We start from the raw sequence: 45,600 nt of genomic DNA, 5'->3' as shown, positions 1-45,600 counted from the left end.
TTTCTGTTTCTGTTTCTGTTTCTGTTTCTGTTTCTGTTTCTGTTTCTGTTTCTGTTTCTGTCAAAGTATTTTCTGTGCTGGCACTTTGGTCAAGAGACGCCGTTGCAGCCATAACCATTTGGTTGTCATTACCCGATGGTGAAGCTAAATCTGGCGTATTGGCTTCATCGTTTATAGCCATCGCTGGGGCCGGGGTCGCGGTAACCTCATTATTGCTAGCAACGATGGCATTGGCTTCGTCAGCATTAACACTGTTTACCACCCCATAGACACCGGCGCTGGCAATACCAGTGAACACAGCCGTTGCCATAAAAATCCGTTTCCAATGCCATTGGTAAGTAACCGAGGTGGTCTCTGGCGGGGTTTTGCTTACCGATGTTTTTATGACAATTTTTTGTGACATTGCTTCGCTCCTGTGTCTGTCACTGGTAATTATTCACTCAAGGTCGCAATTAACCAAGCGCGGATCGCTTTTATCTCATCCAAGCACACTTGGTGTTCCATTGGATAATCCTGCCAGCTGACCTGATAGCCTTGTTGCTGTAACACCTGATATGCCTGTTGGCCTGCCGCCATGGGCACCACCGGATCGGCGCTGCCATGAGCCATAAAAATATTCAGATCTTGCTGCTCTGCCTCAGTGGCTAACTTGTCGGGCGCACACATATACGTTGATAATGCCATCACCCCAGCCACTTTCACTGGCAGTCGAGGTGCGAGGTGTAATGCAATCACGCCACCTTGTGAGAACCCTGCCAGTACAATGCGCTGCGGCGCAATACCGCGGTCGAGTTCAGCTTGCACCAGAGCTTCAACTTGCGCTGCCGAGTCTCTCACACCTTGCTCGTCGGCTCTTTTATCTAGATCAAACGATTTAATATCATACCAAGAGCGCATCACCATGCCGCCATTAATGGTGACCGGTTGCTCTGGAGCGTGAGGAAAAATAAAGCGTACTCCAAGCTCGTCAGGCAGTTGCAACTCTGGAGCAATTGGCAAAAAGCCATTACCCGAATCGCCCAGGCCATGCAGCCAGATCACACTCGCTTGATGTTGCCCCTTTGCTGGGTATTCTACAAACTCAAGCATTAATCGTGCTGCCACTCTATGGCAACATTGGCTTGTTTCGTTGCAGCATCGCTCATAAACTGCCAAAACTCTGCGCCTGAGCGATTGTCGATCCACTGCTCACCACGGAGTTCAAAGTGGTGACCGTTAAACTTAGTGGCAACCCATACTTGATGTAATGGTGCTTGCTTGTTGATAACAATCTTACTTTTATCAGGGAAAATAATCTCTAGAATGCCCGCTGCAGATTCATAGTCTAAATCGGCGCCACAATCATCAATTTGTTCTTCAATTGTCAACATCAGCGCATCGGCTAACGCATGGTATTCACTGTCTGTCATGATGGTTTCCTCTTACCCTTTGCGAGAAGGCTTTTCACTGTATTGCATCACAATACGAATGCAATACCATGAAGGTGAAATTTCGCCAGCGAAAAGCTGCTTTTTTTATCAATTCTGTTACTCTGCGATTATAAAGGCACTAACATGAATTATCTAATGAAAGCGACACCTTACAACTTTAGCGTATTTGCACTTGTTTTTGTTACTTTAATCGGATTATCTGGCTGTGGTCAAAGCGGTCCGCTCTACCTACCCGAAGCGCAGCAGCAAAAAAATCAGCCGCAGTCGAGTACCAAGCCCAAGCGTGAAGCCACGGCTAAACAATCGGAGGGCGAAGATGGACTACTTTAACTACCAAGAGGGTGAGCTATTTGCCGAGCAAGTCGCGGTTCGTGACATTGCCCAGCAATATGGTACACCTTGTTATGTCTACTCCAAAAAAACCTTTGAGCGACACTATCATGCCTTTACTGACGCCGCCAAAGGTCACCCTCACTTAGTGTGCTACGCCGTTAAAGCCAATTCCAATATTGCCGTGCTGCATACCTTAGCAAAGCTAGGTTCTGGCTTTGATATCGTATCAAAAGGTGAGTTGGCGCGAGTATTACAAGCCGGTGGCGATGCCAACAAAGTGGTCTTTTCTGGGGTTGCAAAAACCGCCGACGAAATCGCATACGCGCTAGAGCAAGGTATTAAATGCTTCAATGTTGAGTCAGTTGCGGAGCTGCATCGCATTAGCGAAGTTGCCACAAGCATGGCAACCACAGCGCCTATTTCGGTACGGGTAAACCCAGATATTGACGCCAAAACCCACCCTTATATTTCCACGGGCTTAAAAGAAAATAAGTTTGGCATTGATATTAAAGCGGCGTTTGAGGTCTATCAGCTGGCCTACGCTCTCCCTGGGTTAGAAGTGGTTGGGATCGATTTCCATATCGGCTCACAATTGGTTGAAGTAACTCCATTTTTAGCCGCTTTAGATAAGGTGTTGGCACTCATTGATGAGCTCGAAAAGGCTGGCATTACCCTAAAACACCTAGATATTGGTGGTGGTTTAGGGGTCCCCTATGACAGTGAAAAGCCACCCCACCCTAGCGCCTACGCCGCTGAAATTAAAGCAAAGTTAGCGCGCTTTCCCCAGCTGCAACTGATTTTTGAGCCTGGCCGCGCCATTGCAGCCAACGCCGGCATTTTAGTCACCAAAGTTGAGTTTATAAAACCCACCGAACACAAACACTTTGCCATTGTGGATGCCGGCATGAATGACATGCTACGACCTTCATTATACCAAGCCTGGCAAAATATCATTGCCGTAACACCGCGAGATGATGTCGCCGCGGCTAACTATGACGTGGTCGGCCCGGTCTGCGAAACTGGGGATTTTCTCGGTAAAGATAGAATGCTGAAAATTGCCCCTGGCGATTTGCTCGCTCAGCGCAGTGCCGGTGCCTATGGCTTTACCATGAGCTCTAACTATAATTCGCGACCCCGTTGTGCTGAAATCATGGTGGATGGCGAGCAACACTATGTAATACGTCAGCGTGAACCACTCGAGTCACTGTGGCAATATGAGCAATTACCGCCACAGTCTTAAGTCCGTAGTGTGGATGAGTCAATAGCAATGCTGTACTCAGCTTTCCTAATCACCTCATCCATGGCAAAGTAATAGTTAAGCGAGGCTCAGGGTTAATAGCCCCAGAAGATTCCACTTTATGTTTATAAACTTTTCAAAAATGCATGGTCTAGGCAACGATTTTATGGTGATCGACAATGTCACCCAGAATGTGTTTTTGTCACGAGATCAAATAAAAAAGCTTGCCAATCGTCATTTTGGTATCGGCTTTGATCAACTGTTAATGGTTGAGGCTCCTTATTCTCCAGATTTAGACTTTCATTACCGCATTTTTAATGCCGATGGTAACGAAGTGGAACAATGCGGCAATGGCGCACGATGTTTTGCTCGTTTCGTTAGAATGAAAGGCTTGACCAATAAGCACAAGGTTACGGTCTCGACCAAAGGCGGAAATATCACCCTTTACACGGAAAAAGATGGCCAAGTAACGGTCAACATGGGCAAGCCCAACTTTACCCCGAGTGCCATCCCGTTTCGTGCCAATAAACAAGAAAGCACCTATATTATAAGAGCGCAGGAGCATACCGTCTTTTGCAGTGCCGTCTCTATGGGCAATCCCCATGGCGTGGTGATGGTAGACAACCTCGAAACGGCCGACATCACCACCTTAGGCCCACTACTTGAACATCATGAGCGGTTTCCGCAAAAAGCCAACATTGGCTTTATGGAAATTGTCTCTCGTGAGTACATTAAATTGCGAGTATGGGAGCGTGGTGCCGGAGAAACCTTAGCCTGTGGCAGCGGTGCTTGTGCCGCGGTGGTTGCTGGAATTGAGCAAGGCAAACTCGACGAAACCGTGCGTGTTGACCTTCCGGGAGGCAGCTTGCAAGTTCGTTGGTCAGGGGATGGGCAGGTAGTTAAAATGACCGGCCCCGCAGAGCATGTTTTTGATGGGCAAATAGCAATATGACAAAACAGCAACTCCCTTTGCAAGAGCAGCAAGTGGTTGATTACTTACGCCATCATCCAGACTTTTTATTACGCCACCCCTACTTGTTGGTTGATTTGCAGTTGCAGCAACAACAGCAGGGCTTACCGAATTTAGCCTTACATCAGCAGCGCATGCTCAGAGACGAGCTCGATAATTTAAAGCAACAAGTGCAGGACATGGTGCAATACGCAAAGTCCAACGAGCTGGTGTTTAAGCAACTGAGTCAATGTCAGCTGGCGATTATGCAGTGCCAAGCATTGAGTGATATCAATCACACTTTAGCAGAGCGCTTTGCCACTCACCCTGATATTCAAGCATGTCAGCTGCTGCCCGTTAGTGATGAGCTCGACGACTTAATCAAAGCGAAATTGGCACACCATGATCACTATTTAGGCCGCTTAAGCCCAGTATTAGCAGGCCTGCTCTTTAGTGATGCTGAAGTGGGCTCTGTGGCCTTATATCGCGTCAATGCAGCAACCAAAGGCGAGTATATTCTGGCATTTGCCAGTAACAGCGCTGAGCATTTTTCACCACAGCACGACAACATGCTCATCGATGCCTTTATTCAAACCCTGACTTTAAAACTTGCAGAGCTAGCATGACCACCACAACGCTTGATGCATCTTGGACATCAGCGATAACTGAGTTTATGGCCTATTTGCGCCATGAACGGGGTTACTCTCAACATACCATCACACAATACCAGACGCAGCTCATTCAAGCGGCGGAATTTTTCAGTCAGCAGGCTTCGTCTTGGCTAGCGGTGAGCAGTGAGCAAATTCGCCGTTACAGTATGTGGCTAAGAGGAAAAAATTACAGCCCCCGCACCATTAACTTAAAACTCAGCTGTGTCCGCAGCTTCTATAAATTTTTAAAGCTAAAATCGGCCTCACAACACACCATCAGCAACCCGGCAGAGCAGATAAAAGGCCCTAAGTTTCAACGTCCGCTGCCAAAAAACCTCGATGTTGACCAAATGGCACAACTGCTGGAGATCCCTGCTGACGACCCTTTAGCCATTCGCGACAAAGCCATGATGGAATTAATGTACTCCAGCGGCTTGCGTTTAAGTGAACTGGTTAATGCCAATATTTATGATGTCCGAGAAGGCGAGATCCGCGTCCTTGGTAAGGGTAACAAAGAGCGAGTAGTGCCCGTGGGAGGCAAAGCCTTAACGGCCTTATCGGCTTGGCTCAAGTTACGCGATCAGTTTGCCAGTGCTGAAGAGCCGGCGCTTTTCGTCAGCAAATTAAAACGCCGCATTAGCGCCAGACATGTCAGAGAGCGCATGAAAGAATGGGGCATAAAGCAAGGCGTCAGCACCCCCATTCACCCGCATAAGTTGCGCCACTCTTTTGCCAGCCATATGCTGGAGTCCAGTGGCGACCTCAGAGCGGTGCAAGAAATGCTTGGCCACTCCAGCTTGTCGGCGACTCAAGTATATACTCATGTCGACTTTCAGCACCTTGCTAAGGTGTACGATAATGCCCACCCTCGAGCCAAAAAACAAAAAGACTAACCGTTATGCGTTTTAATAAAGCAATTCCAGCGATTTCAGCCATTAGTTTTGACTTAGACGACACCCTCTACGATAACCGCCCTATTATTAAGGCTGCGGTGCAAGCAATGGATACTCACCTCAATAAAATAGCCGCGTGGCAGCAACAAGGCCCAAATTTTTGGCACCATTGCCGCAAGCAGGCACTAGAGCAACAACCTCGCTTAGCGGAAGACGTTACCCTGTGGCGTCAAGCAGCATTACAATATGGTTTTGCCCAACTAGGCTACCCCGAAGCCGAGCTGCGCCAAGCAGCTCAATCGGCATACCAAGCTTTTGCTGATGCTAGGAGCAATATCACCGTTTCAGACACTGTGATTAAGCTGTTGGCGCAATTACGCCGCAAATACCCCGTTATTGCCATCACCAATGGCAATGTCGAAGTGGAAAAATTTAACCTTAAAGACAGCTTTGATCTGGTATTAAGAGCTGGCATTGATGGCCGCGCCAAGCCTCACCCCGAACTGTATCAACGCGCGTGTAGCCATTTTAAGCTAACCCCAAACACTTTATTGCACGTTGGAGATAGCTTAGACACTGATGTTCAAGGGGCACACCGAGCCGGGTGTAGCAGCGTTTGGTTACGCAATCAGTTTACTTCGTACCAGTATAAGGGCCTTGCTCACCTTGAAATAGATAATATACATTCTCTGGAAATCCTGTTGTGACGATTTAGCCCATGAGGTTGCATTCATAGCGCTAATCACGTACTAATAATGGCCTCCAAACAACCATAAGAACGGAAGTGAATTATGTCATCTCAGGACACTAAGAGTGATACCGGCTTTTTTGGCCATCCAAAAGGCCTGCAAACTCTGTTCCTCACTGAAATGTGGGAGCGCATGAGCTACTACGGCATGCGAGCCATGCTAGTACTTTTTATGACCGCCAGCTTACAAGAGCAAGGGCTTGGCTTTACGGTTGCCTCGGCTGCCGCCATTTACGGCTTATATACCGGTTCGGTATACTTTTTAGGCCTACCCGGTGGCTGGATTGCTGACAGACTTTTAGGTGGTCAACGCGCCGTATGGTACGGCGGTATTATCATTATGTGTGGCCACATAGTGTTAGCCATCCCCACTGAGGCCTCTTTCTTCATTGGCCTCATTTTAGTAGCCACCGGTACGGGACTACTCAAACCCAACATCAGCGCCATGGTCGGGCAATTATATCAAGACGAAGATAATCGCCGTGACAGTGGCTATGCCATTTACTACATGGGTATTAACCTCGGTTCAGTTATCGGCTACATGGTATGTGGCTACTTTATGGAAAACGTCGGTTGGCACTGGGCCTTTGGTGCAGCGGCAGTTGGTATGGCAATTGGCCTAGTAAATTACCGCATGACCGAAAGACATATTAGCAATGTCGGTGATAAGCCAAGCAACCCATTAGTGGGTCGTAAAAACACCCAAGCGTGGGGAGTCATTGCCGCGGTTGTTGCTGTAACAGGCGCCATCACGGTTTCTGCTTACCTTGGCGTACTGGTGATTAACCCAGTGGAGTTAGCAAAATATGTGGCTGTGGCTTTTGCTATTACCTTCTTCCTTTATTATGGCTATATCTACTTTGCTGGTAACCTTGACGAGGGCGAGAAAAAGCGCATGTGGGCGCTGTTTTTGGTCTGTGTGGCTTCAACCTGTTTTTGGTCAGGGTTTGAACAAGCCGGTTCATCATTGAACTTGTTCGCACGTGATTACACCGACAGACTGATCGGCAGCTTTACCATTCCTACTGCTTGGTTCCAGTCAACCAATGCTTTTTTCATCATTATTCTGTCGCCTTTCTTTGCCGCGCTGTGGGTTAACTTAGCCAAGCGCATGATCACACCCACTTATAGCGTTAAGTGCGCAATTGGTTTGATCATTATGGCTACAGGTTTTATCGTGATGTTCTTTGCCTCACAGTATGCTGCACAAGGCTTGAAAGTTGCGCCTATGTGGTTAATTACGACCTACTTCTTACACACGGTGGGTGAGCTTTGCTTAAGCCCTGTAGCACTGAGTGCGGTGAGTAAGTTGTCGCCAAAACGTTTTGCGGGACAAATGATGGGGGTATTCGTATTGACCTACTCGATTGGTAACTTACTTTCTGGTCTGTTGGCAGGTGAGTTTGATCCAAATCGTGTGGAAGACCTACCTAACCTGTACCTACAAATCGCGTTATTCTCTATCGGTATCGGTATCTTCTTAGTCTTAATTAGCTTTAAGGCAAAAGTATGGGAAGGCCAGGCAGAAAAGCCGCTTACTGAAAAAACGGCTTAATTGAAATGGTAGGAGTGCTTTGCACTCCTACAGCTTTTCTAACTCTGCAGCTACTAACTTTCCTTCATAGGATTCAAAACTTCCTACCCACTGAGGGTGACTAACAGCTAAAGTGCCATATAAATCCTCAACTTCACCAAACTGTTTTAATTTATTTTTTGAATCTTGATAGTGAATACTATCAAACTGCCACGGTTTAAAGGCATCTACTAAACGTGTTAGCCCAGCCAAGCTTGCATCTCTAATCGCCCAAGACTCTAACAGCTTAACCCTTGCCACCTTGCCAAAAGAGTTTAACTCAATGAGCTGGTTACAACCGGTGTAAAGGCTGGTTGTATTCTTGAGGTTTTACCACTGTAGTAACTGCGATTGGTGCTGGGTGATAAACGCTTGAATATCTGATTTGCCATCATAACAGGGTAAAGTACTAGGCTGAGATAAGCTCATATCTCCAATATAAAGTTCTGATAATAAGGTGATAGGTTCATTAGTATATTTGCGCTGTTGGAACACAACAGCTTTATCCGAGTGTGCTTTAATGTTCTCTACCAACTGTTCAGATAGTTCGGTTTGCTCTATCAGCTGTGCTTCACCATCAATCTCAAGCATCAAACCTACTTGATAAATATTAATATAGTTGGCCATACCTAGTGGCAACAAATTAAACCCATATTGATAACCTTTAAGACGCTCATTTTCAAACAATAGAGCATGATCTCTGCCAATAAAGGCCAATTTCTGGGTCTTGTTTACTGGCCAGGTCAAAGTAAAGCGCCCAACCTTTTGCTTCGCTGCTTGGTAATCTTCACCGAATGCGATACCAAATACACTTTTAGTGCTTATCACTGGCTGGTCTATTTCAGTTTCAACTGTCGCCTGTTTAAGTTCATTCATATCAATTTCAAAATTGAGTTCAACTTTAGAGTTCTCAAACTGACCTGCAATCGACGAGGCGGTTAATAATTGATATTGTTCTGCAGCAATAACCTCATGTTTACGACAGCTTTCTATGACTTCAGTGGCCTCAACACGTCCTTTAACAGAAAGCTTTCTTTCATTTCTCTGGTAGTCATTCTCTATTGTGGTTTTTGTTATTAGTAAGCCATTAGGATACTGCTTTGCGCGGTGACTGAGTTTGCTGAGAAGGTTTTGCTTAATTTGTTTTATCAGCTCCTTGTTACGTTCATTGGCTCGCTGCTGGATTAACCTTTTATTACGAGCTTGAATATACTCAAAGCCTTGCGCATACACTTCAATCACTTTACTGAATTTATTAATGTCGCAGTCACTGCCTTTCATATAGACTTGCGAAGCACTTACAGAGGAGCTTGCCAATAATATGCTTGTTATTAGTATTGTTTTCATTGGAATAATTCCTTTTGACATGGTTGTACCCAAACTAGCAGAGAATAAAGGCTTTTTGTAGCAAAAAGATTCCTTCTGATAAGCTGTAAGTAATTCACTATAAGGAATACATTATCATGCGTTCAATTATGATTACTGGCGCCTCTGGGCTGCTCGGTCGCTCTCTTATGCAGGAATTTAGTGCCTCTTTTAATGTTATCGGCTGTGCTTTTAGCCGTGCGACCACACCACTGTACAAATTAGACTTAGCAGATAAGCAAGCCGTGTTAGTCTTTCTCGATGACCATCAGCCAGATATCTTGGTTCATGCTGCCGCAGAACGCCGCCCAGATCAGTGCCAGCAACATCCTGAAGCCACCAAACAGATCAATGTCGCCGCCACCAAGTTTCTAGCTGAAGCTTGTCGAGAGCGGGGCATTCGCTTTTGCTTTATTAGCACCGACTACGTGTTCGCTGGCACTCACCCGCCTTATAGCGAGCAGGCCAAGCCAGAACCAGTAAATTTTTACGGCGTAACAAAATATGCAGCCGAACAAGCTATCCTAGCGGATAGTGAGCAGCACACGATCGTTCGTGTGCCCGTGCTCTATGGTGACGTGGAATACCTTGGCGAGTCTGCAGTAACCGTGATTGCTGAGCAACTGCTAAGGGAGCATTGTGTTCAGGACCACTGGGCAATACGCTACCCAACCCATGTAGAAGACATCGCCTTGACGTTACGAGATTTATTTACCCAGCACGACTGTAGTGGCATTTATCATATTTCTGCCAAGCAAGCTCTCACCAAGTATGAGATGGCGTGCATTATGGCTCAAGTACAAGGACTGCCAACCACCACTATCACGGCCAACACCACCCCCAGTGATGATGCCACTCGACCACATGACTGCGCATTAGCAGATACCCGCTTAGCGGCGTTGGGCATTCACCATCAACGCGATTTTAGCCAAGCCATTGCGGCCATTATCAAACAACAGGCTAGCTAGAACAGCTCATTGCGGCCAAATGGCACCTCGAGGGTATTGTCTGCTTTATCCTCAGGGTGCCCTATCATTTCATCGTAGGCACTGGCATGGCGGATCACCATTTCAGCGTAAGCGATGTCACTTAAGCGCTTTTGGATTTGGAGTGGATTATGCGCTTTTAAGAATTCACCGTTCGCTTCAGTGACATAATATTCAACATTATTGATAACCACACTCACTTGATACAGAGCTTGCTCAATGGAGTGCACCACGACTTTTTGCAACGGCTGGTGTTGCTTTAGCTTAGAAAAAGGGATTGGCATAGGGCTGTCATAGCTCCACTGGGTTGTTTGCAGTATAATACGCGCAACGTCGCTGTCTTGATCATTAGCTGTTATGTCTTATCCAATGCGTTTGGCAAAATATTTAAGCCACTGTGGTGTGTGCTCCCGCAAGCAGGCTTCTCGGCTTATTGATGCAGGCAGAGTCAGGGTTAATGGCCAACATGCCAACCACATTGATCACGTTTCCCCTAGCGACATCATTTTAGTTGACCACAAAGAGGTCTGCGAACCGCCACCGCGAAGACTGTTTGCCTATTACAAACCGGTTGGTGTCGACTGTAAGGTTAAGCCCGATGACCGCCACAGTATCTACCATCATTTACCCAGCGATGTCCGGGTATACCCCATAGGACGCTTAGATAAAGACAGTCATGGTTTATTGCTACTGAGCAATGATGGCGCATTATGTCAGCAACTTATTCACCCCGATAAACACCAAGAAAAAGAGTATGTTGTTGTGGTTGATAAGCCGATTAATGAGGCGTTTTGCGAGCAAATGGCCGCAGGAGTACCGGTAAAAGGTCAACTCACCCAACCTTGCCAAGTGACCCAGCTCACAGCCACCAGCTTCGCCATCGTGTTACAACAAGGACTAAACCGCCAAATACGCCGGATGGCCCATTACTGCGGCCATCATGTCATTGACTTAAAACGCATCCGCATAGCAGGATTAAAGCTCGAACCGCTCGCGATAGCGCCAGGAGAAATGCGCGAACTGCCGCACGACTACTTCGCCGATATCACGGCTAAAGGCCAGACACCACAATAATGGCGACAGCACAGCCTAGCCCAATCACCCAAACAATTGAACGCAACACGTCAATATTCGCCCAGTACAGTACGCAGTAAACCACTCTGGCAATAATATGGCTAATCGCAAGCCACTCCACTAAGGGGGTAAATGTTTGCGTGCCAAACGCAACCGCCAATGCCACGGCAAACACTGCAAGGGCTTCAAAGCAGTTTTGATGGGCTGCGTATGCGCGCGCACCGAGGCCTTGTAACTCCTGTTGCTGCTGACGCGGGTGTTTATTGTCGTAGCCACCGAGTTTATTCATCTCTAAGGCAACAGGGACTTTGGCAAAATAGGGTAATAATACCGCCAACACGGCACAGATAATTAATACACTCATAAGATGCTCCTTACCAGAAAAGCGTTGCTATAACTCAGTAGAGCAAAAAGAAAAGCCATAAGCAACCGCAGCCACTTATGGCCAATACAGTAGCATCGGTTACAGCATAGCTCAGTTGTGTTTACTGGGGAATGCGACACTTTGTCGCAGCCCATTTTGACGCGAAAAATAGTCGCTCTATATGCTGACTATTTGCTGAAACTATTACCTTTTCTGGTCAAAAAACCCTTACACTAATGCTCCATCGACTCTGAAGATAACCGCTTATGTGGATCCTGTTTACGCTGTTAGCTGCATTTTCTCAAGCCTGGCGCAATGCACTACAAAGCCAATTAAGTGCACATGCCAGTACCGCCAGCGTCACCCTGGCGCGCTTTTTATTCGCGGTTCCTTTGGCTGCGCTGTATTTATGTGTAGTTAATCTTCATGCCCCGGCCGGGCTGCCTAACTGGCATAGCGCTTTTCCTTTTTATGTCGTCGGCGCCAGTGTCATGCAAATCATTGCAACGGCACTGATGGTGGTATTATTCAAACAAAATAATTATGCCGTCGGCGCTGGATTGGCCAAGAGTGAGGCTCTGGTAGCGGCGGTGTTGGGGGTACTTTTCTTTGGCTCTCATCTATCGCTGCTGGGCTGGGCGGGGGTATTTATCGGAGCCATTGCCGTGCTGCTGCTCAGCGGCGCAAGTGTACGGCAACTAAGGCTAAACACCGCGCTGATTGGCTTGGCATCGGGCTGCAGCTTTGCGCTCACCTCCCTGTGGGTGCGAGAAGCCAGCCTAACAACCCAATTGCCATTTCCACACAGTGCGGCTTGGGTGTTACTGTGCGTGCTATTATGCCAAACCGTAATCCTCAGTATCTATTTGAGTTACCGCGAACCCTCGGCTTGGTTAACGCTCTGGCGGCAACGCAAGTTAACCGTGGCCATCAGTGTCACCAGCTGTATCGGCTCCATAGGCTGGTTCAGTGCCATGAGCCTTGAGCATGTCGCTTATGTTAAAACCCTTGGCCAAGTGGAGGTGTTTTTTACCTTGCTGATCTCCTTTTTTTGGCTAAAAACCGCGGTCAAGGTGAGAGATTCATTGGGCTTAATACTCATCGCCATTGCCGCGGCTTTGGTTATGCTAACTTAAGCACCACTACGCCACTGATAATCAATAACACCCCTAAATAGCGCATAAACGAGCTGGGATCGCCGTAAAAAAACACTCCGACTAAAAATGTCCCAGCGGCGCCTATTCCTGTCCATACCGCATAGGAAGTGCCCAAAGGAATTTGCTTTTGCGCGAGCCACAACATCCAGCCACTCATTGCCATAAAACCAATGGCTATGGTAATGCCTTGCCAGCGAGTATCTGGCTGTTGCGCCATTTTTAAGCCCACAGGCCAACCAATCTCAAATAGCCCTGCTACGATTAAATAAATCCACGCCATAATTACTTTTGCTTTAGCTCCACACTGTAAAGATCTTTTCGTCGGTCGCGTAAGTTACGCACCGTCCCTTCACTATGCAAGATTTTGAGTTTATCTAAATCTAGATCACTAAACAGCAGCATTTCCGTGTTCGGCGTGGCCTCATTAAGGGCCGCATCGTGTGGGAAGGCAAAATCGGAAGGTGTTAGCACGGCAGACTGGGCATACTGAACATCGAGACTTTCCACTTGGGGCAAGTTCCCGACACTACCAGCAATGACAACATAACATTCATTTTCAATTGCGCGCGCTTGAGCACAATGACGTACCCGCAAATAGCTATTTTTGGTGTCAGTCCAAAACGGTACAAATAAAATATCCAGCCCTTTTTCAGCCATGATCCGTGACAGTTCAGGAAACTCAACATCGTAGCAAATTTGAATGCCAACGCGCCCAGCATCGGTTTCAAACACCTCGATTTTGTCGCCGCCCTTTATCACCCAATCGTAATCTTCATGGGGGGTAATATGTACTTTGCGCTGCTCATCTATTTTGCCAGATCGGTGGCATAAATAACTGACATTATAGAGTTTATCGCCCTCTAATAACGGCATAGAGCCAGTAATGATATTGGCATTATACTCTATCGCCATTTGCGACATGGCTTCACGAAACTGGTCCGTATAAGTGGCCAAAGTACGAATTGCTTCGGTTTGGTTTTTGGCGTTTTCTAACCCCATCAAGGGCGCATTAAAAAATTCAGGGAACAAGATAAAGTCACTTTGATAGTCGGATACCGTATCAACAAAGTATTCGACTTGCTGCATTAAATCCGCCACTGACTCAACCTGGCGCATTTGCCACTGCACCGCTCCCACACGAACGATACTCTTTTGACTTTCAATCACGGTGTCTGTGGGCTCAAATAAGATATTGTTCCATTCCAGCAGCGTAGCATACCCTTCGGAGCTCTGATCCTCTGGCAGGTATTGCTTCAGCAGCCGCTTTACTTGGAAGTCATTGGCCAGCTGAAAGCTTAAAATGGGGTCGTGTAACTCTTTATGGTCTACCTTATTAATATATTCCATGGGTGACATGGCATCGCAGTACTGCTTATAAAGCGGGATCCGTCCCCCAGCTAGAATGGCGCGCAGGTTATACTGACGACATAACTCTTTGCGGGCATCGTATAAACGTCGCCCTAAACGCAAACCTCGGTGGCTTTTGGCAATCACCACATCGAGGCCATACAGTGCATCGGCATTGCTATCACTAAAAATACGATTATGGGCATCAACGATGTCTTCATAGGTGTGGGGGTTAGAAAAGGTTTGATAATCGACCTGAACACTCAGCGCAATCCCCACCAGCTGCTCACCATCTTTCACCCCGATCTGACCTTCTGGAAACTGGTCAATGAGTCGAAATATGGTGTGACTAGGCCAAGCGCCGCCAAGGTCTGGATACGCCTCATCCATCAGGCGCTTAACCTGATCATAGTCTGACTTCTCTAAGTTACATAAGCTGATGCGTGCTTTTTCTATTGACATAACCACTCCCATTGATTGGCAAATAAGGCCGATTTAAGATGACGTTAACAACCCTTGGCTTACTGTGGCCTGAGCACCATTGGCAGCAAACTTGAGTAAAGCTTCTATACTTGCACTATAAAGCCATGAGTATGAGTGACAGCTTGACCAAATACCACCCTTACAGCAAGCCCGATGAGGTAGAAACATTTAAATTTGCCCTACTGCGCCGTGTTGCCTTTTACTGCTTGTGGCTTCATGTTGGTCTGATAGGGGTGTTTTGGCACGTAGAAGTGCCTACTCTCGCGATCGTCAATGTGTTTAGTGTGGCGCTGTGGTACAGCGGCATTAAGCTCATTGATAGGGCTTATTATTCGCTGGCTCTGAGAATCTTTTGTTTCGAGGTTGCCCTCCATGCCACCTTAGTCTGCGCCCTTTTAGGCATGAAGTTGGGCTTTCAATATTATCTTTGGACTGTGTCTTGCCTAATGCTGCTGGACTATCAGTTACGCTTACGCAACGCGGTGCTTTACTCACTGGCACTCATTTCGTTGTTTGCCCTGTTACAGCTGCTCTTTAATGATGTGGTTTATCAATATAAGTATCCGCAGTTGCTGCCCTACATTCACTTTATCAACGTCATGATCTGCGGCGTCCCGATGATCTATACCATCGCCCATATTCGCACCATGACCGTCAAACAACGGGATAAACTGGCCGAACTCGCTGCCCGCGATCCGTTAACGAAAATGTTTAATCGCCGTTATGCCAAAGAACTCATTGTTCATGCCAAAGAAAATTGTATTTCAACTCACTCGCCACTGTGTTTAGTAATGGCAGACATTGATCATTTTAAAGCCATCAATGACACCTATGGCCATGACAAAGGCGACCGCATCTTACAAGCCGTTGCCGAGATTATTCAAACCCATGTTAACCCTGCAGATATTGCCGTGCGTTGGGGTGGTGAAGAGTTTTTATTGGTACTGGCTCCTTGCTCTACTGGAGAGGCAATGAGAAGAATGGAGACACTGCGCCAAGCCATCGCCGCGGCGAGCTTTGAAAACGATATTTTGCAAGTCACCATGAGCTTTGGCATCGCCAGTTGGGGCGCGCAGCAATCGTTTGAGGTGGTGATCCAACACGCCGATGCCGCGCTTTATGATAGTAAGCACTCAGGAAGAAATCGCGTAACGACGGCACCGACATTACGCGTTTCTGAAACGAACGGTTAATCTGGCTGTATCTCTATGCGATGGGTGATAGTGCCCGGTAATAAGGGCGTTGCTTTCGCCGCCACATATTGCTCAAATCCAGCGCGGTAAAAAGGCGACAATGGATGGCCGCTTTGGCCTCCAGCAATGGTTAATATGGCATGCTCCAGATATCCAGGCTGAGCAATCAAGCGCTGTGAAGCGCCAAAAGAGCGCCCCTGCACCGCTGGCATAAAGGTATCTCCAAAGCCTTGTGCCACTGGCATATCTAAAAAACCACTGAGAATTGGCATTTGCTTAGAAAAGGGATGCTGCACTTGCAACGCATTAACATCCCCCCAGCGCCATGCCGCCATATTGCTACCAAAGCGATGGCGCAACTTGGCTTTGGCATCTTGATATGCGCGCAGCTGTAATTGCGACCAATCTGCATTATCCCCCAACCAAGAAGCCGGCTGTTGCTCTAAAATTTGCCATAATGCCGGCTCAAGGTAACGCTTAATTCTTGCTAAAGACAATTGCTGCTTTGTCAGCGCCTGCTCTAACGGGGCAAAGACGTGTTCAATGAGGCTATTGCGATAATACTTAACCAGCGTATACCCTACCGAATCAGGGCAAGCACAGCCCTGCCACTCATTAAGCGCGTTAAGATCCTCTTTAAAGCGTGCCGAGTCTTGGCTTGCTAGCAAGGTTTTCAGCTGCTGCTGCCAAGGGGTTAGAAATAGCGCGCGATTATCGAGCTGCAAGTCGTAAAAGTCTTGCTCTGAAAACCTACTCTTGGCAGCCAGGCCATCACGGATCTGCACCGCCCTAGCCCCAAGCGCATAGCCGCCATCGCCAAAGCGCTCATGAGCGCTGGCAGAAACCACCCGCGAATTGGCGGTCCAGAGTTTTCCTGCTGCGGGGTTGATGTGCTGTGGCCGGGTGGTTTCATTTTGTTGCCAAGTCGCTTGGTACTGCGCCGCAGGTAATGCCGTATCGCTATGACGTTGACGGGCTGGCAGCGCTCCCATTGGGGTCCAAGCTGCACTGCCTTGGTCGTCAACCACCAGCAAGTTTTGCACCGGAATGCCTGCGTGGCGGGCAATGCTGAGTGCTTCTTTAGTGGTGTTGGCGGTCTCTAGCTTTAACAGATCTAAGTTAACGGCATAGTCTTGATGTGCCACCCAACTGAGCGCGTATTGCTTACCAGCGATTTCTTTAACGGGTCCATAGTCACTAAGCTTCAGTTCATAGCGATGCGCACTGCCATCGTCAAGCTTTATCATTTCGGCAGTAGTATGAATGTCATCGTCTGGCGACAGTGCAATCCAATCAGCAGTATCTAGGTATGCGTTGGTAAACCCCCAAGCGATGCGCTGGTTGCTGCCCACCACAATAGCCGGAGCCCCAGGTAGAGAAACACCGGTCACTTGCACCGCCTCACCATCTTGCTGGTAATTAAGTTGCGCTCGATACCAAATAGAAGGCACATCCAGACCCAAGTGCATATCATCCGATAGCATCGCCGCGCCGGTGTCGGTGTGGGCACCAGTAACAGCCCAATTGTTGCTGCCATAATGTGGTTTATCGGCAATAGGGCGCGGCTGAAATGCTAGGCCCTGCTCTAATTTAGGGATAGCGACCGGCTCAAGCGCTAGACGGCTACCGTCGAGAGCGGCCTGATATTGGCTGGGTTGCAAGACAAAATCCAACATCGGTTGGCCAAACTGCTGCTCTAGCACCAACAGGACTTGGTCACGCTCAATGGTGCCAGCCTGAAGGTCTAAGTACATACTGTAAATACTTAACAAGCTGTCTTCTGGTTGCCATGGTGCAGGGGCTGCCGATAGCAGTAAATATTCGAAGCTAGAGTAACCCGTCTGTTGCCGCCCCTCATTCACCCCTTGAGCATAGCGCTGCAACACTTGCTGCTGAGCTGCAGGCAAGGCTTGTACGATTTGCTTGGCACGCTGACGAAACTGGTGAAAACGCATTTTTTTATCCAGCTCAATGGCCGCAGCACCAAATAACTCACTTAATTCACCGGCGGCATTGCGGCGTAATAAGTCCATTTGAAAAAAGCGGTCTTGGCCATGGGCAAACCCTAAACCATAGGCTGCATCAGCACGACTGGTTGCAGTGATAACCGCTTGCCCTAAACCATCTCGCGCAACCTCCACTGGCTCGGATACATGAGCACTGCTGCCGTTGCCATCAAGTGCGGGCAAACTCAGCGACAACACCCCATAAACACTGGCGGTGGCCACCAACAACAATATCAGTAGAGTAATGGTAAGTCGTTTTAACCAGATAAGCATTGCGTTCCCTTTTATCTCAGCGTCAGCCGTTTGTTATTATTGATGTGCTCAAGATATAGCATGACTATGACAAATAAACCAATGGCAAAAACACCGCGCTAACAGAACCAACACACCCAAAAAGGGCGTTAACCGTGGCCATCTGGTGTGCTAATCGGCTTTGTTTTTTAATCACCCTAAGCAATTCTGTGCAATGTTTTTTGTGGCCTTTGTCAGGTCTGAACTATAGTTAAGTCATCTGCGACCTTAACTCGATAACATGACTATTGAGCTCTCAAAATCTCCACAAAAATTTCGCTATATTAAGTACAGCTTTTGGCTGCTGCTGGTTATTATCATTGCGATAGCTTGGTATGTTGATCAAGTAAATTATCATCGCCTTATTGCCACCGAAAAAAGCCGATCCACTGAAGAGGTCAATGTTTATCGCACCCGCATGGAAGGCTTATTGGCAGAAAACATTCAACTGGTCAGAGGCCTTGGCGTAGCGTTATCAGGAGAGTCCACACTGTCACAACAGCGCTTTGAGCAACTTGCCAAGCCGCTATTTAGCAGCAGTGAAATACTGCGTAATATTGGTGCCGCTCCAGACATGAAATTAAATTATATTTATCCTTTAGCAGGAAATGAGGCGGCACTGGGTCTCGATTACCAAACCCATCCGGTACAAAAATATGGCGCTATAAAAGCACGGCAGCAACGCCGTATCGTCATGGCAGGTCCTTTACAGCTATTACAAGGAGGAACCGGTCTCATAGCCCGTGTTCCGGTGTTCGATGCCAAGCAGGAATTTTGGGGCTTGCTCTCGGTTGTGCTTGATATCGACAGCTTGTATCGCAAGGCCGAGCTGAGAGACCTAGAAAGCGACTACCTTATTGCAATGCGCGGCGTTGATGGTAAAGGGGCTGATGGTGAGTATTTTTATGGCAGCGACAGTATCCAATCGTTTGCGCCTTTGGCATTTCAAATCACAGTACCATCCGGTAGCTGGGTTCTCTATGCGGTACCAAGGAATGGTTGGCAACCACCGAGTACAGCGATATGGCCATTTCGCTTAGCCATGTTAGCACTCATCGCTATTTTTATTAGTGCGTTTGTGTTTATCACACGCCTACTGTCGCAGTTACAACGCAATGCCACCGCCCTAACCAACATGGGAGTACTCGCCGAAGTCGGTGCCTGGGAGGTCGATGTCGAGAGCCGCGAAATAACTTGGTCTGATGTTACCCGCAGCATTTTTCACGTTCCAGCCGATTTTCAACCTAGCTGGATGAGCACCGCTGATTTCTTTAAGCCCGGCACACACAGGCAAACTCTCCAAGAAGTGATGCGCAACTTAATAAAAACAGGTCAAGCATTTGAGGAAGAATTACTGGCGTCGACCTATGATGGTCATGAAGTTTGGGTGTTGATCAAAGGCCTGGCAAAACGTCAGGGCCAACGCACCAGCCATATTTTTGGCTCAGTACAGAATATCCACAAGCGCAAAGTGATAGAGCTGGAGCATGATAAATACGCTCAAAATAACGAGCTACTAGCCCAGCTCAGTGCCAGTGAAGCATTACTGAACAATCAGTTAGAAAAAGCCTTGCCACTGTGTGCCAGTACTTGCGAGCACGGCCTGGCTGCCAACAAGGTCAGTATTTGGCAACTGAACGACGACGCCAGCCAGTTTTGTCCGGTGTATTTTTCTAACTCTGGCAGCAAAAGCTTAGAGCATTTCCCACCTTGGCGCCGAGCGGTTGCACCAGCCTTGTTTAGCGAAATAGAAAATGCCAGGCTCGTTACTGCCGAGCAAGCCGATAGCCACCCCATCACCATGGCGCTCAGTACCACTTACCTTGAGCCTTTTGATATTAAGGCGATGATCTGCTGCCCTGTGAGTCACAAAGGGCAGGTATTAGGGTTGCTCTGTGCAGAGTACGATCTGCCATCTCCAGAGTGGGGTCAAAGTGATATTCGCTTGATCAAATCCATCGCTGCCATGTTGGGCAGCCTGTTTTCCAATCGCGCACAGCAACATGCTAAAAACCGCGCCGTTATAGCCAAAGATCTCGCTGAGCAATCGGCTAAGATGAAAGCCGAGTTTCTCGCCAGTATGAGTCACGAAATCCGCACACCACTAAATGGCGTAATGGGCATGATTGAGCTCGTTATGCACTCAACACTCAACCAGGATCAACGCCACCAGCTAACAATGGCGCAAAGCTCAGCTCGGTCTTTACTGACTATTATTAACGATATTTTAGACTTTTCCAAAATCGAAGCTGGCAAACTGCATGTGGAGCTCGTTGAATTCGATGTTATTGAGCTACTCAGTAATGTGATGGCAAGTTTTAACAACAGTGCTAGGGAAAAGAGTAATCGCCTGTATATCGATCTCTCGGGGATCACCGTCTCTCACGCTCACTCAGACCCACACCGACTTAAACAGATCCTCAATAACCTGCTCAGTAACGCCATAAAATTTACCCACCATGGTTTGGTAACACTGAGCTGCCATACTGAGCGATCTGGCGATGAAATGCAGCTGTGGTGTAGTGTCGAAGATACCGGCATAGGTATAAAGAAGGATAAGCTCCAGCGCATTTTTGATTCCTTCACCCAGGCGGATCTGTCTACCACTCGCGAATATGGTGGCACCGGACTAGGACTCACTATTGCCAAGCAGCTCACCGCTTTACTGGGTGGCGATTTGCATGCCTTCAGCAAAGAGGGAGCCGGTAGTACCTTTACCTTTCACGTGCATTTAAGCAACACCAAAGCTATCACTCCCTATGACAAGGCAAGCGAGTCGACCTTGTATATACTAACAACCGACCCTCTGGATTACAGCAAGCTACTTGCTCCTTGGCACATTGCCACGGTACAGTTCGATGATGTCGACGCTCTGCTCAGGGAGTTACACGCACCACCTCAGCACTGCGCGATTATTGTTGCCGCTCACTTCTTCGCCTCATTAGCGGAAACCGCGCGAGACAAATTGTTATCACAGCTGTCGCAGCATCCGCACACCTGTGCCATCGCCCAAACCGAAGCGGAATCTGCCGCCCTTAGTGGGACGACCTCTTGGCGTAAAGTTTATTACCCCATCACGCCAAAGGCAGCATTATCTTTGTTCGATGTTAACAGCACAGAAGCTGCTAAGGTTGCTGATACACCTGCCGCGCCAAAACAGCAGCTGAGCGATTTAAAGCAGTCACCCTTTAGTGTCTTGTTAGTGGAAGATAACAAAGTCAATCAAATGGTGGCACAATCATTTTTGCAAAAAATGGGCGCTGAGGTTACCTCAGTCGAAAATGGAGAGTTAGCACTTACACACTTACAAAAACAGAGAGTTAGATACGATGCTATTTTGATGGATTGCCAAATGCCGGTAATGGATGGCTACCAAGCGGCCCAACAGATCCGCAGTGGTGTTGCTGGAAAAGTGCATCAATCGAGCTTTATCTTGGCCTTGACGGCCAATGCCATGCAGGGTGATAAAGAAAAATGTCTCGATGCTGGTATGGACGACTACCTCAGCAAACCGATTAACTTCGATGCACTGTGGCATAAGCTTAGCACCATTATTAATCCAACCGCGGCACCAGAAAACCAAGTAAATTAGCTAGGAAGGTTTTGCCTGCAACGAGTTACCCAGTTATATTGATTACCTACCGCTAAGTGATGCCAACGAGGTATGCTAGTCATGCATATCATAACGCTATAAAAATAAGGAGAGTTATGCAATTAAGTACCTTAGAACAACGCGTGTTGGGAAGCTTGATCGAAAAGCAAGTGACCACACCGGAGCAATATCCGATGTCTCTTAATGGCCTTGCCAATGCCTGTAACCAAAAGTCCAACCGAGAGCCGGTAATGGAGTTGAGCCAGCACGAAGTACTGGATACTCTTAACTCACTGCAACAAAAGCGCCTAGTCACCTGCGATGAAGCTTTATCTGGGCGGGTGGATAAATACAGCCAACGCTTTTGTAACAGTGACTTTGGCCACTTAAAAGTGAACGAGCAACAACGCGCCTTAATTTGCCTATTACTGTTGCGTGGCCCGCAAACTCCCGGTGAGCTGAGAACACGCAGTGGTCGCTTGGCAGAGTTTAACTCAGTTGCTGATGTTGAGCAGGCCTTAACCGAGTTACAGCAACTTGAGTACGTTACCAAACTGGAACGCGAGCCCGGTAAGCGCGAAAGCCGCTACCAGCACTTATTTGCAGATAATGTAACGACTAGCCTCCAGCCTGATGAAACCACTCAAGCCAGTGCCGAAAGCGAATTAGCGGACCTAAATCGCGAAATAGCACTACTAAAACAAGAATTGGCCACCATCAAACAGCATTTAGGGCTTTAAAAACCAAACCCGTAGCAACATAATAGAGGTTTAGTGTATTTTGACAGAATTGAGGAACCCGCATGCGTGAAGCAATCATGGCCGAAATGAAAGTTCAGCCTGTAATCGATCCAGAATTTGAAGTGAGAAGGCGCGTGGCTTTCATCAAATCCCGCTTACAAGGGGCGGGTTGCTTTTCGTTGGTGCTGGGGATCAGTGGCGGTGTTGACTCTTCAACCTGTGGTCGCTTGTGCCAGCTGGCGGTGGATGAACTTAACTTAGAGCAAGGCGCAAACACCTACCAGTTTATTGCGATGCGCCTTCCTTACGGTACGCAAGCCGATGAAGATGAAGCACAACTGGCACTGGACTTTATTCAACCGAGTAGGCGCCTGAGTGTCAACATCAAGCCGGCGGCAGACGCCATGCATGAGCAAGCGCTCAGCGCCATGACGGGTTCGGGCACCAGCTTACCGGCGCAATCGAGTATCGACTTTGTCAAAGGAAACGTTAAAGCACGTCAGCGTATGGTAGCGCAATACGAAATCGCAGGGTTGACCCAAGGGCTGGTGGTGGGCACCGACCACAGCGCAGAAAATATTACCGGCTTTTACACTAAGTTTGGCGATGGCGCCTGCGATCTTGCTCCTCTGTTTGGCCTATCAAAGCGTCAAGTTCGAGCACTGGCTGCGCACCTGGGAGCGCCAGAACTGCTGGTGAAAAAGACACCAACAGCAGACTTAGAATGTGACCGTCCTGGACTTGCCGATGAAGAGGCGCTAGGTCTTAGCTACGACAACATTGATGACTTTCTTGAGGGTAAGCCGGTAAGCGACGCCGTCAGTGGCAAACTGATTGCCATTTACCAGCGCACACAACATAAACGTCAAGCTATTCCAACCGTGTATGACGACGAATAATTACCGCTGGGGGTGATCAGTTCCACTCACCCCTGCGTTTACCTCTGTCTAACTCCAGTTGTATCACCGCCTAAGACGGTATAGACAAAAACCGCTAGGCCAGCACTCGACTACAGGGATTTACTGCATGAGCTCAACCACAGCATTAACACCAGCCCCGATTCTGATTACCGGTGGAGCACAGCGCATCGGTCTCGCGCTGGTTAATCATTTTATCGAGCAAAACCAACCTGTTATAATCACTTACCGCACCCGACATGAGGTCGTTAGTAGACTCGAGAAGCAAGGCGTTATCTGCCTTCAAGTTGACTTCGATGAACCACAAGCGGTGACTCAGTGTATCGCTCAAGTAAGGCAGCATACCAACCGCCTTAGAGCCATTATTCACAACGCGTCAAGCTGGGATTGTGAAGCAAAAAACCCCGATCATGATGTGTTATTCGACAATATGATGCGTATACACGCAAAAGTGCCCTATTTATTAAATCAAGGCTTAAGTGAGTTGCTTCTAAAGCCTAACAGTGCAGAAGTTACAGACATTATTCATATAACGGATTACGTCGTAGAAAAGGGCAGTCAACGACACATTGCTTATGCCGCAAGTAAAGCCGCATTAGACAACCTAACTCGTTCTTTTTCTGCTAAATTTGCACCCAAAATTAAAGTAAACAGTATTGCCCCTTCGCTCATAATTTTTAATCCAGATGACAGTGACGCCTATCGTGAAAAAACGTTGAGAAAGTCAATTATGGGGGTTGAGCCGGGCACCGATGAGGTGATCAATAGTGTCGCTATGATCCTCAACAGCTGCTATATGACCGGACGGACGTTACAAATCGACGGCGGTCGCCATTTAAGGTAGAAATATCATGCATGACAAATTAAAACACAGTTATAAATCAATCATTGAAGCCGTTGGTGAAGATGCCGACAGAGAAGGATTATTAGATACGCCAAAACGCGCGGCAAAAGCCATGGAATATTTGACCCAAGGCTATCGCCAAACGTTAACTGAGATCACCAATAATGCGGTATTCAGCTCTGATGCTGACGATATGGTATTAATCCAAGATATTGAACTTTACTCTATGTGTGAGCACCACTTACTGCCTTTCGTTGGTCGTTGTCATATTGCCTACATCCCCGATGGTAAAGTGCTAGGATTATCCAAATTTGCCCGCATCGTCGACATGTTTGCTCGTCGTTTTCAAATTCAAGAACAACTGACCCATCAAATCGCTCAGGCAGTGGAAGAAGTGACTGGAGCGAAAGGCGTAGGTGTTATCGTTGAAGCCAAGCATATGTGTATGATGATGCGCGGAGTTGAAAAGCAAAACTCCAAGATGCGTACATCAGTTATGTTAGGCAATTTTCGCAGTGACTCAAAAACTCGTAATGAGTTTCTACAGCTATTGAAGTAAGAAATATTTTAGCGGGAAATGCTCCCGCTATCTTAGCCTTACCTTAGCAACTTACGGATGTAAGCGCCTACTAACACGGTGATGAAGACGATACCTAGTATTGACTCTGCAGTCACTAATAACCCTAAACTACTTTCTGGTTTAACCTGGGGCCAAGTACCGAAAAATGAGCTAATGAAGCTTTGTACACTTAGGGTTATAGCCTGTTTAACACTCATTTGACTAAAAACAGTGAATGTTAAAGCAAAGGATAAAAGCACCATTACTGATGAAAGTACTATATTCTGAAGCCTTACACCCCATCCAAAAACACTACCAAAAAGAAACCTTTTTATAATATTAGGTTCTGAAGCATCACGCATATGAAAGTAAGCTACATCTTCTAATTCAAGGCTGCCACTATCAGCGTACCAGTGCTTAAGAGAGCAAAGCATATCATGGTGTTCTATACGACTGGCACCTTTTAATGCCAAACAATCAAACGCCTTTGGTTTCAAAGAAGCATATTGCCACCACTTCCTCTTCTCCCCAATTAACAAGTTAGAGGGATAAAATAATACTCGGCTAGCAACGAAGCGACTCAAATTAACTTTTACCGCCTTTGTTTCAAAAAAGAAATTTTGTGCTATAGAAGTACCATGAAGGTTCAACTCTGACACACTTTCGTTTTTGGCTAAGCGAAGATGCCTACCGATAGAACTCTCAATTATGTTTAGGTCTTGAATTTTACACTCTTCGATTAGTAGATCTCTATCAACTGAGATTTTGTAGCACTCCAATCTTGGTAAGAATGATTTAGATAGCAAAAATTCACTTGTAGAAAAGCGTTGTATGACTATACCCATATCGAACTGATAGTCAGATATAACAATGCGCTTTGAGAACGTATCATTATGAACTTCGTCATTTCCATTTACACCGACACCTAAATTTAGCTGTCCTATTTTGGCATTATTAGTAGTCGATTCATCTTGCACGCCAAGCAACTGTACTCCGCTTTCAAAAGTACCTGCTATGGAGACAACCCCAGAAACTGTCATCTCGTTTAACCAAAAAAGATCTTTTGATCCAACAACACCAAAGTCCAAGTATAAGTTCTTCGCATAAATTCCTCGAAAGGATGCGCCTCCAGAGCCGGAGAAATTGCACCCTTCCAAGTGCACATCTCCTTTTACACAGGTTTTCTTAAGACTAAAGTGTTTTGAGAAGCAACAGTTTGGCATCCAAATATCGGTAGTTATAGAGCAACCCATTAAGCGAAAATTACCATTAAAAGAACACTGAATAAAAATAATGCTGCTTGAATTCAGGCTTTGTTGCTCTTCCAAGTAATCAAACTCAATATCCTCGAACGTACAATTAATAAACACTAATGGTTTTGATGAGCTACCGAGATACTTAGACCAATCTAGTTTTGTAATTGGGTTACAAGTCCCTAGATTTTGAATAACTTGATACTGAGACTGAAACTCTGACTCTTTTGATAAAGTGATATACTCAAGACACGACCCTCTATCTGACACCTTATAGCGACAATGGTAGATCTGATCGAGCTCACCCTCTTTTTTGTTTGTAATATCGTTCAGCCCTCTGAAGCCAAAATTAAATAGCTCCTTCCAATGTACGAAGTGTATATCGCCTTGTTCAGTCTCTAATATTGCAAACTGTTGGTTGTAAGCATCAAAGTATAAACAACGAGACTTTTGTTCAATCAAAAAAGTATTCCTTCCCTTGTTTTACAAACCCTGCAAACTCACGCTCTACAGTGCGTTGATACTCACGCCAATGATCTTCATAGCTCATTAAGTACATTTTTTTGCGTTGCTCGGAGCCATATTCCTCTAACAAAGAGTCTAGCGTGGCATGAACAGGGTTATATGATGTAAGCGTGACATCATGAAAGCATACATCATATTGAAATTTTGAAATTTTATCTGGAATAGCTGTAGTGTCTGAGGTATAGATTACTTTTTTATTTATAAAAAGACCAAAGCAAGGTTTTTCAGGTGTGTGTCTAACAGAAAATAGTTGGTAATTAACTTTATCAAAAGAAAACTCATTTTCTGTCAACACTTCAACATCGAAAAAATCTTCTAAAGTAGCAGTGCCCTCACCTAATTTAGACATTGAACCCTTTAAAGTCTGATCCCACAACTCACTATATAGCGACTGATGTAAAAAGAGCTTTATCCTATGTTTATATTTAAAACGGCTCTCATATGCCATTCGCTCCAGACCAAATACATGATCACCATGGACATGAGTAATAAAGATAGCATCAATATCATTTATTGATAAATTCTGCTCTTGTAGCGCGTACTTAATTGTGTAGCCACAGTCAATTAATAAATGACCTTGCTCGCCTTTAACTAGTGCATTATTATTAAAATGCTCCATGGCTTCGGAGTGGCCACAACCGAGAAACACTATTTTATTCATCCTTTTCCTACTCTAAAGCTACCTTGACCAGATAGATAACAAAAGCATAACGTGCCCCTTTGCCAATCGCAACCAGAGTAAAAAACCACAAGAAGGAAGTACGCAGCGAACCGGCAACCAGAGTTAAGGGGTCGCCAATAACAGGCAACCACGCAAACAGCAGAGAAAACTTGCCATACCGTGCAAAGTGGTCACAAGCCTTGTCATAATTAGCCTCAGATACCGGGAACCAACGCTTATCTCGAAAGCGGGCAATAAAAAAGCCGAGATAATAATTAATACAACTGCCCAACAGATTGCCTAAGGTAGCGGCTAACCATAAGCCCCATAGCAGGCCTTGCTGCTGCACTACCAGGGTGGTCAACATAAGCTCTGAGGAAGCTGGAAATATAGTCGCAGCCACTAACGCCACGGCAAACAAAGATAAGTAGAGGGTCATAGCAGTAGCGCTCTAGCGTGCAATTATTTTATCGCTTTAACAAAGTCGATTTGTCAGGCAATATACTGAATTAGTTGCGTAACTGCAAAGTGCTAGCACCTCTCGGCGCCATAATAAGGAAGACGATACGCCATGAACAAACTACTTAACGCCACACTGATAACGCTTATGGTCACGGTTATAAGTGCCTGTAACTCCACAGCTACAACGGCACCAGTAAAACCTAGCTATGATACCTACATTGAGCCTGGAGACACCTTCAAGCACCTCAGTTTAACCACCATTGAAGGTGAGGTGGTGCCATTTAACACACAACAGAAAAAGCTGGTGATCTTATTTGCCACTTGGTGTAGCGATTCACAGCGCTTACTCAATGAGTTAAAACACTCCGCACTGTTACAAGATCCAAATCTTGCCATTTTCGCCATTGGCCGAGAACAAGGTGCTGCCACTTTAGCCGCATTTAAGCAAACCATGGCGCTGCCCATCTACTTTGTCGCCGATGAGCAACGTGCTATTTATAATCACTATGCTAATCAAGGGATCCCTAGAGTGTTCCTACTGAATGAGCACAATACGGTGATGCAAACATTAATTGGTGAGCAGCCCAATACATTAGAACAGCTTATCTTGAGCAATTAAGGAGGCATAATGCAAAACGATGTCGTGAGCATTCTCACTATGGCAAAAGTCATTCAAACTGCCGTCGCCCCGGTCTTTTTAATTACCGGCATTGCCGCCACATTGGGGGTGTTATCCAATCGCCTAGCCCGGATCACCGACAGAGCACGACTACTAGACCGCAAGCTCAATTCCATCCAAGATGAAGACTTAACCATGCATTTTAGCCGTGAAATGCGCGCCTTACTTAAGCGTTCACGCTTTATTCACGTGGCTTTCAGTATGAGTGTATTAAGTGCTTTATTAGTATGTGCCGTGGTCATGCTATTGTTTATTTCTCACCTTTATAGCATGCCACTAGGGATCACGCTATCATCGTGCTTTATTGCGGCTATGGTCCTGTTAATCGGGGCTTTTGTTTCGCTCTTAGGGGAAATATTTCTTGCCACTCGGAGCATGCGCCGAGGTATGATTTTTAAAGACATAGAAAGTTAATACTAGGGTGGTATTAGCCAGTTTATATTTTGAAAAATAAGGAAACATTAAGGGTATTTCATGAAAAAACTCATCACCGTCACACTATTAAGCTGCCTAGCAGCAAGCGTACAAGCGAATCCGATGTTTGAATCTGCCGAGGACGCCATTGAGTACCGCAAAGCTTCTTTCCAATTGATCCGTTTTCAGATTGGTAATATGGGCGACATGCTAAAGGGTAAAGTACCGTTTGATGCCGAAGTGTTTAAGCAGCGCGCAGAAAACGCAGCACAACTTTCGCAAATGCCATGGGAAGCATTTATCACAGGTTCAGATAAGGGCGATACCGACGCCTTACCTGCTATTTGGCAAGATAAAGCGACGTTCGACAGCAAAGCTTCGCAATTTGCCGAATACGCTCAAGCGCTTGCGGTTGCCGCTCAAAGTGGTGATAAAAAACAAATTGCGCCAGCATTCCGTGATTGGGCAAAGGGCTGTAAAGACTGCCATAAGTCATTCAAAGACTAATGACACAATCATACCAAACAGCCGCATAACGCGGCTGTTTATTCTCAGTCACCTACCACCATATGCGGCTTGTAAATGGCTGAAACCATAAGTCGAATTGCACAATAACCTTTCGTCATCGCCACAGCTTATAGGTAACTAAGACCACTAGTCATCTAGGTAATCGAAGTCATCGTCACCTAAGTTTCTGCGTAAGCGTTTTTGCTCTAGGTAGTCATCTAGCTTGCGTTTAATTTTACGCTTTTGTTTGTCATGCTGGTTACGCCCAAGCTTTTCAAACTCATCATCTGCAAAGTCATCATCAAGGGCATCGTAAGAAAATGTCTTACCCACAACTCACTCCAAAAATATTGAATTAAAAATGATGAGAGCGAACTCTCAAGATCACTATTTAGCGCTAAAATCACGATCTGAAAAGTGAGAGTTTTTTATCATGACAATAAATTTTATTTATCCTCTTAAAAATAGTGCGGAATCTCACCAAATAATCGTCATTTTACTCATCGCTTTTCTTTTACCTACATCCAAAAAAACCTCAACACACTGTTTTATATGGACTTTAATTGTTGGCACTGTTCTTGTTTTATTTCTTATCGTAACCAAGAGTAAAGGGGATGAACCATGTATAAAGTTTTATTGTTAAGCGCTGCAACCATGATCAGCAGCACCGCTATGGCACACCAAAAGAATCACATCACATTTAGCGGTGACAACTGTGAAGTCGAGTTTCAAAACGACGTAAAAATTACGCCCAACCACCTTACCATTACCACTGCCAGAGATAATACCGCCGCTATCACACAATACGGTGAGCTGACCATCAATGGCGAAAAAGTCAATTTAACGGCTGAGCAGCAAGCGCAGTTGAGTCAATACGGTGATCAGTTACGTGGTCGCTTACCACAAGTGGCCGACATTGCTTTTGAAGGCATTAAACTGGCCGGTGTGGCGTTAGATGAGGTGGCGCAAGCATTTAACCTAAATAGCTTAGACAATATTCATGCGGTGATTGCCGACTTAGAAAGTGAAGTACATCGCACCTTTTATCAACAGGGTGCCTTTGTAATGGGAAAACAAACCTTCGAAGACTTTGGTCAGAACTTCAACGGTCAATTTGAAGAGAAAATTGAAGAAGCCATGGAAGAGGCTATGATGCAATCTATCGGCAGTATTTTAGTGGCGCTAGGTAATGAGATGTCTGACGCCAATGGCGACATGGGCAACTTCGAAAAGCGCATGACAAACTTTGCTCAGCAAATTGAAAGCAAAGTTGAACACCAAGCCGAGGCCATCGAAGCAAAAGCCAATGCCCTGTGTGGTGACTTCGAAAAAATCGCTCACAGTGAGGCAATGGTTGCCAAAGCGGTACCAGAAATGTCTAATTTTCAACTGTTTCGTTTTAAATAAAGGGTAACCCTCTGCTCACCGCCAGTGCATGCTATTAGCGTCCACTGGCGTTTTTAAGCTCTGTCGTCAGCCTGCCTAATTGATAAACTGCCTGCTCCACGTCATTGCTCCACGGTAATCCATAGCTAATTCTAATACAGTGCTGATATCGGTTACTGGCGCTAAACAAGGTGCCAGGAGTAATGCTAATGCCGTTTTCCAGTGCCCGTTGAAATAATGCCGCTCCACTCACTTGCTTCCCCAGATCCAGCCACAGTACGCACCCTCCTTGCGGCCGGCTAACCCGAATGTCATCTGTGAATGCTTGACGCACCGTTTGCACCATACGGTCCCGATTTTCCATTAAGCGTTTACGTACTAGCTTTAAGTGGCGCTCATAGCCACCCGAGCTAAGAAACTCAGCTAACGCCCACTGATTCATCAGCGATGAAGAACAACTTAACGCGCGCTTGATACGCTTCGCCTTAGCCACAAACTGCCCTGCTACCATCCAGCCAACACGGTAGCTTGGTGCTGCTGTTTTTGAAAAGGAAGAGCAGGTGATCACCATGCCTTTGCGACTAAACGCTTGGGCAGGAATGCCGCGTTGCTCAGTAAAGTACAAGTCTCCATAGACATCGTCTTCAATCAGTACCACATCACGAGATTCTAGCAGCGCAACTAATTCAGCGCGGCGGCTATCGGGCATAAAGCTACCTAAGGGATTGTTAATACTGGTAGAAAACACACAAGCACGAATATCATGCTGATCCAGTGCTTTTTCCAGGTCTTCCAGCCAAATACCATCATCATGACACACCGGGATCTCAATGGCCTGAAGACCCAAACTCTCAACCAGCTCAACAATGCCAAAATAGCAAGGTGATTCAACCGCCACGACATCGCCCTTAGTAGTCACCGCTTGCAGCGCGATTGCCAAGGCTTCTTGAGCGCCATTGGTGATCACTAATTCCGCCATATCAATGGCCAGGCCCATATCTAAGTAACGACGTACAATCTGTTTTTTTAGGCTTTCCAAGCCATCCATAGGACCATAATTAATCAGCTCATGACCGGCCTGCTTCATGGCTCTACGCATTAACTTGGCCAATACTTGCTCTGTACCGGCCACCGCAATGGGGTTAGCAATACCCAGCGGCACTGTGTGTGGCTGATGAATACCGCTGTAAACCTGCTCAATCAGCGCTTGTTTATTTACCACCACTGGTTTATTAGGTAATTGGGTGCGCTTCGGATAGACATTGGCTTCACGGCGAGTGCTAAGAAAGTAACCTGACTTTTCTCGTGCCACCACCCACCCTTGAGCTTCCAGTAACTGATAAGCCTGCTTAACGGTAGGTACGCTGACATTGAGGTTGTGCGCCATGGTGCGCAGCGACGGCAGCTTTTCGCCTGGCAACAGAGACTTTTGTTCTACCATGGTTAATATCATTTGAATTACTTGTTGATATAAATAGCTGGCATCTTGGCGCTGAATTACGGTACTCATAAGCATTAAATCTGTATAGGTTAAAATTAGCAATTTCTGTATATAGCATATACAGAATAACAGCGTAGACTACCCACTTCTAGCATTGTTTTAACCTTGAGCGTCTGTCATGCAAAATCTTTTTCTGTACACCATAACGGTATTGATCTGGGGATCGACCTGGCTTGCCATCGAATATCAGCTCGGCAGTGTCAATGAGTTTGTTTCACTATTTTATCGCTTTGGTCTCGCGGCCATCTGTATGTGGGTGCTGGTTTTATACAAACGCGTCGATATGAAGTTTTCACTGACCGATCATGGCTTTTTTGTGTTGCTTGCCATTTGTAACTTTGGTGCCAATTACCTCTTTCTGTACTGGGCTCAAGCGCACTTAACCTCAGCCATGGCTTCCATCGCCTTCTCGCTACTGCTAGTGGTGAATATTATTAATACCAAGTTGTTTTTCGCCAAGCCGATTGCCAAACGCATTTATTTTGGTGCTGCCCTTGGCACTGCCGGGATAATCAGCTTGTTTTGGCAGGACTTGGTCGCATTTGATTTGCGCAGTAGCGCAGTACTCGGGTTATCATTAGCATTAATAGGTACAGTGATTGCCTCACTTGGCAATATGGTGAGTGTTCGTAACTCCAATCGCCAAATTAATATTATGGCAGGTAACGCTTGGGGCATGCTGTATAGCACTGTGATGCTAGCAGGCTATATTGCGCTGAGCGAACACCAGTTTATTAATGCTGCGCCAGCCTCTTACTGGTGGTCACTGGTGTATTTAAGCGTCTTTGGTACAGTGATCGCATTTGCTTGCTATTTTTCTTTACTGAAAAACATTGGCCCAGAAAAGGCCAGTTATCTCATTGTGTTATTCCCTTTTGTGGCAGTGATTTTAAGTACTCTTTTTGAAGGATTTCAGTGGCAACAAAATACCTTCATCGGCTTTTTGCTGGTTGTGGTGGGTAACGCCATTGTGCTGACACCCCTTGAGCGTATTGCCGCTTGGTTGTCGTTACGGTCCCCAGTTAGAAGTTGAAGTCTTACCAATGCTTTAGCTTCTTACTCTTCAAGCGCCATTTATTGATGGCGCTTTTTTTATGGCTATTTGCCCAGCATAACAACGGATCTCCACCGGAGTTGTTGCGACGATTTCTCCATCCGCCTCTACCGCTAGACCAGGTTCACTTATTTCAAAGCGCTGGGCTTGTTGGTGATAGACATGTAAAGAGTCCATATGACGGCGAAACAACATGGCAGCAAATACAACAACTCGTTGGCATATGCTTTTTGGCGTGAACCAGATTAACTCAAGATGACCATCAGCAAGCGATGCCATCGGTGCCGGGGTTAAACCTCCAGCAAAATGCTTACCATTGGCCACCAATAGCATCATGCCCTGTTGTGGCCAACCAGGGTGCGCGAGCCTCAGTGTTTTTGCAGCAAATAGCGCAGCCAATCCCGCGGTGATATAACTAAACCGACCCAAACGCTTGCCTTGCTGGAGTTTACCTACAACATGGGCATTAAACCCAACACCCGCTATGTTCACGAACCAGCGCTGATCGACGCGGCCTAAGTCCACCGCCATCGTTTGTGGTGAAAAAACACTGCTGCGCCACTCCTCAGCACTGTATTGAAACTGTCTCGCAAAGTCATTGCCGGTCCCTGCTGGCAGTAGCGCAATGTCACACGGTAACTTAGCTACGGCATTGACCACCAAGTTCAAGGTGCCATCACCGCCAATGACCACCACGGTATCTTCTGCTGTCGCTAACTTAGTGACAGCTGAACAATCAGAAGCATAATTTCCGCTACTATAAAACCACTTCACCGAGCATTTTTTTCGTTTTATTTGTTGTTCTAACCAAGCAATATGCTGCGTCGCAGCACGCCCAGCAAGTGGATTCACGACCACCAGCATAAAAACCCCAAAAGCAAAAAATCATTTTATATGAATAAAAAACCAACCACAAAGAGAGAAAAACAAACAAAAATCAATAAGCAACTGAATTAACTGATATAAATAAAAATCCAACAATAGAAAAAAGTGCATATCCATTCATAATCAACCATAAAGCAAAGCTTAACACCACATTAATCGATAAATAAAACTAATGCGAAAGAGATACTTTTTATCGTTGTTAATTTAATCAACTTGACGGCAAAATAACCTTGTTTTCAATTAAACCAGTCAGGAGTCAGACATGCTTAATTCAGCTGCGCCTTGCAGCCCTTCACAAAATACGTTTAATACCACCCAGCCATCTAAGCGCCGTTTTAACTGGAGCAAATGGCTCACCTTATGTGCCCAGCATTTGGCACTAAAAGACGTAATTATGTATAAGTAAGTCTGCACAGAGCATGGCGTCCCAACCCGCCATGCTGCTGTTCTCTCGCTATGCTCAATAGAGCACAAAAGCATCAGTACCACCACTGTTTTCCTTTCGACTGTTATCCAAAGCGCTCATTTTTAGCCGTTTTTTAAAAAAAGCCGCCTTTTCGATTGTTTTTTAAGCAAACGGTCCAAAAACGGTTTACAGCGCCTAAATGGCTGAGTATTATCTTTGCCCATGGAGAGATGGCTGAGTGGTTGAAAGCACCGGTCTTGAAAACCGGCATACGTTAATAGCGTATCTAGGGTTCAAATCCCTATCTCTCCGCCATTTTAAAAAGTATTGCGTCGGAGAGGTGGCCGAGTGGCTGAAGGCGCTCCCCTGCTAAGGGAGTATAGGGTTTGTAGCCCTATCGAGGGTTCGAATCCCTCCCCCTCCGCCATTTCTTTGTAAAGAAACCGCTATTATGGCGGTTTTTTTATGGCCAAAATTTACCTTCCCTCACACTCTGGTCAGACCACATCGAACTGTGCTAAGTTGGTTCTTCTGTTAGTTAAAACACCGTCCCGAATGAAACTACATGTACTAGAAGGCTACATTCAAAGCATTTACTTGGTTGAGTATCAACACCAGCTCTTACTGCTCGATGGCTGCTGCCGTGCCGATGTCACTTTAGTATGTGATTATATAAAGCAGTTAAACCGCCCTATCACAGATTTAGCCCTAATAGTGGTTACGCACATGCACCCTGATCATGCCGGGGGAGCGCACGCACTACGCCAGTTAACCGCAGCCAAAATTGCCACAGCCAATGCACCTAGCCAGTGGTATCAAGGACTTGATGGCATCATGATGCACCTGTCAGACATGGCTTTAGCATTATGGGTAGCCGGCAGGAAACGCAAAGCCAAGCAAAACCTCTGGTATCCGCGTAAGCTAGTTGCAGACTATTTTCTTGCCGATGGCGATACCCTACCTGGCTTTGATGAGTGGCAGGCCATACATACCCCAGGTCATACCGACCGTGACTTGAGCCTATTTCATATGCCCAGCAAACGCATCTATGTCGCCGACTTAATGGTAAAGGTCAAAGGCCAGTTTATCGCGCCGTTTCCGGTTTTTTATCCGCGCCTGTATCGCCAGTCATTACACAAGGTGCAACAGCTCCAGCCACAATCAGTGATCTTAGCCCACCAAGGGGAAGTAGACACGCCAGAGGTTGACTTTGCAGCCTTGATAGCACGCGCGCCCAAACAACCAATGACGCACTGGCGCTCGGTAAAAAAGAAAACCAAACAGGCCCTTGGATTAGGTCGCTAGCACCGAGTTCACGGCCGCGATCAGTTGCTTAATATCTGCTTCCGTATTGTAGATATGCGGCGAGACCCGCAGTCCATAGCGACGCTGATCGGTAGCTATTTGAGCCTGTTGTAACGCTTGGCTAACCGTTTCTTGATGCTCAGCAAAATCTAAGATTGCCGTACCAGAACACTGCTCGGCAGCCACTGGTGAGCGGTAGAATGGTGCTAGTTCAGTTTGTAAACGCGTGAGCAGCTTAAGGTTATGAGCACGAACCGTGTTTATGCCAAGCCGAGCAAAGTAATCGAGGCTGTGTCCGGCATACACAAATGGCGCCACTGATGGCGTGCCTCCCCAAAAACGCAAAGCGGTGTCATGAAAAGCAAAGTGATGGATGTCGAACTCAAATGGATTTTGATGGGAAAACCAGCCAACATCTTTCGGTTCACAATAGGGTAAAACATCGGGGTGCACCCAAAGAAATCCAGCTCCAGGGCCGCCACAACTCCACTTTACACTGGAACCGATAACGCAGTCGGCTTGCCACTGAGTTAAATCTATCGGTAATACACAAAGTGACTGCGCAATATCAACAATGGTACGACAACCTGATTGTTTCGCCAGCGTAATAATGTCTTTTACCGGAGCCTGCTCACCGCTGTTAGAATAGACATGACTGATAAAGACCCAATCTATTTGTTCATTTATATATTCTTGCCAAACGTTGCTGTCGTGCATATCTAAGTGCGCCGGAATAAAGACCACTTCGACATTGTCTAAGGCCTGTTGGAAGACAAACCCCATACTCGGAAAATCGTCTTCACTCATCAGCACCCGCACCTTGCGCAAGTTACTTTCGGGTAGGCTCATCAACCATTTGCTTAAACCACTGGAAAGGTTGGCTTGCGGGCAAAACCACTGCGGTTGCGAGTTAAGTAGTTGCGCCAGTGCTCCTTGAAACCGCTCTATGCTTTTTAACCATTGCGGCCAAGGTTCTGTGCTTTCACTCTGCCACGGCAAAACAAAATGTTGATGATAGTCTTGCGCTGCAGAGCGCAGCATTCTGCCCACTGAGTGACTCAGTAAGTAATGGCCTTTAGGTAAGTGAAAATCAGCGTTAAGCTCAGTCATTATCAGCTCCAAGTGCCCCTTTTAAGCGCTGCAAGTCGGTGTGTCGGGTAAAAATATCATCACGCTGTGCTGCGGCGCGTCGATCTCTGAGGTCAGCTAAACTCTGCAACAATACTTCTAGCGGTGGACCACTGGCCGTGACTTTACTCAAGTGCTGCTCTTGCATCTGCTGCGATGGCTTTGCAATATACTTTTCAACTAATTGATTATGATGCTGTATTGCCGTGTCACCATGGAGTTTACACACTTGTATAAACAAGCGTGCCGCAGGCTCAAACCACTCCCCACGGGGACCTTCTAGAGCTTCTAAAAAGGCATCCATCAGATTTGGGGTGCGCATACACTCACGCAGTGTAGCTTGGTCCTCGGGCATCATATATAAAAACTTTTCCACCAGCATTTGTCCATAGCTAATGTCATTGGCTGGGCATAGGCCTAACATCATGTCGATCACATTAATACCAGCAAAGTCCCCCGCATTTGCGCCGCGGTAGACCTCCTTACCAACCCGGTAAGGTTTATAGTATGGTCGTACAACATGGAAAAAAGCATCGGCATCCAACGCCTTAAACAGCGTCTGATTAGACTCAATCACATCCAGCAACGCCTGTTTTACCTGCTTTAATAATACCACCGCCATAGGGTGAGATATGCCAACATGATGCACCTTCATTAATGCTTCAGCACCGCGCTTATAAGCCAATATGGCTTGAGTATTGTAGTCAATAAACAAGCGCTCGGCAGGGTGTGAAGTAAAGCGCTTGTACACGCCATTTATTGCTCGGTTGTGGGTTGTTAGGTGTGCCGTTGCAAAGCGTGGTGTGACGCCAATGGAAGCGCCAATATGCATGGCTAATGCCGAGGCTTCTGTCAGTGGTGAATGGCTTTCGCGGCTTGGTTCGGTGATTTCATGGCGCCGGCATGCCGCCATAAATAAGCCGACATTACCCAGTAAATCAAAGGCCTGCTCAAAGCCTTCGTCGGTGTTACCTTCTGCTAATAAGGCTGAAATTAGGGCATTGCCCTGCTCTAGTAACTGCTGTTTATATGGTTCGCCCACTCCAGCAACATTGGCTTTGTCTTCTTGCTGCCAGTATAGCTGTTCAAGTTGGTCGTTGATGGTGACGAAAGGTCCGCGGATCCAGTTGTCGAATTGTAACGATAAGGTGCTCATTAGTGTCTGCTAGCTATTCTAAATAGCTACAGGCTATCAAAGTAGTACGAGCATAATTTGCTAATTTTCGCTAAAAAAATAATACTAACTAGCAATATCCACTAAATCTAAGCATTTAATGTGAATTTAGACCGTAAAGACAAACTATTGCTCAACGCCTTACAGCATAATGCTCGCTTGAGTAATGCCGCGTTAGCAGAGCAAGCCAATTTATCCGACACGCCGTGTTTGCGGCGCATCAACAAGCTCCAGCAAAGTGGCATCATTAGTGGCTATCATGCTGCCATAGACCGAGCTCAAGTTGATTTAAGTATTCTCGTATATGCCTTTATTCGGCTTCATGAAAACAGTGCCAGTGCAGCAAACCAGTTTGAACAACATGTCGGTGAGCAAGATCATGTGATCACTTGCTCTGTGATCTCAGGCAGTTATGATTACCTACTTGAAATAGTCGCAAAAGACTTGCCCAGCTATGAGCAGTTCGTCAAACATCAGTTAGGCGCGTGCAATGCCATTGCTGCCATTGAGTCAACCATTGTACTCAAGCAAACCTTTGCTAAACGCACACTGCCCATTCGTTAATTCGCTCTGGAGAGCCTGTGAATAAGAAGACAATACTGCACTTTGTTACTCACACCCTGTTACTTGGTTTGGTTATGCTACCCGCAAAGGTCATGGCAACCGACTGCTTAACTCAGGTTAATGACTTGGCACTGTTCGAACACAGTAAAGCCAATGGTCAACTGCGCTTTGCTATCGACTCTGGCCCTGCGGTTATCAAGGTAACTCCCCAGATGAGTTTCAATCAGTACCTCAGCCGAACTAAAGCACTCATTGAGCGTCGCAACCCTCGTGGCAACCTTCCCTGTCCCGTCACCACTCCGACAACAGCAATATTACAGCTGCATGCCACTTCCGTGGCCGATTTAGTGGCTCCTTTTGAACTACCTCAGAGCAATTCAGATATGGCTATTTTACTGTTGCACGGGTTAACAGACTCGCCGTTTACTTTTCATTACCTGGCGGCGTCCTTACATCAACAGGGATATAACGTGCGGACGGTGCTATTACCTGGTCATGGCACTGCAGCGAGTGATTTAACTCAGGTATCTATACAAGATTGGCAACGCCATGTTGCTTATGCCATCGAACAAACCAGCGAAGACTTTAAGCAGTTCGCGGTGTTGGGGTACTCCACTGGTGCAGCATTAGCACTGAGCTACCTTGAGCAGCAAGTACCAGACAACCTTAATGCCTTAGCGCTCATTTCTCCAGCCACAGAGCCACATAATAAACACGCTTGGCTGGCGCAGTGGCTCGATTACTTACCGTTTGTAGAGTGGATTGATGAAGATGCTGACCTTGATTTTGCTAAGTATGAGTCTTTCCCTTGGCATGGCGCCACTCTAGCCCATCAAGCAATGGCACCTGTACAAGCAATGACCGCGCTGCCCAATGTCGCTACCTTTGTTAGCTTCAGTGATGTCGATACCACCATCGATAACCAGACAACAGCAAAGCTGCTAAAGCAGTGGCAACAACATCCCAGCAATACCATCACCCCTGTGCAATGGCTATATAGTGAAACTCAGCCACAAAGCAATCGTCCTGACGTTTTTATCCGTCGTGTTGCCTCTAAACTCGTGTTAGACATGTCACATATTGGTATTTTGCAGCCACCAGAGCATAGTTACTATGGCAGCAACGGCCCCTATCGTAATTGCACGAGTTACCATTTAGATAAGGCCCAATTTGCCCGCTGTCGACTCGGCGAAAACCCAGTGTATGGTGAACGTCACCCAGCGAACCTGAAGCAACCTTTGCCGCTTGCTAGGATCACGTTCAACCCAGACTATCAAGACTTCGTTAGCGCTCTTATCGACTTCTTTTCAACGCATGAGGATGATAGCCACTAATGTCGTTTAGCCATGACTTCAAAAACGCCATAAGCGACATTCCAGAGCAAAATTGGCAAGCGCTATCTGGTAAGCAGGTATTCACTCACTATGCATTTTTACGGGCCTTAGAGGAAACTGGCTGTGTTAGCCAGAAAACGGGCTGGACCCCTCATCACTTAGTTATCCGCTGTCAAGATGACATAGTTGCCATCCTGCCCGGTTATATTAAAACACACTCTTATGGCGAATACGTTTTTGATTGGGCGTTTGCAGAAGCGTATCAACAACATGGCCTACCCTATTACCCAAAGTGGCTGTGTGGCGTGCCATTTACCCCAGTGCAAGGGCCAAGGCTATTAGCCAAAACACTCAATCAGGAGTTATGTAATTACATTGAACAGGTGTTGTTGCAATTATCACACACCGAGTTAAGTGGTGTACATATAAACTTTATTGCTAACCCTGCTACCTTGGCTAATACCCGCTTTGTGACAAGACGCAACGTTCAGTTTCATTGGTATAACCGTGATTATCACGACTTTGCCGGTTTTCTTAGCCGCTTTAATGCCAGAAAACGTAAAATGGTAGTCAAGGAGCGCCGTAAAGTTGCACAACAGGGCATAGCGATCCGTTGGTTCCAAGGTGATGAGGTGACTGCTGAGCTACTCGATGCCTTTTTCCTTAGTTATCGCCTAACCTATTTAAAGCGCTCGGGCCATCATGGTTACCTTTCTAAAGGCTTCTTCCAACAACTGTGTAAAACCTTGCCTGAACATGTCCGGCTCTGCTGTGCATATCATCAGGGCGAGGTGGTGGCCACAAGCTTGTATTTTATCGACCAAGATACGCTATACGGCCGTTACTGGGGGGCCATTCAAGACCAGTTTGACTTCTTGCATTTTGAGCTTTGTTATTACCAAGGCATAGAGCTGGCCATTGCCCAACAACTTCAGATCTTCGACGCTGGCGCCCAAGGCGAGCATAAACTCGCACGAGGGTTTGAGCCGGTTTGGCGACACTCCTTCCACTATTTATTTCAAGCAGACTTTCACCGTGCGCTACAAGATTTTAGCCGCCGCGAAACGCAAGCACTGGGTGAGTATTTTCAACAGTGTCAGGACAAGCTACCGTTTAAATAGTAATAAACGATTGTTGGCTGGCATCTGGTGATCCTCTAATAAGGTAAAGCCATGTTGTTGTGCCAGCGAGACCAACCAAGTTTGCTCCCGTATACCGCTTCGTGGGTCGCGCTGTTGTAACAACGCATCAAAGCGCTCATTACTGGTACTGGTGTATTGGCCATGATAATTAAAAGGGCCGTAGATAAATAACAACCCAGCAGGCTTGAGGTGCTTTGCTGCTCCTTGTATAAGCTTAACCACCAGTTGCTCTGAGATGATATGCAAAGTATTGGCAGTAAAAATAGCATCGTATTGCTGCTTCACAGGCCAGGGGAAATGTAAGTCTAAAGCTAAAGGAGGACGAAGGTTACTTAGCTGCGCTTCTGCCAGCCAAGCATTAATACCTTCATGATGCATTTGCTGATCGGCAGTCTGCCAAGTCAATTCAGGCAGATGTTGCGCAAAATGCACGGCGTGTTGGCCAGTGCCCGACCCTATTTCTAATAATTGCAAGCAACCAGTTAAGTGAGGTTTTAACTTTTCCAGGATGGGATCTTTGTTGTTTTCACATGCTTGAGAGAAGGGTTTTGTCATTGTTTTTGCACTAATTTGATCAATCTATGCCCGCTATTGAGGCAAGGATCAGCAACAATTGCAAGTGGTGTCATCAGTAAGTCTGTTAAGCAATTAAAATCATGAAAGAAATTTATTTTGGTATAACTTCTGCTACGTTTAAAGAGGAACTAGAGGAGAAGCAAGATGAAAATTTCAGAGATCACACACATGCCTAGCGAAGTTAAGAGTCAAGGTTTACTCTTAAAGCGTCGTAAAAATGCCTTTATGAAAGGCAAGTCTTACCGGCAAGAGATCGCTAATCTGATGCAGTTAGATGAGCAGGAAAAGGAACATACCGAGCAAAATTATCTCCTCGGATATAACTAATTTTATCCCTGCAGCTCGCAATGCCAGAACCTCAGTAATGAGGCTCGACACGAGCTTGAATTTACAACGCAACAATGTAATGATAATAATTATCATTACATTGTTGCGTTGGTTACATGCGGAATATGACTTCACCATTATGGCACGACACCTTATTGCAGTCCCCGAATAGCGATCTATGTGCTCCGGTCATGGTCGCCGAGTTTATTTCTGCCAAGTTAAATACTGCCAGATACTATGGCCGCCGCAACAACCCTTTGCTACAAGAATTCTATCTTAAGCATGCCTTATCAACATTATTAGAAGCCATAGCTGATCCTTTAATCGCCTTAAGCATTAGAAAACAGTGTATGGATCAGCTATTCAAACCTTTGTTGGCACTGAAGCGCTTTTATCGGCTAAACCACTCATCGCAGCAACATTTTTTACGGCTGCAACGAGAGGCGTGCCAAGTATGCCAACAGTTTAACCCGTTTATATAGGAGTAACTATGGATAAGTTCCGCCAAGAAAGTGATAGTATGGGCACACTTGATGTTCCAAAAGAGGCCTTATATCAAGCCCAAACCCAGCGCGCAGTTAATAACTTTCCCATTAGCGGTATCACGTTACCACAGCAATTTATTAAAGCGCTGGCCTACATTAAACAGGCTGCCGCTGAAGCCAATCAGTCTCTTGGTCATCTAGAAGCCGAAAAAGCAAAAGCGATTGTGGCGGCTTGCCAGCAATTGATTGATGGTAAACATCTTGGGCACTTTCCTGTCGATGTCTTTCAAACCGGTTCGGGCACCAGCTCCAATATGAATGCTAATGAAGTCATCGCCACCTTAGCAACACAAATTGGCGGCATTAAGGTTCACCCTAATGACGATGTCAACATGGGGCAAAGCTCCAATGATGTTATACCCACCGCTATTCACGTCAGTAGCGCCATTGCCGCAGTGTATGAATTATTGCCAGCCCTAAAACACCTATCAGCCACCATTGAACAAAAGTCATCATCGGTTGGCCACCATGTAAAAACAGGCCGAACCCATCTAATGGACGCCATGCCCGTCAGTTTTGCACAAGTACTCAGCGGCTGGCAAAGCCAAGTGGATAACGCTTGCCAAGGCATTGTGCAAGCATTAGAAAAGGTATACCAATTAGGACAAGGGGGAACCGCTGTCGGCACTGGAATTAATGCCGACCCTAAGTTTTCTGAGCAATTCAATAATTGCCTAAGCAGTAACGTTGGGATCCGCTTTAGTAAAGGTCAGAACTTTTTCTATCACATTGGCTCTCAGGATGCCATCGTTGCCCTCTCTGGGCAGTTAAAAACGTACGCCACTGCACAAATGAAACTGGCCAATGATCTCCGTTGGATGAATTCAGGACCCTTAGCAGGGCTGGGAGAAATCGAGCTCGAGGCGCTTCAGCCTGGTTCCTCTATTATGCCAGGCAAAGTTAATCCGGTTATTCCTGAAGCCGCCGCTATGGCCAGCGCCCAAGTCATAGGTAACGACACCACCATTACAGTGGCAGGACAGTCTGGTAATTTTGAACTCAATGTCATGTTGCCAGTCATTGCGCTTAATATTTTGCAAAGCATAGAAATACTTGCAAACAGTGCACGCTTACTCGCCGACAAGGCCATCGCCAGTTTTACCGTCAATGAAGACAATATTAGCAAAGCCTTAGCCAAAAACCCGATTCTGGTTACCGCGCTAAACCCGGTGATTGGCTATGAAAAAGCCGCTAAAATCGCTAAACAAGCTTATCAAGAAGGGCGACCGATTATTACCGTGGCACAGGAGCAAACGGATCTCAGCGAGGAAGAGTTACAGCGACTGTTGGATCCGCAAAAGCTGACCCTTGGCGGGCTATGATTACTCATAGTAGGCTGCGACAGTAGCCTACTTCTGTCTTGCTATTACCGTGTTATTTGCGTAGCTTAATAAGCAACAACAGGAGATAGTAAATGAATAAAACCGTATTAGCACTGCTGGTCTCAGTCCTACTAGCCGGCTGCCAAAAAGAAGCACAAAGTGATAACCAACAGCAACCCACAGCTGAAACGACTCAGACCAGTAATACGCCACAACCTAAGCTAGAGCTGCAAGAGCAAAAGGTCGCAGAGCTGACACAAGAACAACTAAACGACTTGAAACAACAGCTGGACACGCTTACCGCGGATAAAAGCTGTGACAACAGTTCACAATGCCAAGTCACTGCTGTCGGTGATCGCGCCTGTGGTGGGCCCTCTTCTTACCTAATCTTTTCTACTAAACACAATAATGCAACCACTGTGACACAACTGGCAGATAAGATCACGGCGGCAGAAAAGGCCTATAACATAAAGAATCAGGTCATGAGTATTTGTGAGCATTTAACCAAACCAAGCGCTCAATGTGTTGAAAATAAATGTGTTAAACTAGCAAGTAATCACCCGACACAATAGAGGCTTACAATGAAATCACCTTTTTTGCTCACTGCTTTAGCAACACTAACCATCGCGTTAACAGGCTGTGAAACTACCACAGCAAACAATAGCCAAAGCAGTAACAGCAAGAGCAGTATCAGTTTGAGTGACATTGAACAGCAATTAGGGTGTGATGCTAGCTATCAATGCAAAGTGATCGGCCTGGGTGAACGTTTAACCTGTGGTGGACCCCGTGAATACCTGATTTACTCGACTAAACATAGCGATGAAAAGCAGGTAGAGCAACTTGTGGCGACCTTAACTCAACAAGAGCAACAGGAAAACCAGTCTAAGCCGCCAGCACAGAGCTGCGAACCAGTAATGCCCGTGCAAACGCTTTGTATTGATAACCAATGCAAGCCCATAACGATTAAGTAGTTATGGGCCAATAAATTCATTAATTAATGAAACCACCATGACAATTAAGGCACATAGGCCCGCATTAACTAAATATTTTACTTCCAGCTGATGCTTAACCCAGTAGCAATACATAAAGCGGATTAAATAAGTAGCTGACGTGCCAAATAAGGCAAAGATTACTAATAAAGCCAATAGTTGAAAGGTCACTGTGCCTCCTCTTTTTTGCCCATCATATCGCGGATCCTGCTGCGCTAATAGCCATTCCCCTTAAAATGCTGAAGAAAAGCCTACACCCGCGAATTAAGCCACTTATAGGTGCGCGTTTATTGCTCTTAAGACTGTTTAGATTTTGTAGGCGCGGGTTTACCCCGCGCTTTTTATTGTGCGCTAAACGCAAAAAACCCGCTGCATTGCTACAACGGGTTTGACGTACAAGGGTGAACTGCGACCGAAGCACCGCTTCGCAGCGCAGTGAACGCGAGGTATGGACACCGAGCCGGAAGCCCTCCACAGGGATGTGTGCCCAAAGGTTGTCTTTACCACTCTGTCTACATTGCTCTCAAGGCTGTTTAGATTTTGTAGGCGCGGGTTTACCCCGCGCTTTTTATTGTGCGCTAAACGCAAAAAACCCCGACTCTTTCGAATCGGGGTTTGACGTACAAGGAAGTACTAATGTCGATGAGATTCATGGATGAATGTCTTTCATCAACTTACTTATAAGGCCCTGGCGATGTTCTACTTTCACATGGGAAGCCCACACTATCAT

The 45,600-nt window shown here is 46.4% G+C and carries 51 protein-coding genes and 2 tRNA genes; 33 read left to right on the top strand and 20 right to left on the bottom strand.

What is annotated here, in order from left to right; all coding sequences use genetic code 11:
• From ACNKW2_RS11185 to cyaY, 3 genes are all read right to left on the bottom strand, one after another.
• Positions 1-403 (bottom strand): hypothetical protein (locus tag ACNKW2_RS11185; RefSeq protein WP_419148632.1); only part of this gene is annotated, 403 nt, incomplete at its 3' end.
• 29 nt (positions 404-432) lie between these two features.
• Complete coding sequence (locus tag ACNKW2_RS11180) at positions 433-1,089, bottom strand: alpha/beta hydrolase (protein WP_419148631.1); 657 nt, start codon at positions 1,087-1,089, stop codon at positions 433-435.
• On the bottom strand, positions 1,089-1,409 hold the full coding sequence (gene cyaY, locus ACNKW2_RS11175) for an iron donor protein CyaY (RefSeq protein ID WP_336568209.1): 321 nt from the start codon (positions 1,407-1,409) through the stop codon (positions 1,089-1,091). The genes ACNKW2_RS11180 and cyaY overlap by 1 nt, the downstream gene beginning before the upstream one ends.
• A 156-nt stretch (positions 1,410-1,565) precedes the next feature.
• Between cyaY and lptM the strand changes: the two genes are divergently transcribed.
• From lptM to ACNKW2_RS11140, 7 genes are all read left to right on the top strand, one after another.
• Complete coding sequence (gene lptM, locus ACNKW2_RS11170; protein WP_336569322.1) at positions 1,566-1,760, top strand: LPS translocon maturation chaperone LptM; 195 nt, start codon at positions 1,566-1,568, stop codon at positions 1,758-1,760.
• Positions 1,747-3,003 (top strand): diaminopimelate decarboxylase, encoded by a 1,257-nt coding sequence (gene lysA / locus ACNKW2_RS11165; protein ID WP_419148630.1) that lies wholly within the window; start codon positions 1,747-1,749, stop codon positions 3,001-3,003. Before lptM ends, lysA begins: the two co-directional genes overlap by 14 nt.
• A gap of 118 nt (positions 3,004-3,121) precedes the next feature.
• Complete coding sequence (gene dapF, locus ACNKW2_RS11160; protein WP_419148629.1) at positions 3,122-3,952, top strand: diaminopimelate epimerase; 831 nt, start codon at positions 3,122-3,124, stop codon at positions 3,950-3,952.
• Complete coding sequence (locus ACNKW2_RS11155) at positions 3,949-4,575, top strand: DUF484 family protein (protein WP_419148628.1); 627 nt, start codon at positions 3,949-3,951, stop codon at positions 4,573-4,575. Before dapF ends, ACNKW2_RS11155 begins: the two co-directional genes overlap by 4 nt.
• The gene (xerC, locus tag ACNKW2_RS11150; protein ID WP_419148627.1) at positions 4,572-5,492 is read left to right on the top strand and encodes a tyrosine recombinase XerC; all 921 of its coding nucleotides are present in this window, start codon (positions 4,572-4,574) and stop codon (positions 5,490-5,492) included. The genes ACNKW2_RS11155 and xerC overlap by 4 nt, the downstream gene beginning before the upstream one ends.
• A 5-nt stretch (positions 5,493-5,497) precedes the next feature.
• Positions 5,498-6,199, top strand: a complete 702-nt coding sequence (locus ACNKW2_RS11145; RefSeq protein ID WP_419148626.1) for an HAD-IA family hydrolase — start codon at positions 5,498-5,500, stop codon at positions 6,197-6,199.
• A gap of 84 nt (positions 6,200-6,283) precedes the next feature.
• A complete protein-coding gene (locus ACNKW2_RS11140) occupies positions 6,284-7,795 on the top strand; it encodes a peptide MFS transporter (RefSeq protein WP_419148625.1) in 1,512 nt (503 codons plus the stop codon).
• 27 nt (positions 7,796-7,822) lie between these two features.
• Here ACNKW2_RS11140 and ACNKW2_RS11135 read toward each other — a convergent pair whose 3' ends face one another.
• Both ACNKW2_RS11135 and ACNKW2_RS11130 read right to left on the bottom strand, forming a co-directional pair.
• Entirely contained in the window at positions 7,823-8,026 is a 204-nt protein-coding gene (locus tag ACNKW2_RS11135; protein ID WP_419148624.1) for a hypothetical protein, read from the bottom strand.
• 117 nt (positions 8,027-8,143) lie between these two features.
• On the bottom strand, positions 8,144-9,160 hold the full coding sequence (locus ACNKW2_RS11130) for a hypothetical protein (protein WP_419148623.1): 1,017 nt from the start codon (positions 9,158-9,160) through the stop codon (positions 8,144-8,146).
• 116 nt (positions 9,161-9,276) lie between these two features.
• Here ACNKW2_RS11130 and ACNKW2_RS11125 point away from each other — a divergent pair, with 116 nt between their 5' ends.
• Positions 9,277-10,146, top strand: coding sequence for a dTDP-4-dehydrorhamnose reductase family protein (locus ACNKW2_RS11125; protein WP_419148622.1), 870 nt, complete (start codon positions 9,277-9,279; stop codon positions 10,144-10,146).
• Here ACNKW2_RS11125 and ACNKW2_RS11120 read toward each other — a convergent pair.
• On the bottom strand, positions 10,143-10,448 hold the full coding sequence (locus ACNKW2_RS11120; protein WP_336568198.1) for a DUF6482 family protein: 306 nt from the start codon (positions 10,446-10,448) through the stop codon (positions 10,143-10,145). The two genes, ACNKW2_RS11125 and ACNKW2_RS11120, sit on opposite strands and share 4 nt — an antisense overlap.
• 73 nt (positions 10,449-10,521) lie before the next feature.
• Between ACNKW2_RS11120 and ACNKW2_RS11115 the strand changes: the two genes are divergently transcribed.
• A complete protein-coding gene (locus ACNKW2_RS11115; protein WP_419148621.1) occupies positions 10,522-11,238 on the top strand; it encodes a pseudouridine synthase in 717 nt (238 codons plus the stop codon).
• Here ACNKW2_RS11115 and ACNKW2_RS11110 read toward each other — a convergent pair.
• Positions 11,216-11,602 (bottom strand): MAPEG family protein, encoded by a 387-nt coding sequence (locus ACNKW2_RS11110; RefSeq protein ID WP_419148620.1) that lies wholly within the window; start codon positions 11,600-11,602, stop codon positions 11,216-11,218. The genes ACNKW2_RS11115 and ACNKW2_RS11110 overlap by 23 nt on opposite strands.
• 266 nt (positions 11,603-11,868) lie before the next feature.
• On the opposite strand from ACNKW2_RS11110, the gene ACNKW2_RS11105 reads away from it, so the two are divergent.
• Positions 11,869-12,738 (top strand): multidrug transporter, encoded by an 870-nt coding sequence (locus ACNKW2_RS11105; RefSeq protein ID WP_419148619.1) that lies wholly within the window; start codon positions 11,869-11,871, stop codon positions 12,736-12,738.
• Here ACNKW2_RS11105 and ACNKW2_RS11100 read toward each other — a convergent pair.
• Complete coding sequence (locus tag ACNKW2_RS11100; RefSeq protein ID WP_419148618.1) at positions 12,725-13,039, bottom strand: DMT family transporter; 315 nt, start codon at positions 13,037-13,039, stop codon at positions 12,725-12,727. The two genes, ACNKW2_RS11105 and ACNKW2_RS11100, sit on opposite strands and share 14 nt — an antisense overlap.
• Before the next feature lie 2 nt (positions 13,040-13,041).
• The gene (locus ACNKW2_RS11095; RefSeq protein WP_419148617.1) at positions 13,042-14,568 is read right to left on the bottom strand and encodes a carbon-nitrogen hydrolase family protein; all 1,527 of its coding nucleotides are present in this window, start codon (positions 14,566-14,568) and stop codon (positions 13,042-13,044) included.
• A gap of 131 nt (positions 14,569-14,699) precedes the next feature.
• Between ACNKW2_RS11095 and ACNKW2_RS11090 the strand changes: the two genes are divergently transcribed.
• On the top strand, positions 14,700-15,782 hold the full coding sequence (locus ACNKW2_RS11090) for a GGDEF domain-containing protein (protein WP_419148616.1): 1,083 nt from the start codon (positions 14,700-14,702) through the stop codon (positions 15,780-15,782).
• Here the strand turns inward: ACNKW2_RS11090 and ACNKW2_RS11085 are convergent.
• Positions 15,779-18,061, bottom strand: coding sequence for a penicillin acylase family protein (locus tag ACNKW2_RS11085; protein WP_419148615.1), 2,283 nt, complete (start codon positions 18,059-18,061; stop codon positions 15,779-15,781). The genes ACNKW2_RS11090 and ACNKW2_RS11085 overlap by 4 nt on opposite strands.
• 259 nt (positions 18,062-18,320) lie before the next feature.
• Between ACNKW2_RS11085 and ACNKW2_RS11080 the strand changes: the two genes are divergently transcribed.
• The 5 genes from ACNKW2_RS11080 to folE all read left to right on the top strand — a co-directional run bounded on the left by ACNKW2_RS11080 (position 18,321) and on the right by folE (position 24,731).
• A complete protein-coding gene (locus ACNKW2_RS11080; RefSeq protein WP_419148614.1) occupies positions 18,321-21,671 on the top strand; it encodes an ATP-binding protein in 3,351 nt (1,116 codons plus the stop codon).
• 116 nt (positions 21,672-21,787) lie between these two features.
• On the top strand, positions 21,788-22,411 hold the full coding sequence (locus ACNKW2_RS11075) for a YceH family protein (RefSeq protein ID WP_419148613.1): 624 nt from the start codon (positions 21,788-21,790) through the stop codon (positions 22,409-22,411).
• 62 nt (positions 22,412-22,473) lie between these two features.
• Positions 22,474-23,310 carry an ammonia-dependent NAD(+) synthetase gene (nadE, locus tag ACNKW2_RS11070; RefSeq protein ID WP_419148612.1) on the top strand — a complete coding sequence of 279 codons (837 nt, stop codon included), beginning with the start codon at positions 22,474-22,476 and terminating at the stop codon, positions 23,308-23,310.
• Between the two features lie 127 nt (positions 23,311-23,437).
• Positions 23,438-24,172, top strand: coding sequence for a dihydromonapterin reductase (folM, locus tag ACNKW2_RS11065; protein ID WP_419148611.1), 735 nt, complete (start codon positions 23,438-23,440; stop codon positions 24,170-24,172).
• Positions 24,173-24,179: 7 nt separating this feature from the next.
• On the top strand, positions 24,180-24,731 hold the full coding sequence (gene folE, locus ACNKW2_RS11060; protein ID WP_419148610.1) for a GTP cyclohydrolase I FolE: 552 nt from the start codon (positions 24,180-24,182) through the stop codon (positions 24,729-24,731).
• A 38-nt stretch (positions 24,732-24,769) separates the two neighbouring features.
• Here folE and ACNKW2_RS11055 read toward each other — a convergent pair whose 3' ends face one another.
• Genes ACNKW2_RS11055 through ACNKW2_RS11045 form a run of 3 tightly spaced genes read right to left on the bottom strand, consistent with a single transcriptional unit; the run spans position 24,770 to position 27,609 of the window.
• A complete protein-coding gene (locus ACNKW2_RS11055) occupies positions 24,770-26,446 on the bottom strand; it encodes a hypothetical protein (protein WP_419148609.1) in 1,677 nt (558 codons plus the stop codon).
• A complete protein-coding gene (locus ACNKW2_RS11050; protein WP_419148608.1) occupies positions 26,439-27,170 on the bottom strand; it encodes an MBL fold metallo-hydrolase in 732 nt (243 codons plus the stop codon). The genes ACNKW2_RS11055 and ACNKW2_RS11050 overlap by 8 nt, the downstream gene beginning before the upstream one ends.
• 7 nt (positions 27,171-27,177) lie before the next feature.
• The gene (locus ACNKW2_RS11045) at positions 27,178-27,609 is read right to left on the bottom strand and encodes a YqaA family protein (RefSeq protein WP_419148607.1); all 432 of its coding nucleotides are present in this window, start codon (positions 27,607-27,609) and stop codon (positions 27,178-27,180) included.
• A gap of 132 nt (positions 27,610-27,741) precedes the next feature.
• Between ACNKW2_RS11045 and ACNKW2_RS11040 the strand changes: the two genes are divergently transcribed.
• From ACNKW2_RS11040 to ACNKW2_RS11030, 3 genes are read left to right on the top strand one after another with little or no spacing between them, the layout of a single operon-like run.
• The gene (locus ACNKW2_RS11040; protein WP_419148606.1) at positions 27,742-28,251 is read left to right on the top strand and encodes a TlpA family protein disulfide reductase; all 510 of its coding nucleotides are present in this window, start codon (positions 27,742-27,744) and stop codon (positions 28,249-28,251) included.
• A 9-nt stretch (positions 28,252-28,260) separates the two neighbouring features.
• A complete protein-coding gene (locus ACNKW2_RS11035; protein ID WP_419148605.1) occupies positions 28,261-28,725 on the top strand; it encodes a DUF2721 domain-containing protein in 465 nt (154 codons plus the stop codon).
• A 60-nt stretch (positions 28,726-28,785) separates the two neighbouring features.
• Positions 28,786-29,232: a c-type cytochrome gene (locus ACNKW2_RS11030; protein WP_419148604.1), complete on the top strand. Its 447-nt coding sequence runs from the start codon at positions 28,786-28,788 to the stop codon at positions 29,230-29,232.
• Positions 29,233-29,379: 147 nt separating this feature from the next.
• Here ACNKW2_RS11030 and ACNKW2_RS11025 read toward each other — a convergent pair whose 3' ends face one another.
• Positions 29,380-29,565: a PA3496 family putative envelope integrity protein gene (locus ACNKW2_RS11025; RefSeq protein ID WP_419148603.1), complete on the bottom strand. Its 186-nt coding sequence runs from the start codon at positions 29,563-29,565 to the stop codon at positions 29,380-29,382.
• Between the two features lie 288 nt (positions 29,566-29,853).
• Between ACNKW2_RS11025 and ACNKW2_RS11020 the strand changes: the two genes are divergently transcribed.
• A complete protein-coding gene (locus ACNKW2_RS11020; RefSeq protein ID WP_336568175.1) occupies positions 29,854-30,639 on the top strand; it encodes a DUF2884 family protein in 786 nt (261 codons plus the stop codon).
• A gap of 34 nt (positions 30,640-30,673) precedes the next feature.
• Here ACNKW2_RS11020 and ACNKW2_RS11015 read toward each other — a convergent pair whose 3' ends face one another.
• Positions 30,674-32,128: an aminotransferase-like domain-containing protein gene (locus tag ACNKW2_RS11015; protein WP_419148602.1), complete on the bottom strand. Its 1,455-nt coding sequence runs from the start codon at positions 32,126-32,128 to the stop codon at positions 30,674-30,676.
• A 109-nt stretch (positions 32,129-32,237) separates the two neighbouring features.
• On the opposite strand from ACNKW2_RS11015, the gene ACNKW2_RS11010 reads away from it, so the two are divergent.
• Positions 32,238-33,152, top strand: coding sequence for a DMT family transporter (locus ACNKW2_RS11010; protein ID WP_419148601.1), 915 nt, complete (start codon positions 32,238-32,240; stop codon positions 33,150-33,152).
• A 30-nt stretch (positions 33,153-33,182) separates the two neighbouring features.
• Here the strand turns inward: ACNKW2_RS11010 and ACNKW2_RS11005 are convergent, their stop codons facing one another.
• Entirely contained in the window at positions 33,183-34,037 is an 855-nt protein-coding gene (locus ACNKW2_RS11005) for a diacylglycerol/lipid kinase family protein (protein WP_419148600.1), read from the bottom strand.
• Between the two features lie 283 nt (positions 34,038-34,320).
• On the opposite strand from ACNKW2_RS11005, the gene ACNKW2_RS11000 reads away from it, so the two are divergent.
• The 4 genes from ACNKW2_RS11000 to ACNKW2_RS10985 all read left to right on the top strand — a co-directional run bounded on the left by ACNKW2_RS11000 (position 34,321) and on the right by ACNKW2_RS10985 (position 35,769).
• Entirely contained in the window at positions 34,321-34,464 is a 144-nt protein-coding gene (locus tag ACNKW2_RS11000) for a hypothetical protein (protein WP_419148599.1), read from the top strand.
• A gap of 224 nt (positions 34,465-34,688) precedes the next feature.
• Positions 34,689-34,779: transfer RNA gene (locus ACNKW2_RS10995), tRNA-Ser, on the top strand.
• A gap of 19 nt (positions 34,780-34,798) precedes the next feature.
• A tRNA-Ser gene (locus ACNKW2_RS10990) sits at positions 34,799-34,891 on the top strand.
• 128 nt (positions 34,892-35,019) lie between these two features.
• Positions 35,020-35,769, top strand: a complete 750-nt coding sequence (locus ACNKW2_RS10985) for an MBL fold metallo-hydrolase (protein WP_419148598.1) — start codon at positions 35,020-35,022, stop codon at positions 35,767-35,769.
• Here the strand turns inward: ACNKW2_RS10985 and ACNKW2_RS10980 are convergent.
• Positions 35,758-36,879 (bottom strand): aminotransferase class V-fold PLP-dependent enzyme, encoded by a 1,122-nt coding sequence (locus ACNKW2_RS10980; protein ID WP_419148597.1) that lies wholly within the window; start codon positions 36,877-36,879, stop codon positions 35,758-35,760. The genes ACNKW2_RS10985 and ACNKW2_RS10980 overlap by 12 nt on opposite strands.
• Positions 36,872-38,053 carry a PrnB family protein gene (locus tag ACNKW2_RS10975; protein ID WP_419148596.1) on the bottom strand — a complete coding sequence of 394 codons (1,182 nt, stop codon included), beginning with the start codon at positions 38,051-38,053 and terminating at the stop codon, positions 36,872-36,874. Before ACNKW2_RS10975 ends, ACNKW2_RS10980 begins: the two co-directional genes overlap by 8 nt.
• 120 nt (positions 38,054-38,173) lie before the next feature.
• Between ACNKW2_RS10975 and ACNKW2_RS10970 the strand changes: the two genes are divergently transcribed.
• Genes ACNKW2_RS10970 through ACNKW2_RS10960 form a run of 3 tightly spaced genes read left to right on the top strand, consistent with a single transcriptional unit; the run spans position 38,174 to position 41,090 of the window.
• Positions 38,174-38,635, top strand: a complete 462-nt coding sequence (locus ACNKW2_RS10970) for an Lrp/AsnC family transcriptional regulator (protein WP_336568164.1) — start codon at positions 38,174-38,176, stop codon at positions 38,633-38,635.
• Positions 38,636-38,652: 17 nt separating this feature from the next.
• A complete protein-coding gene (locus ACNKW2_RS10965) occupies positions 38,653-39,969 on the top strand; it encodes an alpha/beta hydrolase (protein WP_419148595.1) in 1,317 nt (438 codons plus the stop codon).
• A complete protein-coding gene (locus ACNKW2_RS10960; RefSeq protein ID WP_419148594.1) occupies positions 39,969-41,090 on the top strand; it encodes a GNAT family N-acetyltransferase in 1,122 nt (373 codons plus the stop codon). The genes ACNKW2_RS10965 and ACNKW2_RS10960 overlap by 1 nt, the downstream gene beginning before the upstream one ends.
• On the opposite strand, the gene ACNKW2_RS10955 is transcribed toward ACNKW2_RS10960, so the two are convergent.
• Positions 41,076-41,666 (bottom strand): DUF938 domain-containing protein, encoded by a 591-nt coding sequence (locus ACNKW2_RS10955; protein WP_419148593.1) that lies wholly within the window; start codon positions 41,664-41,666, stop codon positions 41,076-41,078. The two genes, ACNKW2_RS10960 and ACNKW2_RS10955, sit on opposite strands and share 15 nt — an antisense overlap.
• Before the next feature lie 165 nt (positions 41,667-41,831).
• Here ACNKW2_RS10955 and ACNKW2_RS10950 point away from each other — a divergent pair, with 165 nt between their 5' ends.
• The 5 genes from ACNKW2_RS10950 to ACNKW2_RS10930 all read left to right on the top strand — a co-directional run bounded on the left by ACNKW2_RS10950 (position 41,832) and on the right by ACNKW2_RS10930 (position 44,852).
• Positions 41,832-42,014: a hypothetical protein gene (locus tag ACNKW2_RS10950; RefSeq protein ID WP_336568160.1), complete on the top strand. Its 183-nt coding sequence runs from the start codon at positions 41,832-41,834 to the stop codon at positions 42,012-42,014.
• 125 nt (positions 42,015-42,139) lie between these two features.
• Complete coding sequence (locus tag ACNKW2_RS10945; RefSeq protein WP_336568159.1) at positions 42,140-42,496, top strand: hypothetical protein; 357 nt, start codon at positions 42,140-42,142, stop codon at positions 42,494-42,496.
• An 8-nt stretch (positions 42,497-42,504) separates the two neighbouring features.
• Entirely contained in the window at positions 42,505-43,881 is a 1,377-nt protein-coding gene (locus tag ACNKW2_RS10940) for a class II fumarate hydratase (protein ID WP_419148592.1), read from the top strand.
• 92 nt (positions 43,882-43,973) lie between these two features.
• Positions 43,974-44,453 carry a hypothetical protein gene (locus ACNKW2_RS10935; RefSeq protein ID WP_419148591.1) on the top strand — a complete coding sequence of 160 codons (480 nt, stop codon included), beginning with the start codon at positions 43,974-43,976 and terminating at the stop codon, positions 44,451-44,453.
• 9 nt (positions 44,454-44,462) lie between these two features.
• Positions 44,463-44,852 carry a hypothetical protein gene (locus ACNKW2_RS10930; protein ID WP_419148590.1) on the top strand — a complete coding sequence of 130 codons (390 nt, stop codon included), beginning with the start codon at positions 44,463-44,465 and terminating at the stop codon, positions 44,850-44,852.
• On the opposite strand, the gene ACNKW2_RS10925 is transcribed toward ACNKW2_RS10930, so the two are convergent.
• Positions 44,853-45,041 (bottom strand): hypothetical protein, encoded by a 189-nt coding sequence (locus ACNKW2_RS10925; protein WP_419148589.1) that lies wholly within the window; start codon positions 45,039-45,041, stop codon positions 44,853-44,855.
• Between the last annotated feature and the right edge of the window lie 559 nt (positions 45,042-45,600).

Source organism: Pseudoalteromonas 'SMAR', assembly GCF_048515945.1.
Classification (GTDB): domain Bacteria; phylum Pseudomonadota; class Gammaproteobacteria; order Enterobacterales; family Alteromonadaceae; genus Pseudoalteromonas.
Note: the sequence above shows the minus strand (reverse complement) of the source record. Positions and strands in the feature narration are given on the sequence as shown.

What these genes read in the sequence shown, in the direction of transcription:
- ACNKW2_RS11180 (WP_419148631.1), bottom strand. Translation starts at nt 1,089, where the DNA reads ATGCTTGAGTTTGTAGAATACCCAGCAAAGGGGCAACATCAAGCGAGT.
- cyaY (WP_336568209.1), bottom strand. Translation starts at nt 1,409, where the DNA reads ATGACAGACAGTGAATACCATGCGTTAGCCGATGCGCTGATGTTGACA.
- lptM (WP_336569322.1), top strand. Translation starts at nt 1,566, where the DNA reads ATGAAAGCGACACCTTACAACTTTAGCGTATTTGCACTTGTTTTTGTT.
- lysA (WP_419148630.1), top strand. Translation starts at nt 1,747, where the DNA reads ATGGACTACTTTAACTACCAAGAGGGTGAGCTATTTGCCGAGCAAGTC.
- dapF (WP_419148629.1), top strand. Translation starts at nt 3,122, where the DNA reads ATGTTTATAAACTTTTCAAAAATGCATGGTCTAGGCAACGATTTTATG.
- ACNKW2_RS11155 (WP_419148628.1), top strand. Translation starts at nt 3,949, where the DNA reads ATGACAAAACAGCAACTCCCTTTGCAAGAGCAGCAAGTGGTTGATTAC.
- xerC (WP_419148627.1), top strand. Translation starts at nt 4,572, where the DNA reads ATGACCACCACAACGCTTGATGCATCTTGGACATCAGCGATAACTGAG.
- ACNKW2_RS11145 (WP_419148626.1), top strand. Translation starts at nt 5,498, where the DNA reads ATGCGTTTTAATAAAGCAATTCCAGCGATTTCAGCCATTAGTTTTGAC.
- ACNKW2_RS11140 (WP_419148625.1), top strand. Translation starts at nt 6,284, where the DNA reads ATGTCATCTCAGGACACTAAGAGTGATACCGGCTTTTTTGGCCATCCA.
- ACNKW2_RS11130 (WP_419148623.1), bottom strand. Translation starts at nt 9,160, where the DNA reads ATGAAAACAATACTAATAACAAGCATATTATTGGCAAGCTCCTCTGTA.
- ACNKW2_RS11125 (WP_419148622.1), top strand. Translation starts at nt 9,277, where the DNA reads ATGCGTTCAATTATGATTACTGGCGCCTCTGGGCTGCTCGGTCGCTCT.
- ACNKW2_RS11120 (WP_336568198.1), bottom strand. Translation starts at nt 10,448, where the DNA reads ATGCCAATCCCTTTTTCTAAGCTAAAGCAACACCAGCCGTTGCAAAAA.
- ACNKW2_RS11115 (WP_419148621.1), top strand. Translation starts at nt 10,522, where the DNA reads ATGTCTTATCCAATGCGTTTGGCAAAATATTTAAGCCACTGTGGTGTG.
- ACNKW2_RS11110 (WP_419148620.1), bottom strand. Translation starts at nt 11,602, where the DNA reads ATGAGTGTATTAATTATCTGTGCCGTGTTGGCGGTATTATTACCCTAT.
- ACNKW2_RS11105 (WP_419148619.1), top strand. Translation starts at nt 11,869, where the DNA reads ATGTGGATCCTGTTTACGCTGTTAGCTGCATTTTCTCAAGCCTGGCGC.
- ACNKW2_RS11100 (WP_419148618.1), bottom strand. Translation starts at nt 13,039, where the DNA reads ATGGCGTGGATTTATTTAATCGTAGCAGGGCTATTTGAGATTGGTTGG.
- ACNKW2_RS11095 (WP_419148617.1), bottom strand. Translation starts at nt 14,568, where the DNA reads ATGTCAATAGAAAAAGCACGCATCAGCTTATGTAACTTAGAGAAGTCA.
- ACNKW2_RS11090 (WP_419148616.1), top strand. Translation starts at nt 14,700, where the DNA reads ATGAGTGACAGCTTGACCAAATACCACCCTTACAGCAAGCCCGATGAG.
- ACNKW2_RS11085 (WP_419148615.1), bottom strand. Translation starts at nt 18,061, where the DNA reads ATGCTTATCTGGTTAAAACGACTTACCATTACTCTACTGATATTGTTG.
- ACNKW2_RS11080 (WP_419148614.1), top strand. Translation starts at nt 18,321, where the DNA reads ATGACTATTGAGCTCTCAAAATCTCCACAAAAATTTCGCTATATTAAG.
- ACNKW2_RS11075 (WP_419148613.1), top strand. Translation starts at nt 21,788, where the DNA reads ATGCAATTAAGTACCTTAGAACAACGCGTGTTGGGAAGCTTGATCGAA.
- nadE (WP_419148612.1), top strand. Translation starts at nt 22,474, where the DNA reads ATGCGTGAAGCAATCATGGCCGAAATGAAAGTTCAGCCTGTAATCGAT.
- folM (WP_419148611.1), top strand. Translation starts at nt 23,438, where the DNA reads ATGAGCTCAACCACAGCATTAACACCAGCCCCGATTCTGATTACCGGT.
- folE (WP_419148610.1), top strand. Translation starts at nt 24,180, where the DNA reads ATGCATGACAAATTAAAACACAGTTATAAATCAATCATTGAAGCCGTT.
- ACNKW2_RS11050 (WP_419148608.1), bottom strand. Translation starts at nt 27,170, where the DNA reads ATGAATAAAATAGTGTTTCTCGGTTGTGGCCACTCCGAAGCCATGGAG.
- ACNKW2_RS11045 (WP_419148607.1), bottom strand. Translation starts at nt 27,609, where the DNA reads ATGACCCTCTACTTATCTTTGTTTGCCGTGGCGTTAGTGGCTGCGACT.
- ACNKW2_RS11040 (WP_419148606.1), top strand. Translation starts at nt 27,742, where the DNA reads ATGAACAAACTACTTAACGCCACACTGATAACGCTTATGGTCACGGTT.
- ACNKW2_RS11035 (WP_419148605.1), top strand. Translation starts at nt 28,261, where the DNA reads ATGCAAAACGATGTCGTGAGCATTCTCACTATGGCAAAAGTCATTCAA.
- ACNKW2_RS11030 (WP_419148604.1), top strand. Translation starts at nt 28,786, where the DNA reads ATGAAAAAACTCATCACCGTCACACTATTAAGCTGCCTAGCAGCAAGC.
- ACNKW2_RS11020 (WP_336568175.1), top strand. Translation starts at nt 29,854, where the DNA reads ATGTATAAAGTTTTATTGTTAAGCGCTGCAACCATGATCAGCAGCACC.
- ACNKW2_RS11015 (WP_419148602.1), bottom strand. Translation starts at nt 32,128, where the DNA reads ATGAGTACCGTAATTCAGCGCCAAGATGCCAGCTATTTATATCAACAA.
- ACNKW2_RS11010 (WP_419148601.1), top strand. Translation starts at nt 32,238, where the DNA reads ATGCAAAATCTTTTTCTGTACACCATAACGGTATTGATCTGGGGATCG.
- ACNKW2_RS11005 (WP_419148600.1), bottom strand. Translation starts at nt 34,037, where the DNA reads ATGCTGGTGGTCGTGAATCCACTTGCTGGGCGTGCTGCGACGCAGCAT.
- ACNKW2_RS11000 (WP_419148599.1), top strand. Translation starts at nt 34,321, where the DNA reads ATGCTTAATTCAGCTGCGCCTTGCAGCCCTTCACAAAATACGTTTAAT.
- ACNKW2_RS10985 (WP_419148598.1), top strand. Translation starts at nt 35,020, where the DNA reads ATGAAACTACATGTACTAGAAGGCTACATTCAAAGCATTTACTTGGTT.
- ACNKW2_RS10980 (WP_419148597.1), bottom strand. Translation starts at nt 36,879, where the DNA reads ATGACTGAGCTTAACGCTGATTTTCACTTACCTAAAGGCCATTACTTA.
- ACNKW2_RS10975 (WP_419148596.1), bottom strand. Translation starts at nt 38,053, where the DNA reads ATGAGCACCTTATCGTTACAATTCGACAACTGGATCCGCGGACCTTTC.
- ACNKW2_RS10960 (WP_419148594.1), top strand. Translation starts at nt 39,969, where the DNA reads ATGTCGTTTAGCCATGACTTCAAAAACGCCATAAGCGACATTCCAGAG.
- ACNKW2_RS10955 (WP_419148593.1), bottom strand. Translation starts at nt 41,666, where the DNA reads ATGACAAAACCCTTCTCTCAAGCATGTGAAAACAACAAAGATCCCATC.
- ACNKW2_RS10950 (WP_336568160.1), top strand. Translation starts at nt 41,832, where the DNA reads ATGAAAATTTCAGAGATCACACACATGCCTAGCGAAGTTAAGAGTCAA.
- ACNKW2_RS10945 (WP_336568159.1), top strand. Translation starts at nt 42,140, where the DNA reads ATGACTTCACCATTATGGCACGACACCTTATTGCAGTCCCCGAATAGC.
- ACNKW2_RS10940 (WP_419148592.1), top strand. Translation starts at nt 42,505, where the DNA reads ATGGATAAGTTCCGCCAAGAAAGTGATAGTATGGGCACACTTGATGTT.
- ACNKW2_RS10935 (WP_419148591.1), top strand. Translation starts at nt 43,974, where the DNA reads ATGAATAAAACCGTATTAGCACTGCTGGTCTCAGTCCTACTAGCCGGC.
- ACNKW2_RS10930 (WP_419148590.1), top strand. Translation starts at nt 44,463, where the DNA reads ATGAAATCACCTTTTTTGCTCACTGCTTTAGCAACACTAACCATCGCG.